Consider the following 56841-nt stretch of genomic DNA (forward strand, 5'->3'; position numbering starts at 1 on the left):
CGGGCGGGGGGGGGGGGGGGGCGGGCCCCCCCCCGGGGGCCGGGGGGGGGGGGGGGGGGGGGGGGGGTGGGGGGTTTTTTTTGGGGGGGGGGGGGGGGCCCCCCCCCCCCCCCGGGGGGGGGGGCCGGGGGGGGGGCCCCCGGGGGGGCCCCCCCCCCCGCGGCATATCCGGCCTACGGGTCGAAACGGCTCCGGGGTACGGGCGGCGCGGGGCAGGAGGCAGAGAGTCCGGTGGATCAGCTCGTGATCGGCGCCGTCCGGATCATCGTCCAGGAGACCGGCGGAAGCTCGGCGGACAGACCGTTGGCGTCCACGAAGTGCCGGGTGCTGGAGCGCGGCTCGACGCGGCCGGGTGCCGTCCTGGAATTCGTGGCGAGCAGGTCCTGGCCGCCGAGGACGACGTGTTCGACCACGTCGTGCTCGGCGCCGGCCATCCGCAGCCTCAAGGTGGCCGCCTGGGTGTCGTCCCGGTTGACGGCGAAGATCGTCATCTCGCCGGTCTCGGGGTCGCGGGTGGCGGTGACGTCGACGGCGGCGACGTCTCCGAGCGTCGTGGAGTGCAGGACGGGTGAGTCCGGCTCGACGCGCAGGACCTCGCCGCGGGCGTGCCGGGCGGTGAGGGCGAAGGGGTAGAAGATGGTCTGCCGCCAGGCCCCGGTGTCGGGTTCGGTGCGGATGGGCGCGATGACGTTGACGAGCTGCGCGAGGCAGGCGATGGTCACCCGGTCGCTGTGCCGGAGCAGGCTCATCAGGAGGTTGCCGAGGACGACGGCGTCCTCGACGGTGTACTCGTCCTCGATCAGCCGGGGCGCCCGGGCCCATTCGAGGTTGTCCTGGCCCTCGAACCGGCTCTCGTACCAGAGATTCCACTCGTCGAAGGAGAGCTGGAGCTTGCGGCGGGAGCGCTTCTTGGCGGCGATGTGGTCGCAGGTGGCGACGACCCCCTCGATGAAGGTGTCCATGACCTGCGCGGAGGCGAGGAAGCCCACGCGGTCGTCGCCGTGCTGCTCGAAGTACGCGTGCAGCGAGATGTAGTCGACCACGTCGTACGCCTCGTCCAGGACGTCGGCCTCCCAGGAGCCGAAGGTCGGCATCCGTTCGTTGGAGCTGCCGCAGGCGACGAGCTCGACCGACGGGTCGATCCGGCGCATGGCCTTCCCGGTCTCGGCGGCCAGGCGGCCGTACTCGGTGCCGGTCTTCTGGCCGACCTGCCAGGGGCCGTCCATCTCGTTGCCCAGGCACCAGGTCTTGACGCGGTGCGGTTCGCGGACCCCGTGGGCGATGCGCAGGTCGGAGTAGCGGGTGCCGCCGGGGAAGTTGGCGTATTCGAGCAGATTGCAGGCGTCCTCGACGCCGCGGGTGCCGAGGTTGACGGCCATGATCGGTTCGACGTCGGTCTGTCTGGCCCAGGCCATGAACTCGTTGAGCCCGAAGGTGTTGGGTTCGAGCGAGCGCCAGGCCAGGTCGAGGGCGACCTGGCGCTCGTCGCGGGGGCCGACGCCGTCCTCCCAGCGGTAGCCGGACACGAAGTTGCCGCCGGGGTAGCGGACGGCGCTCACGCCGAGTTCACGGGTGAGCTTGATGACGTCGAGCCGCAGGCCGTCGGCGTCCGACTCGGGGTGGCCGGGTTCGTATATGCCTCCGTAGACGCAGCGGCCCATGTGTTCGACGAAGGAGCCGAACAGGCGCGGCGGAACCGGGGCGATGACGAAGGCGGGGTCGATGGTCGCGGTGCAGGTGAGCACTCCGGTCTCCGGTTTCTCTGTGATGTCTCAGCGAAATGGGCATGGCGGAAAAGAGCAGGCGGAGGGAGCAGTACGGCGTGGCGGGGGGGATGGCGGGGGGATGGCGGGGCGGCCGCGGGCGCGGAAAGGCGGCGGGAATCGGCCGCGCGGCGCTATTTGATTCCCGTGGTCGCGACGCCCCGCACGAAGAAGCGCTGGAGGACGAGGAAGGCGATGGCCAGGGGACTCAGGGAGATCGCGGCGCCCGCCATGAGCGCGGCGTGGTCCACACCTGACTGACTGGAGAACAGCGTCAGGGCCGCGGGCAGCGTCTGCATGTCGACGTTGTTCGTCACGACCAGCGGCCACAGGAAGTCGTTCCACAGCGCGGCGAACTGGATGATGAACAGCGAGGCGAGGGCCGGTTTGGCGTTGGGCAGGATGATCTGCCAGTAGACCGTGAAGTCGTTGGCCCCGTCGATCCTGGCCGCGTCGTCCAGTTCGCGCGGCAACTGCATGAAGAACTGGCGGAGCAGGAAGATGCCCAGCGCGCTGGTCGCGCGGGGAATGATCAGGCCCTGGTACGAATTGAGCCAGCCGAGGTGGAACAGCGTCAGGAAGACCGGCACGAGGGTGACCTGGAAAGGCACCATCAGCGTGGCCAGGATCAGCAGGAACACCACGTTCTTACCGCGGAAGCGCAGCCTGGCCAGCGCGAACGCGGTCATCGAGTCGAACAGCAGCAGGAGCACGGTCGTGCCGCCCGCGAAGACGAACGTGTTGAGCACGAGCTTGCCGAACGGGAGTTGGCCGAGCACCGCGCGGACGCCGTGCAGGGTCCAGTCCCGCGGGATCAGCCGGGCGGGGTCGGCGTACAGGTCGGCGTTGGTCCTGAAGGCGACGCCGAGCATCCAGACGAACGGGATGATCATCGCGACCGCGCCGACGGTGACGGCCGCCCAGGACAGGACCGTGCCGCACTTGGCGCCGTACCGGACGGCGACCTTGGCCGCGGGCCACAGGCGTACCGGCCCGGTCGGCCGGGGGCCGTTCCCGTACGGGCTCGCGCCGCCCTTGGCGGGGCGCGGCCGGAGTGTGTCAGTCGGCATCGCGGAACCTCGACAGACGCAGTTGGAGTGCGGAGATCGCCAGGATGATCACGAAGAGAATCCAGGCGACGGCGCTGGCGTAGCCCATCTGGAATTCCACGAAACCCTTCTGGTACAGGTACATCACGACGGATTCCGTGTGGAAGATCGGGCCGCCGCTGGTCATGGAAAAGACCAGGTCGAACAGTTGCAGCCCGGTGACCGTGGCGATCAGCGTGGTGAACAGCAGTGCCGGGCGCAGCGCGGGCAGGGTCACATGGCGGAATCGCTGCCACGCGCCCGCGCCGTCGAGCGCCGCCGCCTCGTACAGGTCGGGCGGGATCTGCTGCATACCGGCGAGCAGCACGATCATGGTGAATCCGACGTTCTTCCAGATGCCCACGACAATGACGGTGGGCAGCGCCAGCGAGGTGGATTGCAGCCATTCGGGAGGCGTGACGCCGATTCCGGAGAGCCAGGCGTCGACCAGGCCGACCTGCGGGTCGAGCAGGAATTTCCAGACGATGCCGCTCACCACGAGCGAGGCGATGAAAGGGAAGAAATACGCGGTGCGCAGCAGCGCCGAATACCAGGTCGTCCTGCGCAGCCGGGAGGCGATGGCCAGCGCGATCAGCACTTGTCCGACGGAGACGGCGGCGGTGTAGATCACCGTGACGCGCAGCGCGTTCCAGAACCGCGAATCGTGGTAGAGCGCCGTGTAGTTGTCGAGACCCACGAATTTATGGCGGGCCTCGCCGACGGTCCAGTCGTGCAGGCTCATCCAGCCGGACTGGACGATCGGCTCCGCGATGAACACCCCGATGAGCAGGACGCTCGGCAGGATGAACAGATAGGCGCTGTTGATACGGGGCCTGCGCCGCCGTACGGGTGCGGGCTTCCCGGCGGAGGGGAAGGGTGTGCTCGACATGAGGGCTACTTCTTGCAGCCGGTGAGCGAATTGATCGCCTTGGCGGCCGAGTCGGCGGCGGACTGGACGTCGGCGCCGCGTTCGATCTTCTGGATCAGCGGGACGTAGACGTCGCTGTCGATGCGGGTCGAGTTCTGCTGGCCCGCGAGGTAGAGCTTGGCGTGCGGCAGCGCGGCGGCGAACTGCGCGACGGTGGGATCGCCGTTGACGGCGCCGCCGAGGTCGGTGCGGGCGGGCGGGAAGCCGGAGACCTTCGAGAACTGCGTCTGGGCGGCCTTGCCGGTGTACCAGGCGAGGAATTCCTTGGCCTCGGCCTGGTGCTTGGAGGTGCGGGCGATCATCAGCGGGACCGTCGAGGCCAGTGTCACCGGGCCCGCGGAGCCGACCGGGACCTGGGCGATGCCGAGGTCGACGCCCGCGGACGTGAAGCCCGCGGCGGCCCACGGGCCGTTGATCTCCATCGCGGCCTTCTTGGCGGAGAACAGCGTGTCGGCGTCCGCGCCCGCCTGGCCGACCGGGCTGATGTGGTCCTGGCTGACCAGACGGCTCCAGCGGGTCAGCGCCTGGACGCTGGCGGGGCTGTTGACGACGGCGCAGTTGTCGGGGCCGACGATGTCGCCGCCGCTCATCCACTGGAGGATCGGCCACATCTGGATCGTGTTGTTGTCGGCGAGCGAGAGGCCGTACTGGCTGGGCTTGCCGCCCGATCCCTTGGTGAGCTTCTTGGCGTCGGCGATGAACTCGTCCTCGGTGGCGGGCGGCCGGCTGATGCCCGCGGCGGCGAACATCGCCTTGTTGTAATAGAGCACGAGCGTGGCCATGTTGGCGGGTACCGCGTAGAGCTTGCCGTCGACGGTGAAGGCGGACTTCACGGCGGCGGGGAAGGCGGCGGAGTCGATCTGTCCGGTGCCGGCGCCGACCGCGGGGTCGAGCGGCAGCACCGAGTTGGTCTTGATGTAGGTGAAGATCGCGCCCGGGTCGGAGCTGGGGGTCGCCAGGTCGGGGCCCTGGCCGGTGGCCCAGGAGGCGGGCAGCTTCTGACCGATGGTGGCCCAGGGTTCGGCCGTCATCGTGACCTGGATCTTGGGGTGGCCGGCGTTGAACTCCTTGATCAGCGCCTGGTACGAGGGGGCGTCGGGGCCGGTGAAGCCGGTGAGCATGGTCAGCTTGACCACGCCGTCGGAGGTACCGCCGCCCGCGCCGTTGTCGCCGCAGCCGGCGAGGAGGAGTGAGACCGTGGTGGCGGCGGCGAGTGCCGCGGCCGTTCTCCCGAATCTGACGTACATACCGATCGTTCCATTCCGTTCGGTGCCCCGTCGCTGCGGGGTCGGAGGGTCGATGTGGCTGTCTCCTTCTGCGCACCGCCCGTCCGGGGGCGCGCACCGCCCGTCTCCGGGCGTCATTCACCCGTCCGCGGGCGTGCGTCAGCCGCGTGCGGGTGTGAACCGCCCGTCACCGGGCGCGTGCCGCCGGTCCTGGGCGTGAACCGCCCGTCCGGGCGGGGGTGTTGGGTACGGCCCGCCCGTCCGGGCGGGGGTGTTGGGTACGGCGTTGGCCTTCGGCCGTCGCCGGTGGCTGGGCGGGGCGGTCGCTCAGCCGGGGTGGCTTCCGCAGGACTCCCGGATCACGAGGTCGAACGGCAGCACGGTGTGGACCGGGTCGGGTGCGGTCCCGTCCACCAGGTCGAAGAGGATGGCCGCGGCCTTCTGGCCGAGCGATTCGGCGGGGACGTGGACGGTGGTGATCCCCGGCGTGGTGAGCCGGGAGACGCCGAAGTCGTCGTATCCGGCGAGCGCGATGTCCTGCGGTATGCGCAGCCCGCGGGAGCGGATCTCCAGCATCGCGCCGTAGGCCATCTCGTCATTGGCGGCGAAGATCGCCTGGACGTCGGACATGCTGTCCAGCACCTGCCGTGCGGCGAGCCTGCCGGACTCCTCGCTGAAGTCGCCGACGGCCAGGGTGTGGGTGCAGGGCCGTCCCGAATCGGCGAGCGCGGTGCGGAAGCCCTCGTAACGGTCCACCGCGGTCTGGTGGTTGAGCGGTCCGCTGATGTGGGCGATACGGGTCAGCCCGTGGTCCTCCACCAGGTGGCGGGTGATGGCCGCGGCGCCCGCGATCTCGTCCACCCCGACGCTCACCGCGTGCGGCAGGTGGACGAACCGCCCGATGAGGACCACCGGCAGCGCGGAGTCCACCATGCGGTTGACGTTGGGGTCGCTGATGGAGGCCGAGGCGACGATCGCCCCTGACGCGGCCTGCGAGCGCAGCACCCGCTCGTACGCCGCGACGCCGTGGGTCTCGTCGGGGTTGGTCGACACCATGAGCGCGGCGTCGCGGGTGTTGGCCTCCGCGGTCACCCCCACCAGCAGGTGCATGAAGTAGGGGTGGCCGAAGACGTGCTGACCGGTGTTGGGCACGACGACCGCGATGGAGGTCGAACGGCCCGCCCGCAGCGCCCGCCCCGCGGAGTTCGGGACGTAGCCGAGCTTGGCCGAGGCGGCCCGTACCGCCTCCTTGGTCGTCTCGCTGATCCGCGGATGGTTCGACAGCGCCATCGAGGCGGCGCTCTGCGAGATCCCGACCGCCGTCGCGACGTCCTTGAGCGTGACGGTGGCGCGCTTGTCCGCCGACGCCATATGGCACCCCTCTCAGCAAGAAGCCACCGCCTGAAGCAGGCAACCACCGTCGGGAAGATACCGGCCGGATGTGGTGCGCCAAGGGTTGCTCTAACGATTCAGCGCCTCGGACGCTAAGTGACGCCGAACCGCTCGTCAAGCCTTCGGGACAAGATTGTCCGGGCGTATGACCGCAGGTTCCGAGGGTTGACGGGCACTACGAGACGCCTCTAGCTTCGAAGTCGCTGAATCGTATGAGCAGTTCGCATCTCTCACCGTGTTCCGTGCCATCCCCCCACGGAGAAAGGTCGACGATGACCGCTTCGACGACGACCGCTCGCGACCACCGACCATCCGCACGCCACCTGTTGAGGCGCTTACGCGGCGTCCTGCTCGCCCTGGGCGCGACCTTGACCCTGACCCTCGGCCTGCTGGTCGGCGTCACCGGTCCCGCGCACGCCGCCGCGAACCAGCCGTGCGACATCTACGGCAACGCGGGCACCCCCTGCGTGGGCGCCTTCAGTACGGTCAGGGCGCTGTACGGCTCGTACAACGGCGGCCTGTACCAGGTCACCCGCGTGCGGGACGACGCCTCCCTCGACATCGGGCCGACCGGGACCGGCGGCTACGCGAACGCCGGTGCGCAGAACGCCTTCTGCAACGGCGCGGTGTGCGTCATCACCAAGATCTACGACCAGTCGCCGCGCCACAACGACCTGACCATCGAGGGTTCGGGCACCGCCGGGGCCGCCGATGTCGGCGCCCTGGCGAACGCGCTGCACGTCACGGTGGCGGGGCACTCCGTCTACGGCGTCTATGTGCCGCCGGGCGTCGGGTACCGCCATGCCGTCGGCTCGGGTGTCGCCGTCAACGGGCAGGCCGAGGGGATGTACATGGTGACCAGCGGCACCCATGTCAACCGCGACTGCTGCTTCGACTTCGGCAATGTCGAGGCGATCCCGAACGACACGGGCGCCGGTCACATGGACGCGCTCAACATGTCGTTGGCCCGCGCGTGCAGCCCCTGTTCCGGCGACGGTCCGTGGGTGCAGGCCGACCTGGAGAACGGCATCTTCCAGGCGGACACCAACGCCCACAGCGTCAACGGCGGCAATGCGAGCCCCTTCGTCACGGCCGTGCTGAAGAACAACGGCCAGACGTCCTTCGCTCTCAAGGGCGGGAATTCGCAGTCCGGCGGGCTCACGACCTGGTGGAACGGCGCGCTGCCACCGGGCTACGCGCCGATGAGGCAGGAGGGCTCCATCGTGCTCGGCACCGGCGGCGACAACAGCAACCGCGCGGTCGGGTCGTTCTTCGAGGGCGTCATGACCTCCGGCTATCCCACCGACGCGGCGGACAACGCCGTACAGGCGAACGTCGTGGCGGCCGGCTACGCGGGCGACACGGCCGGGGTCGCTCCGGCGACGGTCGCCGCGCCCGGCGGGAAGTGCGTGGACGTGACCGGGGACGACGTCGCGAGCAAGGGCGCCGCCGTCCAGCTCTGGGACTGCCAGAGCGGCGCCGCAGATCAGCACTGGGTGCACGAGCCCGACAGTTCGCTGCGGACGCTGGGCCGCTGCATGGACATCAACGGCAACGGCACCGCGAACAACACGCAGGTCGAACTCTGGGACTGCAACGGGGTCGGCGGGCAGAAGTGGGTGCAGCGGGCCGACGGCTCGCTGTTCAACCCGCAGTCCGGCCGCTGCCTGGACGCCACCGACGGCGCGACCGCCAACGGCACCCGCCTCCAGATCCACGACTGCAACGGCACGGCCGCCCAGGTCTTCACCGTCAACGGCGGATCGATGATCGCCGGGCCCGGCGCGAAGTGCCTGGACATCACGGGCGATGACATCGGCGGCAATCTGTCCGCGGCGCAGTTGTGGGACTGCCAGTCCTACGCCCGCGACCAGCACTGGGTGCACACGTCCACGAACCGGCTCACCACGCTCGGCCGCTGCCTGGACATCGCGGGCAACGGCACCGCGCAGGACTCGTTGGTGGAGCTGTACGACTGCGACACCGCGGTGGGCGGCCAGGTGTGGGTTCAGCGGTCCGACGGATCGCTGCTCAATCCGCAGTCCGGGCGCTGCCTGGACTCCCCGGACGGCGCCACGGCCAACGGCGCCCGCCTGCGGATCCACGACTGCAACGGCACGGCCGCGCAGAAGTTCGCCCTGAACTGACCGCGGCGCCGCCGAGGCCCGGTGGTGCGGGAGCGTGAGCCCCGTACCACCGGGCCCTGGCTGCCAAGGCTCACGCGCGACCGATTCAGGCCGCCCGGCGGCTGCCGGTCCTGCCGGCCGGCGTCTCGACCGTGACGCCGAGCGGCCGGGCCAGACCCGCCACGCCCTCGTCCAGCCGCTGGAGGTGGCGCAGCACGCGGAAGGTGACGGAGCCCGAGCGCGGTACGGCGGAGCCGGTGCCCTCCAGCATGGAGGCGATGCTGGGCTCGGTCCGGATCGCGCCCTGCGCCGTCCCGTCCGCTGCCGTCGTACCGTCCTTGGCCCTGCCCTTCCCGCCCTTGTCGTCCTTGATCTCCTCCACATGGGCGATGAGCACGTCGAGGTTGTGCTCCAGGCGTACGCCGACGGCCGTCAGCCGGGGGTCGGCGGCGATGCTCTTGCTGTACGGGACCAGTTCGGCGGTCGCCGCGAGCGAGCGCGCGTGGTAGGCGCAGGTCTCCAGCAGGGCGACCAGATAGCGGGCGGTGCGCCTGCGGCCCCGCAGCGGGGTGATCGGGTGGGTCAGCGGGTGCGTGGAGCGGCGCAGGTCGTCCAGCGCGGTGTCCAGTTCGCGGGCCAGGTCCAGCAGGTCGACGGCCGGGCCGCCGCTGAGCTGGGCGACGGCGGCGGTGGCCACGTCGCGGAGCTTGGCCAGGACGGTGACCAGTTGCTCGTCGGTGCGCAGATCGGTGTGGACCGGGAAGATCAGCACGGCCGCGATGACCCCGCAGGCGGCGCCGAGCGCGGTCTCCTCGATGCGCAGTACGAGCACCGAGACGCTGTACGTGTGCAGCAGGCTGTAGAGCAGGCCGAGCATCGCGGTGACGAAGAACGACATCAGCGCGTACGACACCGGGGCGGTGAAGAACATCGCGAAGATCAGCACCAGGACGAGGGTGAACGCCGTCCAGGTGTGGTTGCCGACGGCCCCGGCGAGCAGCACACCGGCCACCACGCCGCACACCGTGCCGATCAGCCGCCGGTAGCCCTTGACCAGGATCTCGCCGGTCGAGGAGGTGTTGAGGAAGACCACCCAGCAGGTCAGGACCGCCCAGTACCAGCGCTGCGTGGACAGGAACTCGCCGCCGAGGATGGCCAGCGCGGACCCCGCGGAGACCTGGACGGCGGCGCGGGTCGTGCGGCGCTTGAGGCCGGTACGGTCCTGCTCGCTCTCGCCCTCCCCCGCCAGCGCCAGGTCCTCGGCCTCGAACTCCTCGCGGGAGCGGATCGTCTCGGGTGTGTCGTCGGACTCGTCGCCCGGCCCGTCGAGCGCCAGCCGCAGGCCGAGGACGGCGCGCGCGGCCTCGCCGATGCCGCGGAAGGCGTCCTGGACGGCGAGCGAGGCGCGCGGCAGATTCTCGTCGTCGCGGTAGGCCAGCAGGCGGTTGCGCACCTGGGTGACGGCGGTGCCGGGGTCGTCGGTGCCGAGCCGGGTCACCAGCAGGTGCAGCGCCCGCAGCTCGGCGCGCAGCTTGCGCAGCGCGTCGTCCTCGTCGTCGGTGCGGCGCGCGGGTGCGGGCAGCGGCGCGTTCGGCAGGTGGAGCGTCAGGGTGTCGGCGCGTTCGGCGCTGCGGGCGGTGAGCAACAGCAGGCCGAGGCGTTCGACGGCGATCTCGGCGTCCGCGACCCGGCGTTGCAGCAGGGCGGCGGTGGCCTCGTCGTCGGTGCCCACCTCCAGCGCGCTCTGGATCATCAGGGCGGCCTCGTGCAGCCGGGCGACGTCCTTGCGCAGGTCGCCGATGACGCCCTCCAGCCGGTCGGAGTCGGCTTCGAGGAGGTCGATCTGGGTGGCGACGAGCTGGGCGGTTCTGGCCCGGAACGCCTGGCGCAGCCGCCCCAGGGTGCGTTCCGGGGTCTCGGGGACGAGCGCGAAGCGCATGACGGCGCTGCACCCGAAGGCGACGGCCAGCGAGAGGTAGAGCGACGGCAGGCCGGCGCCGGTGGCGTGGACGAACAGGGAGAGGAAGTAGATCTGGAAGCCGATCATGCCGAGCGCGGTGCCGCGTTCGCCGAAGCGGCGGGCGTAGGCGGCGCCGAAGATCAGCAGGATGAAGGCGAGGTCGCCGATGACGATGTGCGGGTTGAGCAGTGCGCCGAGCGACACCGAGGCGAAGGCGGTGGGCAGCCCGAGGGCGAGCGTGACGGCCTGGTCGCATACCCGCTTCTCGCGGATGGCGAAGGTGGAGACCATGGCGGCCATGGCGCCCGCGACCATATGGGTCACGGAGATGTGCAGCAGGGACAGGATCAGCAGGGCGAGACCGATCGAGCCGACCGTCCGCAGTCCCGCCATCAGCCGCAGCAGGCCGGGGTCGGAGGCCGAGTAGCGGTCCCAGACCCTGTGGCGGATCCTCCGTGCCGTTCTCATCGTGCCGCCGCGTTCCCTCGTCAAGATCGGATCCCGCCCCAGCATCCCACGAGCGTGCCCGGCCGGTGCGACCACCCACCCCCGGACGGGTCAGTGTTGCTCCGGATGACGGGTCGGTCGAGGGCCGGTTTCCGGCCGCGGCGCGGCGCATGTTCGCCCTCCGCGGTCATCCGCGCGATCGGCGTGCATGCGGCGCGCCGCGATGGGGTACGTACGGCTGCGGGTGCCCGTAGGCGGGCGTCCACAGGCCGCGGATCCACCAGGTTCCGCGACCGGTGCAGACCACAGACGCAGAGGACTCACACGCATGGCCAACGGCACGGTGAAGTGGTTCAACTCCGAGAAGGGCTTCGGGTTCATCGCCCAGGAAGGCGGAGGCCCCGATGTCTTCGCCCACTACTCCAACATCCAGGGCAACGGATACCGGGAGCTGACCGAAGGCGAGCCCGTCACCTTCGACGTCACCCAGGGCCAGAAGGGTCCGCAGGCGGAGAACATCGTCCGCGCGGGCTGAGCCGCACACGGTCCTCCGGGTCCGGGTCCGCCGTCATGGCGGGCCCGGACCCGTCCGTTTGCGGGCGACCGCCACGTTTGTGACGCATCCAATGCGATGCCTCGGGTCCGGCCCCCGCGCGGCGGTCCGTACGAAGGTCAGTTCCGCTCGTGGGAGGCGAGCAGAGCGCGCAGTTGGGCGATGAGATGACTGGGGTCGTTGTCGTCCGTCGGGGCGGCGGGACCGCGCAACGTGTCGGTGACGTCCTGGAGTTGGCTGGCGACGTCCGTGTCGTACGCCTGCTCGTGCTCCACGATGCCGCCGGGCTGGCGCAGCCCGACGGTCTTGTCGACGACCTTGCCGATGACGGCGGTCATGGTGAAGGAGAACAGTCCCAGGACGAGGACGGCGACGAGCTGGTCGCCGAGCAGCCCCCACGAGCCGCCGTAGAACAGGCCCTTCTTGCCGGTGACCGCGCCGGTCGCGGCCAGGCCGGCCATCAGCATGCCGAACAGGCCGCCCCAGCCGTGGATGCCGACGACATCCAGGGTGTCGTCCACGCCGAGCCGGTACTTCCAGCTCACCGCGAAGGCGCAGGTCAGCCCGGCGAGGAAGCCGATGACGGTGGCCCATACCGGGCTGACCCCGGCGGCCAGCGGCGTCATGGACACCAGGCCGGTGACCGCGCCCATGGAGATGTCGAGCAGGGTGACGCGCCGGTTGTGCCAGTAGCTGGTCGCGGCCCAGCCGATCATGGCCGCGCCCGCGGCGAACTGGGTGTTCACGAACGCCATGGTGGTGCTGGCGGGCCCGTTCAGATAGGAACCGGCGTTGAAGCCGAACCAGCCGAACCACATCAGGGCCAGGCCGATCACGACCAGCGGCAGATTGTGCGGACGGATCGGCTGGCGCTCGAAGTCCTCGCGCTTGCCCGCGACGATGGCCAGCGCGAGACCCGCGGCGCCCGAGCTGAGTTCGACCACGGTGCCGCCGGAGAAGTCGACGGCGCCGACCTCCTTGGCGACCCAGCCGTCGCTGTCGAACACCCAGTGCGCCATGGGCACGTACACCAGCAGCGTCCAGGCGCAGACGAAGGCTGTCCAGCCGCGCATCGTGGCGCGCCCGGCCACCGATCCGCTGATCAGGGCCACGGTGACGATGGCGAAGCTCATGTGGAAGACGGAGTGGATCACGGTGGGCACGTCACCGGTCGCGCTGTTGAGGGAGATGTCGCGCAGGAAGGCGTGGTCGAGGGTGCCGATCATGCCCAGCCCCTCGGCGTCGGGGCCGAAGGCGAGCGAATAGCCGACCGCCCACCAGATCAGCGTGACGACGGCGACGCAGGCGAAGCACATCTTGAGCATGGCGATGATCTGACTGGTCCTGACCATGCCGCCGTAGAAGAACGCGAGTCCCGGGGCCATCAGCAGGACCATGGCCGTGGCCATCATCAGCCAGGCGGTGTTGCCGGAGTCGAAGTGCTGGTTCATGACAGGTCCTCACACGGACGGCCGGGCGTGGCCGCTGATTCGGGTACGAGTACGGCTGCGGAGGGGTACGCGGGCGCGGTCATCGGTCGCGCTCGCGTCGTTCCAGGACGTCGAGGATCTTGTTGACGCGGGCCATGTCGTCGTCCGGGGCCGCCGGGGCGCCCACCCGCGCCGGGTGGCGCGGCTCGTCCAGCCGGGCCCTGACCTCGTCCAGCGTCGCGTTGTCGTACGCGATCTCCTCGTCCCGGCCCGGCACGTCCTCGTACTCCGCCTCGGTACGGAAGCCGACCGTGCGGTTGACGGCCTGGGCGATGAGCCAGGTGACGACGAAGGAGAACGAGCCGCAGGCCAGCACGGCGACGATCTGGCGCCAGAGCAGATCGAGACCGCCGCCGTAGAACAGGCCCTCGCGCCCGCTCATCGCGGAGGTGGCGAACAGGCCGATGGACACCGTGCCGACGATGCCGCCCCAGCCGTGCACGCCGACCACGTCCAGGGTGTCGTCCACGCCGATCTTGAACTTGAGGTTGATGGCGAAGGCGCACACCACACCCGCGGCGAAGCCGATGCACACCGCGCCCAGCGGCGACACCTCACCGCAGGACGGCGTGATGGCGACCATGCCCGCGACGGCCGCGGAGGTGACGCCGAGCATGTCCACGCTGCCCAGCCGCCACTTCTCGATCAGCGGCCAGCCGATCATGGCCGCGCAGGCGGCGAGTTGGGTGTTGAGGAAGGCGGTGGGCGCGGCGCCCGCCACGTGCAGCGCGGATCCCGCGTTGAAGCCGAACCAGCCGAACCACAGCAGGGCCAGGCCGATCACGACCAGCGGCAGATTGTGCGGGCGCACCGGCTGGCGCTCGAAGTCCTTGCGCTTGCGCAGCACGATGGCCGCGGCCAGGCCCGCCGCGCCGGAGTTGAGTTCGACGACGAGACCGCCCGCGAAGTCCAGCGCCTTCAGATGCGCGGACACCCAGCCGTCGGGGGCGAACACCCAGTGCGCCAGCGGTACGTAGACCAGCAGGGTCCAGGCGGCCACGAAGACCAGCCAGCCGCGCATGGTGGCGCGGCCCGCGATGGAACCGCTGATCAGCGCGACGGTGATGATGGCGAACGACATCTGGAAGCAGGAGAACAGCAGCGTGGGGACGCTGCCGTGCAGGTCGGTCATGGTGACGCCGCGCAGGAAGGCGTGGTCGAGGTTGCCGAGCAGGCCCGCGCCGAGGTCGGGGCCGAAGGCGAGGGTGTAGCCGACCGCCAGCCACAGCACGGTCACCAGGGCCAGGCAGACGAAGCTCATCTTGAGCATCACCAGCACGTGCTGGGTGCGGACCATGCCGCCGTAGAAGAAGGCGAGGCCGGGTGTCATCAGCAGCACCATCGCGGTGCTCGCCAGGAGCCAGGCGGTGTCGCCCGTGTTGGCGGTGGCGGCCATGAGCAAGGGGAACTCCTGTGAACGTACGGCGGTCGGTCGAGGTCGGCGCCGTTGTCGTCGTCGGCGGGGCGTGCGGGGGTCAGGGCTTGCGCATCGCGGGCGCGGGTACGCCGATCAGCAGCCTGCGTACGGCGTCCCACGCGAGACGCAGCGCGCTCGCGGCGGTCCGCGGGTCGTCGGTGAGCAGCCGCAGCCAGGCCCCGCTGTCGCCGGGCAGCACGCTCACGCCGAAGAGCGCCGGGCTGTCGGCGAGGGCCTCGTGCAGGGTGTCGGCGACGGCCGCGGCCGGTGCGCGCGCGGTGACGACGTAGAAGGTGGACACGATGTCGTGGCCGCCGAGGACGGCCAGGCCGGTCACCGGGGCAGCGCGGGGTTCGAGCCGCATGGCGTCCACGGCGAGGAGCGCGCCGTCGGGACGCCGGATCTCGACGTCGGAGGCGAAGACCTCGTAGGCGTGGCGCTCGTCGCGCGCCAGGCGGCCCGCGTAGAGCGTCTCGGCGGCCAGGACGGTCGCGGTGGCGTCGGCGGTGACGGTGGTGCGCTGGTAGTAACGGGCCCCGGCGTAGGGGATCGTCGGGTCCGGCAGGTACTCGACGTAGGAGTCGGCTCCGGCGTCGACGGCGACCTGCTGGGTCGCGTAGTCGAACTCCATGCGGTGGACCCTGGTGGCCGTCTGCGTGGTGAGGTGGGTGGCCGCGCCCGGTCCGCAGGTGACGTCGATACGGAGCCGGTCGCCTTGCAGGATGCCGCCGCCGGTCGACATCACCTGTGTGATGGGCAGGTCGGGCCTGGCCGGGTCGTAGTAGAGCGGCCGCATGATCTGGAGCGGGGTCTTCTGGAAGTGGCCGGTCAGTTCCGTCCGTTCGGCGCGGCGCTCGAAGGTCAGCTCCAGCAACCCGACCTTGCCCGCGTGACCGACCGGCAGGGTGTCGGGCACGGCCGCGTGCCTGCGGACCTCCCGGGGGACGCGCGCGGGCTCGTAGTGCGCCGGGTCCAGCCGGGCGGGGCGCGACGGCGCGGCGGCCCGGTCGTCGGAGCCCTTGGTACGCACCGGGTGCTCGGGGCCGTCCGGTTCGGCCACCCGTACGGCCGGCGACGGCGCTTGCCGCGGCGCCCGGGCACGAGCGGCGCCGGTGAGGCTCATACGGCGGCGACCTTGCGGTACGTCTCCAGGAAGGTGGCGATCTCCTCAAGACCCTGCCCGCTCAGGCAGTTGGTGAGGATGACCGGCGCGCCGTCGCGTACCCGGTGCGCGTCGGCCTCCATCACCGACAGGTCGCACCGCACGTACTGGGCGATGTCGATCTTGTTGATGACCAGCAGGTCCGACTCGGTGATGCCGGGACCGCGCTTGCGGGGCATCTTCTCGCCCTCGGCGGTGTCCAGCACGAACAGGAAGAGGTCGACCAGGACCGGGCTGAAGGTGAGGGTGAGGTTGTCGCCGCCGGACTCGAAGAGCAGCGTGTCCACGTCGGGGAAACGGTCCAGCAGCTCCGCGCCCGCCGCCAGGTTCATCGTCGGGTCGTCGCGCACCGCCGTGTGGGGGCACGCTCCGGTCTCCACGCCCACCACCCGCTCGGGGTCGAGCACGCCTTCCAGGGTCCGCCGGACGTGCTGGGCGTCCTCCTGGGTGTAGATGTCGTTGGTGACGACGGCGGGCCGGTGCCCGCGGCTGGTGAGGATCGGCACCAGGGCCTCGATCAACGCCGTCTTGCCCGATCCCACCGGGCCCGCGATGCCGACGCGCAGGACGTGGCGTTCGTTGTGCATGGGGTGCTGCCTTCCGTCGCTGAATGTGTGTGTCGTGGTGGGGTCCGGCCGTGCGGCCGGAGTAATGACATGACGGATCGTCAGGTCATGAACAGCCGGGCCTGCGCGCGTTCGTGGCGGCCCGACATGACGTCGGCCATCGGTACGCAGCCCCCGAGGTCGGCCAACTCCGCGGTGAGGGCCCGCCCGACGACCTCCTCGATCACCGGCGCCGTCGCCCGCAGGACGACCTGGGCCCGTACGTGGTCGGTCAGGCGCAGCCGGAGCGCCGCGCCGACGAAGCTGACGGCGAGCGCGAACAGGTCGCCGGTCACCGCCTGTTCCGCGTCCACCCCGGCGGCGGCGTACACGGCGCCCGCGACCGCCGCCTGCGCCCCCGGCGCACCGCCGCCCGCCACGAGCGCCGCGTAGCGCTCCAGGACGGGTCCGCCGATCACGGTGCCCGCGATGTCGAGGAGTTGGCGCCCGACGCGGGTGGAGGCCACCCGCGTCTCGCGGTTGAGCTTGGCCGCGTGCAACCGCTGGTCGACCCGCGCGACCAGGTCCCAGTCCCCCGCGCACACCGCCCGGTGCGTGAGCACCAGGGCGGTGGCGTCGCAGGGACCGATCCCGTGGCGCAGCAGATCGGCGAGCAGCCCCGGCACGTCGGCCGCCGTCACGGCCTTGGCCTGGGCGAAGCCCTCCAGGCTGTGCGAGAGGGTGTAGAAGCCGCTGGGGAAGGCCGAGTCGGTCAGCTGGAGGCTGACCAGCAGCGCCCCCAGCCGCCCCGGCCGCCCCATGACGGAGTCGGCCGGAGCGTACGGGGCGGCCGGAGCGTGCGCGTCGTTCGAGGCGTACGCGCCGTTCGAAGACGTCATGCCAGGAAGAACAGTTGGGTGAGCGGCAGTTCGCGGGCGGGGTCGATGGTGGTGGGGACTCCGTCCAGCGTCACCTTGTACGTCTCGGGGTCGACGGTGATCTTCGGCAGGGAGTTGTTGCGGACCATGTGCTGCTTGCCCACCGAGCGGCAGTGCCGTACCGGCAGAATCCTGCTCTCCAGGCCGAGCCGCTCCGGGACACCGCCCGCGATGCCCGCCTGGGACATGAACGAGACCCGGGTGGCCTGCTTGGCGCGGCCCTTCGCGCCGAACATCGGCCGGTAGTAGACCGGTTGCGGGGTGGGCAGCGAGGAGTTGGGGTCGCCCATCTGCGCCCAGTTGACGAGGCCGCCCTTGATGACCATCTTCGGCTTGGCCGCGAAGGCGTTGATCGGCCACAGCACGATGTCCGCGAGCTTGCCCGCCTCCAGCGACCCGATGTGCTCGGCCATCCCCGCCGCGATGGCCGGGTTGATCGTCATCTTCGCGAGGTAGCGCAGCACGCGCAGGTTGTCGTTGCGCTCGCTGTCGCCGTCGAGCTTGCCGCGCTGGTCCTTGCAGTGATGGGCGGTCTGGAAGGCGCGGGTGAAGGACTCGCCGACCCGGCCCATGGCCTGGGAGTCGGAGGAGAAGATGGAGATGACGCCCTCGTCGTGCAGCACCGTCTCGGCCGCGATCGTCTCCGCCCTGACCCGCGAGTCGGCGACGGACACGTCCTCGGGGATGTCGTGGCTGAGGTGATGGCAGACCATCACCATGTCCAGCAGCTCGTCCACCGAGTTCACCGTGTACGGCAGGGTCGGGTTGGTGGACGACGGCAGGACGTTGGGCTCACCGGCGATCCGCATGATGTCCGGGGCGTGCCCGCCGCCGGCGCCCTCGGTGTGGAAGGTGTGGATCGTACGGCCGTCGATCGCGGACAGGGTGTCCTCGAAGAACCCGGACTCGTTGAACGAGTCGGTGTGGATGGCCACTTGCACGTCGTACTCGTCGGCGACCCGTAGCGCGGTGTCGATCACGGCCGGGGTGGTGCCCCAGTCCTCGTGCACCTTCAGACCGCACACCCCGGCCTCGACCTGCTCCACCAGCGCGTCGGGCTGCGAGCCGTTGCCCTTGCCCAACAGCCCGATGTTGACCGGCAGATCCTCGGCCGCCTGGTACATCCGGCCGATGTTCCACGGGCCCGGCGTGCAGGTCGTGCCGTTGGTGCCGTCGGTGGGTCCGGTGCCGCCGCCCACCAGCGTGGTGATCCCGTTGCTCAGCGCCGCCTCGGCCTGCTGCGGGGAGACGAAGTGGATGTGCGTGTCGATGCCGCCGGCCGTCGCGATCAGGTGCTCGCCGGAGATGACCTCGGTGCCGGGACCGATGGTCAGCAGGGGGTGGACGCCGTTCTGGGTGTGCGGGTTGCCGGACTTGCCGACCGCCGCGATGAAGCCGTCCTTGACGCCGATGTCGCCCTTGACCACGCCCAGCACCGGGTCCAGCACGACCACGTTGGTGATGACCAGGTCCAACGCGCCCTGGGCGGCGGTGGCCTGCGGGTCCTGGGCCATGCCGTCACGGATGCTCTTGCCGCCGCCGTAGACGGCCTCGTCGCCGTAGAGGCCCTCGTTGAAGTCCTTCTCGACCTCGACGACGAGGTTGGTGTCGGCGAGGTGGAAGCGGTCGCCGACGGTCGGGCCGTACAGGTCCGTGTACTGCTTGCGCGGGAGCGTCGCCATCACCGGTCACCCTTCGTCTTGTTCTTCGCGCTCTTCGCGCCCTTGTCGTTCTTCGCGGTGCCGTCGGCGGCGGCGCTCTTGCCCGCGCCGCCGGCGGTGTCCCCCGTCGCGCCCTTGAACCCCAGGGCGACGGCGCGGGCTTCGGCGGCGATCCGGGTGGTGGCCGAGTTCAGGCCGCCGTTGACGAGGCCGCTGAAGCCGACCAGCCGCCGGTGGCCGCCGAATTCGGTCAGCGTCACCTCCCGCGAGTCGCCGGGCTCGAAGCGCACCGAGGTGCCCGCGGGGATGTCCAGGTGCATTCCGTACGCGGCCTCGCGGTCGAACTCCAGGGCCCGGTTGGCCTCGAAGAAGTGGTAGTGCGAGCCGACCTGGACCCCGCGGTCACCGGTGTTCGACACGGTGACCGTGGCCGTGGCGCGGCCGGCGTTGATCTCGACGGGATCATCGCCGTACAAGTAATTCGGCATGGCTGGTCTCTCTTTCTCGCGGGAACGGCGGCAACCGGTCGGTTCAGTGCGGGAGATGGGCGTGCGGGTGGCTGTGGGTGTGCGCACCTGGTGCGGATGGTGCGGAGATGTCGGCGTGCGTGTGGGCGAAGCCGTGGCCGTGTTCGGCGTCCAGGCCCGCGGCGACGCCGTCGTCGCCGTGCGCCAGCCGGTGCAGGGCCTCGGTGCGGCGGGCCGCGACGACCCCCTCGACGGCCGCCCGGCTCAGCAGCGGGCCGCCGTCGACCGCGCCCGCGACCGGCGGGGACGACGTGGCGGGCGGCCCGAACCCGGCCGACAGCAGCAGCACGTCCTCGGCGCCGAGCCGTCGGCAGCGCTCCACGCCCTGCGGCACATCGGGGTCGCCGTCGGTGAAGGCGACCTCGACCCAACGGTGGCCGCCGTACTGGCGCACCAGCCGGGCCACCCGGAACAGCTCGGCGTCGGCGAACGGGTCGGCGGCGGGCGCGGTGACCAGGACGGCGGTAGCGTCCCCCGCGCCCCGGCCCGCGGCGGCGCGCAGCCAGCCGACCAGGTGGTCCTGGGTGCCGAAGGGCGCGCTCAGCACCGTACGTCCGCTGCCGCCGCCCTCCTGCGCCCAGCGCAGCGACCGCGCCGCCTCGGCGACCAGCGCGCGGTCGCGGCCCAGCGTCATCGGGATCACGCAGACCGGTGCGTCACGCTCGGCGAGCAGGCGGGCGACCGCTTGGGTGAGGGGCGCGCCTGCCGGGACCACGGTGTACGTGTCCCCGGCGCCGCTCCCGGCCCACGGCGCGAGGTCGCGGGCGGCGGCGCTCTCGTGCCCGCCGACGAGCACCACGCTCGCGGCGGCGGCCGGGGTGCGCACAGTGACGGGGCTCGGCGCCGTCATGCCCCGACCGGGTCGTGACAGGACACCAGCTTGGTGCCGTCGACGAATCCGGCCTCCACCTGGAGCAGCGGCAGCATGTCGCGTACGCCCGGCATCACGTCACCGGCGGCGACGACCTGCTTGCCCAGCTCCATGCACTCCGCGACGGAGCGCCCGTCGCGCGCGGCCTCCAGGATGGCCTCGCTGATCAGCGCGCATGCCTCGCTGTAGTTCAGCTTCACACCGCGGTCACGGCGCTTGCGGGCCAGATCGGCCACCACGTAGATGAGGAGCTTGTCGACTTCGCGAGGGGCGAGGTTCATCCGTTCACTCTCTTCTTGGGCTCTTCGGCTCTTCGGTTGGGCTCTTCGGCTTCAGGGGTACGGACAGGGGGCGGGAGGCCGCCCGAGGGTGATCACATACGGGCGGTCGCATACGGGCGGTCGCATACGGGCGGTCACTTGCGGGCGGTCACGTGCGGCGCAGGCGCGGGATCGAGGGGACGGCGGCGACGAAGACCACGGCGGTCAGCACGAACGGCCAGGTGAGGGCATGTCCGCCGAAAGGCGCGACGATGTTGTCGAGGGCGGCGGTCACCACCGTCGCCACCCCCGCGCCGCCGATGGCGTAGACCAGGCTCCAGGGGCCGGGCGCGACGAACACCCCGCACAGCGCCATCGCCACCAGGACCGCGTTGTACCCCAGCAGCCCCTGGCCGACCTCGGCCGCCGGTGCGCCGAGCAGGACCGCGACGGCCAGCGCGGTCGCGCTCCCCACACACGCCATCACCGCCGCCAGCCGGTTGGCCAGCGCGATGCCGATGAGGAACATCAGGCCGACGTACCACTGGGACATGAAGAAGATCTGGCCGAAGCTGGAGAGGAAGGCGTGCCAGGTCTGATCCCACGTCAGCGCGGTCCGGCCGCTGGCGGTCGCGGGCAGGGCGGCGAGGCTGTGCCCCTGGTGCCACGCCTTCTCGAATCCCGGCGCCCCGACGGTCATGACGGTGGTGACCAGGCAGAACGGAATGGTGAACGTCGGTACGTCCCAGGTCCCCAGCATGATCGCCAGCGCCGTCGTCACCACGACCACCAGGCTGGAGGCGAAGACGGCGAGCAGGAACGTCGACCAGTGGCCGGGGCCGAGGAAGACCGAGAAGCCGGTGCCGACCAGGCAGCCGTTGAACCCCCGCAGCCCCGCGCCGACCAGCGCGTGCTCGATGCCCAGCGCGTGGGCCGTCGCGGTGGCGACCGCCGCGCCCAGCAGCCCGTACACCCCGTGCTGCCAGCCCGAGACGAACAGCGCCGCGAGGAACACCGCCCCGCACAGCGCGCTCGGCATGAAGTCCACCTGCGCGATGCCGCGCAGCACCTCCATCCCGAACGACACCGGAGGGCGGTTCTCCAGACGCCCCAGCGTGCCGCCGCCGCTGCCATCGCTCGGTCCGGCCTTGTCGGACATGCAGATTTCCACGCCTTCGGTCAGAACGGCCAGGTGCGACCCGTGCGCCGTGCATCCGGACAACCGATCAGCACAGATTCGTCCACAAAGGGACGAATCGGTGTAATCAGACCAACATCACGGAAGCTAGCAGCGCCGGAGCCGCGCCCGGCGCCGACATGATGGCGTCTTCACCCATTCGGCGACTTATGTGATGACGTGTCCGCTGACCGGCGGCGCGTAATTTCCGCCCACAGGACGCCAGTTGCCGTTCCGCTCGCGCCGTCTCCGGGCGTGCGGACACCTCCCGCGATCCGCGGGCAGGCCGACGGCGCGCCCCGGCTCGTCGCGGATGAGCGGCGCGGGGCGCTCCGCACGGGCGTCCGGCCCCGGTCGCGGGGCTCACCCCCGGCAACGCCGCGGATCATGGGCGGTCCGGGCGGCGCCTGGCGCGTGCGAGCGCAAGGCGCCGGGATGACCTCATAGCGGAGCTACTCGGGTATTCCGGCAACGCGGCGGGCGTGCGCGCCAGGGGTCGAAGGGGCCGTTCGTGATCCGCCGGACAGGCCCTAGGCGGCCCCGCCGCCCATCAGCCGTCCGAAGGCGGCCGGATCGGCGTCGTATCCGCGGACGTTCCGGTGGAACCGCCACTCCCCCGCGTCCCCGCGGGTGAATTCGGCGACGGTCGCGGCGGTGGCGTCGGCCACGTCGGCGAAGTCGTACTCCAGGAGGGCGTTGTATCCCTCCAGTAACCGGATGTCGGGGTTCGCCGCCTGGCCGAAGGTGAGCCGGCCGTCGCGCTGCTGGATGGCGACGCCCACCACGACGCGGCCGTACGAGGCCGACAGCCGGTCGAGTTCGATGGTCATGCTCTCGTCGGCGCCGAAGCCCTTGCCGGTCTTGCTGTCGCGGTTCAAGGTGATGGTGCCGTCGGGCGAGCGGCTGTCGAAGTACACGAGGTACGCGGGCTCGCCGTGCCGGTCGTCCGTGGCGAACGTCGCGGCGATCAGGTCGAGATCGGTGTCGGGCGAGCCCAACGGACTCGGATCCCACCGCAGTTGGACCTCGATCTTCCCGCTGCCCTTGTTGAGGCTGCTGCTCACCGGGTCTCCCCCTCCTTGGAACCGCGCCGACGTGCGAGAACGTACCGATCGTGCCGGAAGCGAACGTGCCGGATGCACGGGCCGCGCCGCCCGGTCGTCCGCGCCCCGGCCGTGGCCGCGTCGCCGACCGCCGGGGTCCATGCCTCGATTAACCACACCGCCGGGCACGCTGTCCACACCGCCTCCGGCGGCGTCCTGCCCACTTTCACCGCCGGGGCGCGCCGCAGCTCCCGGCCCCGCGTACTGGCATAGACCAATGACGGTCACCGGAGCCCCTTCCGCCCCAGGGTTCTACGCGCGTAACCTCCTTCATTGTCATGGCCACACCACCAAGGAACCACCCCCCTCGCCCTTGGAGGCGCACATGGACAACGCCGGACACGACTCCCGGCGCGGGTCGGTGCCACGCCGCGCGCTCGCGGCGATCGGCACGCTGACCGCTCTCCTCGCCCTGTTCGTCGCGGCTCCCGGCGCTGCCACCGCGGCCTCCCCTTCCGGCGGCGGCAGCCCCATCGCACACCCCGAACTGGACTGGATGGGCTCGACCGTCGCGGCCCACGAGGGCCGGTCGAGCGGCGGCGGCGCGGTGACCCCGAACGCCGCCCAGACCCTCGGCTTCGACGTGAGCCACTACCAGGGCGCCGTCAACTGGGCGGGCGCGTACGCCAACGGCGCCCGGTTCGCCTATATGAAGGCCACCGAGGGCACGACCTTCCGTGACCCCAACTTCTCGGCGAACTACACGGGTTCGTACAACGCGGGCTTCATCCGCGGCGCCTACCACTTCGCGAACCCCAACGCCTCGACGGGCGCGGCCCAGGCCGACTACTTCGTCGCGCACGGCGGCGGCTGGTCCAAGGACGGCAAGACGCTGCCACCCATGCTGGACATCGAGTACGGGCCGTCGTCCACCTGCTGGGGGCTGAGCCAGGCCGCGATGCGTACCTGGATCACGTCGTTCATCAATGAGGTGCACGCCAAGACCACCCGCTGGGCGACGATCTACACCACGACCAACTGGTGGACGACCTGCACGGGCAACACCTCCGCCTACTCGGCCAACGACCCGCTGTTCATCGCGCGGTACGCCTCCAGCGTCGGCACCCTGCCGGCCGGCTGGCCGTTCTACACCTTCTGGCAGCACGCCGACTCCGGCGTCTTCCCCGGTGACCAGGACTACTTCAACGGGGCGCTGAGCGGACTGCGCAATCTCGCCAACAACACCTGAGCGCACGACGCACGAGCGCACGACGTACGAGCGGGCGGCACCCGAGCGGGCACGACGGCGGCCCCGCGCCCACGGCAGGGAGGAACCGTGGGCGCGGGGCCGCCGCACGCGCGGACGCGGGCCGTCAGCGGACGGCCGCGACGTCAGTGGGAGCTGTGGTGGCCCTCGAACGCGTAGCCGCCACCGGCCTCGAAGCCACCGATCTCACCCTTGACGGTGGTGATCCCGTACGGGCCGCCGAGGTTGGTCTTCTCGAAGCCGGCGAAGCCGCCCGCGGTGTGGAAGCCGCCCATCCCGGCGTGACCGCCGTCGTGCGAGACGGCGGCAGCGGCCGGAACAGCCGACATGAGCCCGGCGGCGGAAACGGCGGCGACGGTGATGGCGATACGACGAAGCATGTCACTCTCCTGTGTGTTGGTGGGTGAGCCTTCACCGTGACCCGGTACCGCCCGGCCCGCACCTCGTCGCGCGCACACGGCTGACGGGCAGCCCCGAACGGGCTACGTGACCTCCGGCGCGGTCAGCGTGAACAGTCCGCCGTCCGGGTCACGGACGACCGCCGACTCCCCCGCGGGGCCCGCGTGGTGCGCCACGACACCGCCGCCGTTGGCGCGGACCGCCCGCAGCGCGGCGGGCAGGTCGCGCAGGGTGAAGAAGACCTCCCAGTGCGGGCGCTCGACGGGGTCGGGCGCGGCCTGGACGGCGCCGCGGCCGAGCCGGGCCACGACCCGCCCCGCGCTGCGCAGCACCACCTCGTCGCCCTCGTACGCCACCTCGCAGGCGCCGGGCCGGTCGCTGGCCCACAGCAGCACCTCGCCGTAGAAGATGGCCGCCTCGAACGGGTCGGGGGTGCGCAGCCGCAGCCACACCGGCTGCTCGTCGCGCCAGCGCGGCCAGGATTCGGAGAGCAGGCCCTCCCAGATGCCGAAGACGGCGCCGTTGCGGTCGGCGGCCAGGGCCGCGCGGCCGGATTCGAAGGCGATCGGGCCGACGGCGACGGTGCCGCTGCGCTCCCTGATCCTGGCCGCGGTCTCGTCGGCGTCCTCGACCGCGAAGTACGGCGTCCAGGCGACGGGCACCTGCCAGGCGGAGGCCAGCTCGGCGATGCCCGCCACCGGCCTGCCGTCGTCCAGCGCGACGCTGAACCGGCCGCCCAGCTTCGTCCCACGGTAGGTCCAGCCCAGGACCGCCGCGTAGAAGCGGTGGGTCGCGGCCAGGTCGCGCGAGGTCAGGCTGACCCAGCACGGCGCGCCGAAGACGGCGTCGCTGGATGTCGCGCCCGTCCCGGGGCGCGGGCTCTGGCGCATGGACACGGCAATCACCACCTGACGGGTTCGACGCGGGGCCGGACGCGTTCCCGCGGGCCGCCGGGTCGGCGGGGCGGATCGTCCTGGTCCGTCCCTCAGTGTGCCGTCGATGGGCCCGGACCTCCTGTCGAGCCGGTCGGACCGTCACGCTCCGTGGTGCCCGGCGCCTGACAGTGAGCGCGTACGGCGCGGCGGCCGGGGGTCTCCGAGGCGCCGCCGGGCGCGTCCTCCGAGGGCGAACACGGTGGAACTGCGGGTGGCAGGCCGCGTACCTAGGATGGGAGTGGCGGGCCCCGGCGCCATGCCGTGGCCCGGCACCGGTGATCCGCACGAATGGGGGCATGGATGCTGGGGACAGAGCCCAGCGGCGCGACACGGACCGTGATCGTGACCGTCGACGACGATCCCTCGGTGTCGCGTGCGGTCGCACGCGACCTGCGGCGGCGTTACGGCGAGGAGCACCGGATCGTCCGGGCGGAGTCCGGGGAGTCGGCGCTGGAGGCGCTGCGCGAGATGCGGCTGCGCGGTGACGCGGTCGCGGTGATCCTGGCGGATTACCGGATGCCCGCGATGAACGGCATCGAATTCCTCGAACGGGCGATGGATGTGTATCCGGGCGCCCGCCGGGTGCTGCTGACGGCGTACGCCGACACGGGCGCGGCCATCGACGCCATCAATGTGGTGGACCTCGACCACTATCTGCTCAAGCCCTGGGACCCGCCGGAGGAGAAGCTGTACCCGGTGGTGGACGCGCTGCTCGACGCCTGGCGCGCCTCGGACCACCGGCCGGTGCGGGAGACGAAGGTCATCGGCCACCGCTGGTCGGCGCGGTCGTCCGGGGTCCGCGAATTCCTGGCGCGCAATCAGGTGCCGTATCACTGGTACGCCTCGGACGAGCCGGAGGGCCAGAAGCTGCTGGCCGCCGCGGACGAGGACGGGGTACGGCTGCCGGTGGTGATCACCCCGGACGGCAAGCCGCTGGTGGAGCCGACCGACCAGGATCTGGCCAGCAGTGTCGGTCTGGCGACGACGCCCTCGGCGCGCTTCTACGACCTGGTGGTCATCGGCGGCGGCCCCGCCGGTCTCGGCTCCGCGGTCTACGGCGCGTCCGAGGGGCTGCGGACCGTGCTGGTGGAGCGCACCGCGACCGGCGGGCAGGCAGGGCAGAGCTCCCGGATCGAGAACTACCTGGGCTTCCCCGACGGGGTCTCCGGCGGGCAGCTCACCGACCGCGCGCACCGGCAGGCCACCCGCTTCGGCGCCGAGATCCTGACCGCGTGCGAGGTCACGGGGCTCGAGGTCAGCGGCTCGGCGCGGACCGTGACCTTCGCCGACGGCTCCGCGGTCTCGGCGCACACGGTGATCCTGGCGACCGGCGTGTCCTACCGGCAGCTCGACGCGCCCGGCGTGTCGGAGCTGACGGGCCGCGGTGTGTTCTACGGTTCCGCGCTGACCGAGGCGGCCCGCTGCCAGGAGCAGGACGTGTACATCGTCGGCGGGGCGAATTCCGCCGGGCAGGCCGCGGTGTATCTGGCCAGGGGCGCCAAGTCCGTGACGATCCTGGTCCGGGGCGACTCGCTGACCTCGTCCATGTCGCACTATCTGGTGCAGCAGATCGGGGCCACCCCGGCGATCAAGGTGCGTACGCGCACGGAGGTCGTGTCCGCCGAGGGCGAGGACCATCTGGAGCGGATCACGCTGCGCGACACCACGACCGGCCTGACCGAGACGGTCGACGCGGGCTGGCTCTTCGTGTTCATCGGCGCCGCCCCGCTGACGGACTGGCTGGACGGGGTGGTGCTGCGCGACGAACGCGGGTTCGTCGTGGCCGGTCCCGATCTGGCGCCGCCGGGCGAACGCCCGGTGGACTGGCCGCTGGAGCGGCCCCCGTACCACCTGGAGACCAGCGTGCCGGGGGTGTTCGTGGCCGGTGACGCGCGCGCCGAGTCCGCCAAGCGGGTGGCGTCCGCGGTCGGCGAGGGCGCCATGGCCGTCATGCTCGTCCACCGATACCTGGAGCGGCTATGAGCGTCCAGTACCTGCCGTGCGACGTGGCCGAGCTGCGCTCGCTCTTCTTGTTCGAGAAGCTGACCGACGACCAGTTGGACTGGCTGTGCCGCAAGGGCCGGGTGCAGATGGAGGAGCCGGGCGCCGTCTATCTGGAGGGCGAGCCCGCGACCTGCTTCTACGTGCTGCTCGAAGGCACGGTGGTGATGTCGCGCCGGGTGGGCGCCGACGACGTGGAGGTCTCGCGCACCTCGGACCGCGGGGTGTACGCGGGCGCCTTCCAGTCGTATCTGGGCGACCGGGTGCCGCAGGTCTACAACAGCTCGCTGCGGGTGACCGAGCCGTCGCGCTTCTACGTGCTGTCGGCGGACCACTTCGCCGAGCTGATGCGCGAGTGGTTCCCAATGGCCGTGCACATGCTGGAGGGGCTGTTCTTCGGCAACCGCAGCACCAAGCAGGCCATCGGCCAGCGTGAGCGGCTGCTGGCCCTGGGGTCGCTGTCGGCCGGTCTCACCCACGAGTTGAACAATCCGGCCGCGGCGGCGCTGCGGGCCACGGCCACGCTGCGCGAGCGGGTGGCCGGGATGCGGCACAAACTCGGCATGATCGCCGGGGGGCCGCTCGACCGGGCCACGCTCGCGACGCTGATCGAGCTCCAGGAGCGGGCGGTCGAGCAGTCCGCGAAGGCCGTGCAGCTCACCCCGATGGAGACCTCGGACCGCGAGGACGCCATCTCCGACTGGCTCGACGACCACGGCGTGACGGCCGGGTGGGACCTCGCGCCGAATTTCGTGCAGGCCGGGCTCGACACGGACTGGCTGGAGCGGGTGGCCGCGACTGTCACGCCCGACACCCTCGACAGCGCGATGCGGTGGCTGAACTACACGGTCGAGACCGAGCTGCTGATGAACGAGATCCAGGACTCCACGGCCCGGATCTCGACCCTGGTCAACGCGGCGCGGCAGTATTCGCAGCTCGACCGGGCGCCGTACCAGGTGGTGGACGTGCACGAGTTGCTGGAGAGCACGCTGCACATGCTGACCGGCAAATTCGGTCCGGGCATCAAGGTGGTCAAGGACTTCGACCGTACGCTGCCGAAGATCCCCGGCTATCCGGGTGAGCTGAACCAGGTGTGGACCAATCTCATCGACAACGCGGTGGCCGCGATGGAGGGGACGGGCACGCTGACGGTGCGTACGGCGCTGGACCGCGAGCAGCTTCTGGTCGAGTTCCGTGACACCGGAGCCGGTATCGCGCCGGAGATCCGGGAAAGGATCTTCGAGCCGTTCTTCACCACCAAGCCGGTGGGCGAGGGCACGGGGCTGGGACTCGACATCTCCTGGCGCATCGTGGTGAACAAGCACCACGGCGACCTCCAGGCGGAGTCGGTGCCCGGCGACACCCGTTTCCTGGTCCGCCTGCCGCTCACGGCGGAGCAGCCGGAGGCCGCACCTGATGCCGCGTCCGACGCCCGGCCGGAGGCGGCACCGCAGGCCAGCTCCGACAGTCCGTCCGACAATCAGCGGGAGCCGTCATGACGACCACCCCAGGTATCGACCCCACCGCCCGGCCCAGCGGGGCCGGTTGCGCCGACTGCGACGCGGCGGGCGGCTGGTGGTTCCATCTGCGCCGCTGCGCCCAGTGCGGGCACATCGGCTGCTGCGACTCGTCGCCCGCGCAGCACGCGAGCGCGCACTCGGCGGCCACCGGCCATCCGATCATGCGGACCTTCGAGCCGGGCGAGGACTGGTTCTGGGACTTCACGACCGACGCGTACGTCGAGACCGACGTGGCGCTGGCCCCGCCGCAGAGCCGTCCGGCCGACCAGCCGGTGCCGGGCCCGGCCGGCCGGGTCCCGGCGGACTGGCGCGCCCACCTCAACTGAGCGGCGGACGCGCCGAGTCGGCGTACCGCGCGGACCGGCGTACGTCGGGCGGGAGCACGCCGTCACGGCGTGCTCCCGGCCCGCGTACGCCGGATCCGTCAGCGGTGGGCGCTGCTGTTGCGGCGGCGGGTGAAGTAGACCGCGCCCGCGCCGAGGACCAGCAGGGCGGCGCCGCCGCCCGCGAAGGCCACGGTCTGCGAGCCGTTGCCGCCGGTCTCGGCCAGGTCACCGCTGGAGGTGTCGGCGACCGGCTCCACGACCGGCGAGCCGACCGGGCCCGCGGAGTTCGTGGGCGACGCCGTCGGTGACGTGGTGTCGTCGACGACCGGGGCGCTGGAGCTCGGCGTCGTCGACGGAGTGTCGGACGGAGTGTCGGACGGGGTGTCCGACGGCGAGTCCGACGGGGTGTCGGTGACGGAGTCCGTCGGGGACGGGCTGGTCGTCTCGCTGTCCGAGGGCTCGGGCGAGGTGGTGGTCGAGTCGCTGGGCTCGGGGCTGTCCGTCGTCTCGCTGGGGGACGGGGACGGGGAGTCGGTCACCGAGTCGCTGGGCGACGGGGACGGGGTGGAGCACGGCGCGCTGCCGTTCCACGCCGTGATCAGGTTCTCGGGGGTCGCGGAGTACGGGAAGCGCGGCAGCTTGCCGTGGCCCTTGCCCTCGCCGCCGTCGTACTTGATGCCGTTGCCGTACAGGTCGATCTGGCCGAAGCAGGACGGCGCGTAGGCGCTGACGTCCAGGGTGGCCCGGGTGTTCTTGTGGTCGAGCTGGGTGGTGTCCCAGCCGAGGAACGCCTGCGTGCCCGAGGTGTCCCAGGTGGGGCCCTCGGCGCTGTAGGAGGCGAGCGAGACGACGTACGTGCAGCCCTTGTTGACCTTGTCCGTCAGCCGGACCGTGATCTTCGTCGGGGCCGGGTCGTTGATCCGGCCGTTGTCGGACCAGGTCTTCCCGCCGTCCTCGGAGTGCTCGATGTGCGACCGGCCGCAGTTGTTCTTGTCGTTGCCGGACGCCTGCGCCGTACCGACGCCCGCCAGCGTGACGGCGGCGGTGAGCGAGCCGAGGCCGACCACGCCTATGGCTCGTCTGGTGATGGAACGCTGCACTGAATCTGCTCCCTGCACTGTGAACGGGCAGCGGAGGCAGGCGGAGCGGGTCGGACCCTACGCCGTGCGCGAGACTCGTGCCCGGTGGCCTGCGATGGAGTCTCGCCGCCGACGATGATCGGCCTGTTGGCCGGTGACCGAGTATGCCCGTGCGGGGGACGGTCTGTACAGCGCGAAAACGCCGTTTTCGCGGCTTTGCGGTCGGATTATCGCCCTGCGAATGTGTCGCCGCACTGATACCGAAATGGGGCGGCGTTCACGGGAGTTCCCAGGAGTTGACTGGAGTTCACCCGCGGCGGGGCGCTTCACCAGGAGTGCGTGCAGGTGCCGCCGGGCGCGTGGAAGCAGGCGGTGACGGTCTTTCCGTCGGGGCGCGGGTGCGCCTCCCACTCGTCGGCGAGCGCGTCCACGATGGCCATGCCCCGGCCGTGGGTGCGCTCCTCGTCGGGCGCCTTCTCGGCGGGCAGCATGTCGGAGGAGTCGCTGACGCTCAGGTGCAGGCAGCAGCCGTCCCAGACCATGACGACCTGGGCCTCGCTGTGCGCGTGCACGTGGGCGTTGGTGACGAGTTCGGAGACGGTCAGGACGACGGAGTCCGCCGTGTCGGGCGCCTGCGTGCTCCAGCCGAGCACGTCCAGGTGCTCGCGCGCCCACTCGCGCCCGGCCCTGACGCCGTACGAGACAGGGAACGACCTGGCCCAGCCGACTGCTTTCACGGACATCTCGCACGCTCCCGCACCGAGTCGTTGTGTGCTCGCCGACCGAGCCCCGGCTCCGGTGACGGTCGGGGCCCCCGGCCGCCATGCCGGTGGGGCGATGGGCGGCCGGGCGCGGTCCCCTGCGAGTCCCCTGCGGGGGATGAACGTCCCCTACCCCCGCCCGCGAACGCCATGCCGGGCAGGTGGCGGGAGGCTTCCCGCCCCCGTACCGCTACCCCTTCAGCGCGTAGTCCATCAGCTTCCGCGCGTCCGCCGTGCGGGCCGCCTGCGTCGGGGCGGCGAGCACCGTGCCGATGACGGTCCTCTTGCCGCGGGTGGCCGCGAAGACCAGGCAGAACAGGGACACGGGCCCGGATCCGGTCTTGACCCCGGCGGCGCCGCGATAACTCCCGAGCAGCGTGTCGGTATTGGTCCACGTCATGGTGCGGTGGCCGCCGTTCTTCATCGCGACGCTCTGCCGGACCGACTTCGTCTTCACCACGGCACGGAACGTGGGGTATCGCATCGCGCTGCTCGCGATCCTCGTCAGATCGCGCGGAGTCGAGTAGTTCGATCCGTTGCCGACGCCGTCGAACGAGTCGAAGTGGGTGTTCCTCAGACCGATGCCCTTCGCCGTGGAGTTCATCCTCGCGATGAACGACTTCACGCGGGCGGCCCGCGTCCGGCCGCTGCCGAAGGTGTCGGCCAGCGCGTACGCCGCGTCGCAGCCGGACGGCAGCATCATCGCGTACAGCAACTGCCGGACGGTGGGCCGGTCGCCGACGACCAGACCGCCCGACGACGCGCGCTTGGCCACCACGTAGTCGTGGTACGCCTTCTGGACGGTGACCTGCGCGTTCAGGTCGAGGCGTCTGTCGGCCAGCACCACCCGGGCCGTCATGACCTTGCTGGTCGATCCGGTGGAACGGCGGGTGTCCGCGGCCTTCGTGAACAGTGTCCGGCCGGTGCCGTCGTCCATCACGAAGCCGCCCTTGGCGACGATCGCGGGGGCGGCGGTCCGGGACGCCGTCGCCACGGGCGCCGGGGTCGCTTCGACGCGGGCCGGGACCGCGAGCCCGGTGGACGCCAGAACGGCCCCTGCCGTGAGGGCCGCCACGGACATGCGACGAATGAAATTACTGCCGGTTTTCACGACGAATACTCCAACGGTCAACCCTGCGCGGGCGTTCAAGAACGCGACTCGACCAGGGGATGCGCGGACGGTCCCGATGGATGTACGCGCGACGACGAATTCACCCGCCTGCCGTACGTCCCGGCGGATCGACATAGCACGATCTTCTGATCCGACCATGTGATCCGACGTCCCGATCCGGCGTACTGATCCGACATTCTGATCCGACATTCTCGTCGGCGAATCTCGGCCGACCCCGCCGCAATCGCACGGCTCCGGCCCGTTCGGTCCGGTCACGGGGCCGTCGGTCCCGCACGCCGAGCGCCGAAAGCGGGGATGCTGGAGGCAGGGGGACGGAACACGCCAAGGAGGTCCACTCATGACCCGCGCGATCGTCAAGGGCGCCGTCGTCGCGGGGACGGACGGCTCGGCCGAGAGCCTCGCGGCGGCGGACTGGGCCGCGGACGACGCCGTGCGCCGCGGCCTCCCGCTGCGTCTCGTACAGGCGGTCCCGCCCGGACACGTCCGTACGGGACCGGTCACGTCGGCGGGTCCCCGTGAGCGCGTGCCGCGTCCCGCGTGGTCCGCCCACCCGACCGCGGACGAGATCGGCCGCCGGCATCCGGACCTGTCCGTCACCGTCGACCAGATCGCCGAGCAGGTGCTTCCGGTGCTCTTCTCCGCCGCCGACAGCGCCGAGCTGATGGTGCTGGGCACACGAGGCGCGGGGGCGGTGCAGGAGCTTGTGCTCGGCTCGACCGCGCTCACCGTCGCGGGCCGGGCACCGGTCCCCGTGGTCCTGGTGAGCGCCGCTTCCGGCACGGGTGCTCCATCGGGAGCCGACGGCGCCGGTGACGTCGTCCTCGGCCTCGACCTGGCCGCGCCGGACGGCCGACCGGTCGAATTCGCCTTCGACGAAGCCGCCCGGCGCGGCGCGCGGCTGCGCGTCGTCCACGGCTGGAGCGAGCCGCTCCACGACGACTCCGGTCCCGGTGATCCCGATCAGGCGCTCGCGGCTGCCCTGGGCCCCTGGGCCGAGAAGCACCCCCGTACCCCGGTGGTCACCGAGGCCGTGATCGCGGGGGCCGCCGCGCAGCTCGCGGCGGCGGCATCGCACGCCGCGCTCCTCGTCCTGGGCCGCCGCCCCCGTACCACCCCGGTCAGCGCGCATCTCGGTTCGACCGCGCACGCCGTTCTCCGCCGGGTGACGCTGCCGGTGGCGATCGTGCCGCACGACCCGGCGGCCACCTGAGGCGATTGGTCCGTCGCCGCCGCGCCCCGCGAGCGGCGCGGCCCCGGGCCGCCCGGTTCGGTCGGCCGCCGACCGGATCGCGTCGTCGAGCCGGTGCCCGAACGGCCTCGGGGGGAAGGCCGGTTGGCCCGTGGTGGACGTGACCGGGGCTGCCGGACAGTGCGGGTATGAAGAAGCGAATCGTCATCCTGGGAAACGGCAGTACCGGAATCCTGGCGGCCAACAGACTGCGTCGCCGGTACGACGAGAGCGAATTCCAGATCGTCGTGGTCGGGAAATACGACACGCGTGACCACGAGGTCGAACTTCTCATGGCCATCGGTGTCCTCGGCTCGCGCACCCTCCTGCCGCCGGAGGACGGCCGGCTCCGCGCCGGGATCGACTTCCGTCACACGGAGATCGGCAGTGTCGACGTGGCCCGGCGCGAGGTCTGCTGCACCGACGGCTCCTCGATCGGATACGACGTCCTCGTGGTGGCCACCGGAGCGCGGCCCGTACCGACGCCGGACGGTGTGCTGTACGGCGGCGCCAGGTACGTCGTACGCTCCGCCGGACTCGGCGACGCGTGCGGTCTCGTCCGGGTGGACCCCCGTACCCTCCAGTCCCGCGCCGCTCCCGAGGTGTTCGCCATCGGCGCCGCGACGGGAACACCCGCCGACACCGGCGCGGGCCCGCACGTCGCGGTCGAACACCTGGTGGCGGGCGTGCGGGAATTCCTCACCCGCACGGCGGACCAGGCGCCCGTGAGCGTGCCCGCGCGGGAGCCGCGAGACGCAGCACAGCCCTCGTAGCCGCTCGTACGCCGATTCTCGCCTCGGCACTCGGCCGCCGTCAGGGCACCCCAGCCGATACGGTGTGGGCAGGGGCTGATGCTCGGGGTTCGCGGTGCGCGTGGAGGACCGGTGGGAGAGGACGGCGACAGCTCGGGCGGGCGCTTGCCCCGTTTGCAGCTCGATGAGCTGCTGGACGAGTTGCAGGTCCGCATCGGGGCGGTGCGCGGCACGCAGAATCGGGTGCACAGCCTGCTGGAGGCCGTGCTGTCGGTGGGCCGGGAGCTGGACCTCGCGCATGTGCTGCGGCGGATCGTGGAGACCGCGGTCGTCCTGGTGGACGCCGAGTACGGCGCGCTGGGCGTGATCGGCGACGACGCGCGGCTCTCGGAGTTCCTGACCGTCGGGGTGTCCGAGGAGGAGGCCCGCGCGATCGGGCCGCTGCCCTCGGGGCACGGTCTGCTCGGCGAGCTGATCCGCCACCCGGAGCCGCTGCGGCTCGCGGAGCTGTCCGATCACCCGGCGTCGTACGGCTTCCCGGCGAACCATCCGCCGATGCGCTCCTTCCTCGGGGTGCCGATCCGGGTCCGCGACGAGGTCTTCGGAAACATCTACCTCACCGAGAAGCGCGGTGGCCGGGAGTTCGACGGCGACGACGAGACGCTGCTGTCGACCCTGGCGGTCGCGGCGGGTGTCGCGATCGAGAACGCGCGGCTGTACAAGACCGCCCGCGAGGGGCAGCGGTGGATGGCGGCCAACGCGGAGATCGTGAGCAAGCTGCTGTCGGGCGCCGGTGAGATGGATGTGCTCGGGCTGATCGTCGAGCACGGCCGGCACATCCTGGCCGCGGACCTGGGCGTGGTGGCGCTGCCGGTCGAGGGGACCACCGACCTCCAGGTGATGATCGCCGTGGGGGTGGACGCCGAGACCCACCGCGGTCTGGTGCTGCCGTGCGAGGGCTCGTTCATGGGCGCCGCGATGGCCGCGGCGCGGCCGATCACCACGGTGGAGATCGCCAAGGACCCGCGGGTGACGTCGGGGCCGCCGCGCTGGAACGGCCTGGGGCCGACGATCGCCGTGCCGATGATGGCGGACGGTGCGGTGCGCGGTGTGCTGCTGCTCGCCCGCGAGCTGGGTTCTGTCCCCTTCACCGAGGCGGAGTCCTCGCCGCTGCTGAGCTTCGCCGGGCAGGCCGCGCTGGCGCTGGAGCTGGCCGAGCGGCGGCGCGGCGCCGAGCAGCTCGCGCTGCTGGAGGACCGCGACCGGATCGCCCGTGACCTGCACGACCTGGCCATCCAGCGGCTGTTCGCCACGGGGATGACCTTGCAGAGCGCGGTGCGCTTCGTCCAGCATCCGGAGGCGAGCGAGCGGCTGCTGCGCGCGGTGGACGACCTGGACGAGACCATCAAGATCATTCGCTCGACGATCTTCGGGCTGCGCTCGCACGACCGGGAGCGGACCGCGCGCGGCCTTCGGATACGTGCCTCGATGGCGGTCGAGGACGCGGTCCCGACGCTCGGCTTCACCCCCGCCCTGCGGATGGAGGGGCTGATCGACACCGATGTGCCCACGCCGGTCGCGGAGGAGACCGTCGCCGTCCTGGTCGAAGCCCTCTCCAACGTCGGGCGGCACGCCCGGGCGACCTCCGCCGAGGTCTCCCTGGTCGTCGCCTCCGGGACCCTGACCGTCACGGTCGACGACGACGGCGTGGGCGCCCCTTCCGGTGGGCACCGCAGCGGGCTGCGCAATCTGGAGGAGCGGGCCGCGCGGCTCGGGGGCCAACTGACCCTCTCCGCCGGCCCCCGCGGCGGCACCCGCCTGGTCTGGCGGGTGCCGGCCGCCCCGCCCTCGGCGGGGCCCAAGGCGTAGCCGGGCGCCGCGCGCGTCAACAACCCTCCGGGTCACTACACCTAGAGCCTGTCCGGCGGATCATGGGCGGTCCAGGCGGCGCCTGGCGCGTGCGAGCGCAAGGCGCCGGGATGGCCTCATAGCGGAGCTATTCGGGTATTCCGGCAACGCGGCGGGCGTGCGTGCCAGGGGTCGAAGGGGCCGTTCGTGATCCGCCGGACAGGCCCTCGGGCGTGTGCGTTCCGGCATCGGTGACGTCGGCGACGGGGCGCCGGGGTGTGGCCGGGCCCTCCGGTCCGTAGCCGAGGCGGATCAGCATCTGTACGTGTTCCATGCCGCCGCGCGGGTCGCGCAGCAGCCACCGCAGGTCGTCCCATTCCAGCGCCTGATGGAGCAGTGACGCGCGGACAGTGTGAGCGGTCGCGACGAGCAGGACGTGTTCCAGCGCCTGACCGGCGCGCAGCCAGTCGGCGGGGCGGTCGTGGCAGGTGGACAGGACCGCGATCACCGGGTGCCGCTCGAAGGCCGCGGAAGGCTGGTAGTTCTCCGGGCGCAGCGCGGAGAAGTCCCGCAGCGGCAGTCGGCCCGCGCTGTCCTGGGGGCCGAGCGCCCGGCCCGGCAGGCCGTCCGCGCTCCCCTCACGGATCCAGCTCCGGCTCTCGGCCCGGCGGTCGGAATCGCTCATGCCGCGCCGCTCGGCCTCCGTGGTGAACTCCAGCAGGCGGGCCGTCTCCTCCGCGGCGGGCCGTACCAGCCGGGCGCCCTCGGCGTCCGCGGCCTCGGCCAGGTCGGTCAGCACCTGGGCGGGAAGCGCCTGCTCGGAGAACGGCAGACGGCTGCTGTGCCGCCGCCAGATCGCGTCGTACAGGTCCTGCCGGTCGCGGCGGGCACCGGTCGGCAGCGGTCCGGCCAGGCGTACGGAGGCCAGCAGGTCGGGCTCGGCGGGGTCGGGCAGCAGCCGCGGCACCGGGTCCCAGCCGAAGTGGGCGACCGCGACCCGGAGGTTGAACAGGGCGGCGCCGACCGACAGGTGGACGGCGCGTCCCATCGGGTCGACGTGCCGCAGCCCGCGGTCGACGGCCGCCCGTACCTCCAGCGTGCTGGTGTCGGGGTCGAGTCGGAACCGCCACGGCTGAGTGTTGTGGATCGAAGGCGCCGCGCCCGCCGCGGAGATCAGCTTCTCCAGGGTCTCCGCGTCCAGTGGTGCGGTCCGCATCGTGTTCTCCTCCCGGCCGTCCTGCTTCCAGGCTGACGGAGCACGACGGGCGGCGGGAGGGGCCGTTTGGTGCCCGGCCGGAGGGCCGGTCGGCCCCGTGTTCAGCGGCGGCCGTGCTCCGGCCCGGAGTGCTGGGCGGTGTCGTGCGTGGCCATGACGGCCGCCTGGATGCGGCGCTCCACGCCGAGCTTGGCCAGCAGCCGCGAGACGTTGTTCTTGACCGTCTTCTCCGACAGGTACAGGCGCTTGCCGATCTGGCCGTTGGTGAGTCCCTCACCGACGAGTTGGAGGATCTCGCGCTCGCGCGGTGACAGCGAGGCGAGCGCCTCGACCTCGGGTTCCGCCGTCGCTGTCGGGCCGCCGCCGCGCAGATTGCTCATCAGCCGGGAGGTGGTGGCGGGGTCGAGCATCGACTGCCCCGAGGCGACGGTCCGCACGGCGGCGACCAGGTCGGAGCCCTTGATCTGCTTGAGCACATAGCCCGCCGCGCCCGCCATGATCGCGTCGAGCAGCGCGTCGTCGTCGTCGAAGGACGTCAGCATCAAGCAGGCGAGACCGGGCATCCGCGACCGCAGCTCGCGGCAGACGGTGATGCCGTCGCCGTCGGGCAGCCGGACGTCCAGGACGGCGACGTCCGGCCGCAGGGCCGGTCCGCGGGCCTCGGCCTGCGCGGCGGTCGCGGCCTCGCCGACCACCTCGATGTCGGGTTCCGAGTCGAGCAGGTCGTGGACGCCGCGCCGGACGACCTCGTGGTCGTCCAGCAGGAAGACCCTGATCGGCGCCTGCGGTGAGAACTGCCGTACTTCGGTCATGTGCGCCGATCCTTCGCCCTGTCGTGTGCCGCGCCCGGTCCTCCGATCATGAACGGTCGTACGGACCCGTTGCTAGGGCCGAACGGTCCCTTGGCCGGTATCGGACGTCGGGGCAGGGTCTGGAGCGCAGTTGTCGCCCATCGCGGGCCCACGGCCGGGAGGCCGCTCAGCCTCCTTCGCTTCCGCGTTCTCCGCGGCTCACGGGCTGCTCACCGCTCGAGCAGTCTGGCCCGGGTGCTCTGCAACCGGTGGGCGACGACCTCGCCGACCTTCATCGCCAGGGCTCGTCCGAACACCGGGTCCGCTTCGGCCAGCGCCCGTACCACGGTGGCGTCGAACTCCTGTGCCCGCACGGGGCTTTGGGCCTGGGCGCCCATCTGCCAGACGTACGGCGGGAACAGCCAGGACCAGCCGAGCAGGTCTCCGGGGCCCAGCATCTCCACCTCGGGGGCCGGGCGTCCGGGCCGCCGGAGGTCGAGGGTGACGGCGCCGGTGCGCACGACCCAGAACCGGTCGGCCCGCTCGCCCTCCTCGTAGATCCGGGTGCCCGCGGGGAACGACACCTCTCGGGCAAGGCTCTCCAGCCGCTGCCGTCCGGGGGACGGGAGCGAGCTGAACAGGCCAGTGGTAGCGGTTCTCATCACCGTGCCCCTTCCGGTCGCTTCGCTTCGGCGAGGGAGTCGCCGAAGCGTGAGGTGAGTCTGTTGACGACGCCGACGACCCCGTCGATCCGTCCGGTCATCCAGCCGGCCACCGGCACCTGGTCCGCCCGCTCCAGCCGGCCCTCCAGGGTGACCACGCCGCCGGAGACCGTGACCCCCACCGCGTCCGACGGCGCCCAGAAGGTCTTGACGAAGACCTCGTCGATCACCTCGGCGCGGATCTCGTCGTCCGGGCGGAGGAAGACCCGCAGCAGGTCGCGCCGGGTCACGATGCCGACCAGGCGGCTCTCCTCATCGAGGACGGGCAGCCGCTCCACCCCGTGCTCCAGCATGGTGCGCGCGGCGCCGACGACCGACTCGTACGCCTGGACGGTGACGGCCGGGGCCGACATCAGCTCACCCGCGGTGCGGGCGCGGGCCTTGGCCGCCTTCCGGTACGCGGCACGGTTCAAGGACATGCGCCGCGCGGGGACGTTCCACGCCTGCTCCGCCTGGCGGAACAACAGGTCGGTCGCGGAGATCACCCCGATCACCTTCTCGTCGTCGTCCACCACCGGCACACCGCTCACCCGGTGTTTCCCGAGCAGCCCGGCGATGTCCTTGAACGGTGTCGCGGGGCGGACGCTGACGACGTCACTCGTCATCACGATCCCGACCTCACGCTGCTTCATGACCCACTCCTCCGCGGACGCGCTCGCCTGCCGCCCCTCTCCTTTCACGGTGCGGCGCGCGCACTCCGTGTTCCAGGGCCACAAGGGGTGGCCGCCCCGGCCGACCGGCCCTCGCGAGGTCCCGGCGCCGGGGCCGGTGGGCCGGCTCGCGCCGCCGCCGGGTTCCGCTCCACGTCGGCCAGGTACCGGCACGGAGCCCGCGGCGAAGCCTCCCGTTCATATGTATAACCAGGAGAATGGAGAGATAAAGGGTAAAACAGTGAGATCTCGGGGCGTCCGGTCGATGTGCGGGCCGGTTCGGCCTCGGCGGCGAGAAGGGAACGGCCATGGCGTGCGGAAGCCTGCGGGTGTATCTCGGGGCGGCCCCAGGGGTGGGCAAGACGTACGCGATGCTCGGCGAGGGCCACCTGCGTGCCGACCAGGGCACCGACGTGGTCATCGCCTTCGTGGAGGACTACGGCAGGCCGCTGACCCACCGGATGGCGGAGGGCCTGGAGCAGGTGCCGCGCCGGACCGTCGGATACCGCGACTGCGCCTTCACGGAGATGGACCTCGACGCCGTCCTCGCCCGCCGCCCGCAACTCGCGCTGGTCGACGAGATGGCCCACACCAACATCCCCGGCGCACGGAACAAGAAGCGCTGGCAGGACGTCCACGAATTGCTCGACGCGGGCATCAACGTGATCTCCACCGTCAACATCCAGCATCTCGAATCGCTCAACGACGTGGTGGAGCACATCACCGGGGCCAAACAGCGCGAGACCGTTCCGGACGACGTGGTCCGCGGCGCGGACCAGATCGAGCTCGTGGACATGTCCGCCGAGGCGCTGAGGCAGCGGATGGCCGACGGCGACATCTATCCGCCGGAGCGGGCCGAGCAGGCACTGGTCAACTACTTCCGCGCCGGAAACCTCACCGCCCTGCGCGAGATCGCCCTGCTGTGGGCAGCCGACCGGGTGGAGGAGGCTCTTCAGCGCTACCGCGAGGGCCACGGCATCCAGCAGCCCTGGTCCGCGCGCGAGCGGGTGCTGGTCGCCCTCTCCGGCGGCGCGGAGGGCGACACCCTCATCCGGCGCGCCAAGCGCACCGCGTCCCGCGGCGCGGGAGGCGAATTCCTCGCCGTCCACGTCGAGCCCGACGACGCGTCGACGTCCCCTTCCGCTCGCCTGCCGACCGAACAGCGCGCGCTGGTGGAAGAGCTCGGCGGCACGTACCACACGCTCACCAGCGGCGACCCGGCGCGCGCCGTCCTCGACTTCGCCCGGCGGGTGAGCGCCAGCCAGATCCTGATCGGCGCGACCCGGCGCACCCGCCTCCAGAGGCTGTTCAGCCGGGGTGTCGGCGAGATCATCGTCGAGGGCTCGGGCGACGACATCGACGTATGCGTCGTCACCCATTCCCGTGCCGCCCACGGCCGGCTGCTCCGCGGCCACCAGGCCAGGCAGGACGGCTGAGTCACGCGCGGCGCTCCGCCCGAAGGGGCGTCGGCACCACGCGGCCGGGGCGGTTGCTCCGGGAGCGATGCGGAAGGCGTGTCCGCCCGGATCGCGCCACACACCTGGGGCGGTTACCCCGGCCGACCGGCACCTCGTGGCAGACTCGCGCGAGGAACGCCGTGTCCCGACCCGGGGGCGCTGGCCCGAACGGCCCCCGATCGCTGCCCGGTCGGCTCTGTCGGACCGCGGGCGAGACCTCCGAGTCTGGGACGACGACTTCGACTCCGCGGAGGAAGACATGTCTCAGGCACCCCCGGCCCAGCCGGGCAGCGCTCTTGACGACACCGAACTGGCCGCCCTGGTCGCCCACTGGAAGGCGGCCAACTACCTGTCCGTCGGCCAGATCTACCTGCTCGCCAATCCCCTGCTCGAGGAGCCGCTACGCCCCGAGCACATCAAGCCGCGGCTGCTCGGCCACTGGGGGACCTCCCCCGGCCTCAACCTCGTGCACACCCACCTCAACCGGGTGATCAGGACCCGCGGGCTGGACGCGCTCTGCGTGTGGGGCCCCGGACACGGCGGCCCCGCGGTGGTGGCCAACTCCTGGCTCGACGGCAGTTACTCCGCGACCTATCCCGACATCGGGCGGGACGCGGACGGCATGGCCCGGCTGTTCCGGCAGTTCTCCTTCCCCGGCGGCATCCCCAGCCACGTCGCGCCCGAGACGCCGGGCTCGATCCACGAGGGCGGCGAGCTGGGATATTCGCTGTCCCACGCGTACGGCGCGGCCTTCGACAACCCGGACCTGCTGGTGGCGTGTGTCGTGGGCGACGGCGAGGCGGAGACCGGTCCGCTGGCCACCTCCTGGCACTCCAACAAATTCCTCGACCCGGTGCACGACGGCGCCGTCCTGCCGATCCTGCACCTCAACGGCTACAAGATCGCCAACCCGGCGGTGCTGGCCCGGCTCCCCGAGCACGAGCTGGACGAACTGCTGCGCGGCTACGGCCACGACCCGATCCACGTGACGGGCGACGACCCGCACGACGTGCACCGGGCGATGGCCGCGGCCATGGACACCGCGCTGGACCGTATCGCCGCCATCCAGGACGCGGCGCGTGCGGGCGACGACGGCGAGCGGGCCCGGTGGCCGATGATCGTGCTCCGTACGCCGAAGGGCTGGACGGGACCCGCCGAGGTCGACGGGCTGCCGGTGGAGGGCACCTGGCGGGCGCACCAGGTGCCGCTGGCCGGGGTCCGTGACAACCCGGAGCACCTGCGCCAGTTGGAGCAGTGGCTGCGCTCGTACCGCCCCGAGGAGCTCTTCGACCGGGACGGCCGCCCGAGCGCCCAGGTGCTGAGCTGCACACCGGACGGCGAGCGGCGGCTGGGTCTGAACCCGCACGCCAACGGCGGTCTGCTCCGGCGCGACCTGCCGGTGCCGCCGCTGGAGGACTTCGCGGTGGCGGTCGACAAGCCGGGGGTGAATCTGCACGAGCCCACGCGGGTGCTCGGCGGGCTGCTCAAGCAGATCATGGCCGACACCGCGGAGCACCGGGACTTCCGGCTGGTCGGCCCGGACGAGACCGCCTCCAACCGGCTCGAAGCCGTCTACGACGTGAGCGGGAAGGCGTGGGAGGCCGAGGTACTCGACACCGACGAGCACCTGGAGCGCGGCGGCCGGGTGATGGAGATCCTGTCCGAGCACACCTGCCAAGGGTGGCTGGAGGGCTATCTCCTGACGGGCCGTCACGGCCTGTTCTCGTGCTACGAGGCGTTCGTGCACATCGTCGACTCGATGGCCAACCAGCACATCAAGTGGCTGCGCACCTCACGGCCGCTGCCGTGGCGGCGGCCCATCGCGTCGCTCAACTACCTGCTGACGTCGCATGTCTGGCGGCAGGACCACAACGGCTTCTCGCACCAGGACCCCGGCTTCGTGGACCACGTCCTCAACAAGTCCCCCGAGGTCGTGCGGGTCTACCTGCCGCCGGACGCCAACACCCTGCTGTCCGTGGCCGATCACGTGCTGCGTTCCAAGGACTACGTGAACGTCGTGGTCGCCGGGAAGCAGCCCTGCTTCGACTGGCTCGATCTGGAGGCCGCCCGCGCGCACTGCGCACGCGGCGCCGGCATCTGGGAATGGGCGAGCTCCGAGGACGGCGCGGAACCCGATGTGGTCCTGGCCTGCGCCGGTGACGTCCCCACGCAGGAGACCATCGCCGCCGTGTCCCTGCTGCGCGAGCACCTTCCCGACCTGTCGGTACGGGTCGTCAACGTGGTCGATCTGGCGCGGCTGCTGCCCAAGGACGAACACCCGCACGGCATGCCCGACGCCGAGTACGACGCGCTGTTCACCCCCGACAAGCCGGTGATCTTCGCGTACCACGGCTACCCGTGGCTCATCCACCGGCTCACCTACCGCCGCACCGGCCACGCCCATATGCATGTGCGCGGCTACAAGGAGAACGGCACCACCACCACGCCGTTCGACATGGTGGTCCGCAACGACCTCGACCGCTACCGGCTGGTCATGGACGTCATCGACCGCGTCCCCGACCTCGCGGTGGCGGCGGCGCCCGTCCGTCAGAAGATGGAGGACACCCGGCTGCGCCACCACGCCTGGATCCGCGAACACGGCGTCGACCTCCCCGAGGTCGCCGACTGGTCCTGGACCGGCTGAGGGCCGGGAACGATTAGAGGTGGGAACGGCGGGCCTTCCGGATTCCGGGAGGCCCGCCGTCGCTGCGCGGGGCTCGCGGTCAAGGGGCGGCCGGTGCCGCGAGGCCGTGGTCCTTCGGGGTGCTCGGGCCGGTGAGGGAGGTCGCGAGGGTGGCGGCGGCGATGGTCACCAGGGCGCCGAGCATGAGGGCCGCGGCCTCACCGGGTTCGAGCAGGCGCAGTTGGGTGCCCAGGGTCGCGGCGGCCACCGGGACGCCGAGCTGGGCGGAGGCGAGGACGCCCACGGCGAAGGGCTGGCCGGTGACCCGCAGCGCGGCGTGCACCGCGACCGCGCCCAGCCCGAGCGCCGCGCCGAGCACCGCGAAGGAGGGGTGACCGGCCAGGGCGCGCAGATCGAGGGACGCCCCCAGCCACAGGAAGAACAGCGGGCCGAGGAAGCCCTCGGTCAGGGCGAAGAGCTGTTTCGCCAGGCGGCGGGGTTCGCCGATCGCGGAGACGACCAGGCCGAAGGAGAAGCCCGCCAGCATGATCGAGACGTGGGTCCGCACGGCGAGCGCGGCCAGTGCGAACAGGATGACCAGGCTGATCCGCAGTTCCAGGGCGAAGCGCCGTTCCTCGGAGAGCCGGTGCATTCTGCGCCGCAGGCCGTCGCGCTCGAACCGGCGCAGGACCAGGAACAGCGCCGCCGCGCAGGCGATGACCGCGCACGCGCCGAGCGCCGCGCGGGCGGCGTGGCGCGGGTCGATCACCAGGGGCAGGGCGACGATGCAGGCCGTGTCGGCGACCGCGACCTGGGGCAGCATGCGCAGGATCTGCGGGCCGCCGAGCGACAGCGAGTCGACGATCGGCAGGATCAGCGCGGCGGACGACGACGCCATCAGCACCGTATAGAGAGCGGTGTGCCCGGTGTCGAAGCCCCGCGCCAGGAGGAATGCGGGGACCGCCGCCAGGACGCCGACGGCCAGGGCGCGCCCGGCCCCGCTGCCCAGTCCCGCGCGCAACTGCGGGTCACGCACCGGTACCCGTGCGCCGGCGACGAACATGATCAGGGCGAAGCCGATGTCCGCGAGGAAGGCGAACGTCGGATCGTCGGCGTGCAGGTAGCCGATCACGGTGGGTCCGAGCAGGACACCGGCGGCCAGCTCGCCCAGGACGACGGGCAGGTGCCACTGTTTCGGCAGGGCCAGCAGCGGGCCCAGCAGGGCGGCCAGGGACAGGACGGCCAGCGTCGCGAAGCTCACAGGCGGGGTCTCCTGGCAGACGGAAGGACCGGCGGGTCACTCACCGTACTGGCGGGACCGTGGCCGGGCCAGCACCGTCGGTCACACGCTGTGGTGGCCCCAGCGCGAGTCGGCGTCCGTCCACTCGGCGTCCCAGCGGGCACACCGGCGGTGGTCGAGGAGTTTGGTGGTGATCCCGCAGCCGATCAGGACGCCGACGCAGATGGCGAAGGCCGCTCCCGCGCCGATCACATCGGCCTGGAATTCCCCGGAGGAGGGGGACAGCGGCTGCGCGACCTCGACACCCTGGCTGTTGGTCCACACCGGAACGACGGCGCCGCGGGAGGTGCCGGGACTGGCGGTGACGATGCCGGTGAGCACGGTGCCGTCGGGCGCCTTCCACTGCGCCGGTACGTCCACCCGGGACAGCCGGTAGCCGTCCGGGGCCTTCTGGGTCAGGACCGCGCTGGTGCTGTGCCGGTCGAGACGCTGCTGCGCGTACTCGCGCTGGAGACCGTGCGCGGTCGAGACTCCGACCAGCACCGCGACCACCAGCGCGGCCAGGGCCGCCGCGAGGAAGGCCCACGCCTCCACGGCGTACGAACGTCGGCGCAGCGGATTCTTCCGCAGACGCCACAGCCAGATTCCGCGTTCCATGGTCGGTCCCTCCTCGTCGAGCGACACGACGGGGGCCGACTGACCCCGTGTCTCCACGCTCCCGCCTCCCGCGCCGTCTGCGGAGGGCCGAACGGCCCTGTCGGGTGGGTGGACCGGACCGCGTGGGACGCCGCCGGGCTCCGCGGCCGGACCGCATGAGCGCTTCGGCCACCCGTCACCGAAACGGGGCGGGCATGAGCACACGGTGAGTGGTCGCGGGACGGCCGGACGGGTGAGGTCTGTCGGGGCGCGCCGGAAGGCATCAGCGGCGGACGGTGGCCGCCGGGCCCGCCGTGGGACGCCTGCCGCCTCGAAGCCTCGACGCCTCGGCACGTGACGCCTCGGGGCTCTCGGCCCAACCGGGCCGCCGGGCAGAGCCGTTCGGCCCTGCGGGTCGGGCCGTGAGCCCCCAGCGTGCGGCCAACACCGCGCGGCACAGTGGTGTCTGACCGAACGTCAACCCCCATTGAACTGGGAGCCGTCATGGCAGTCCACGACCACACCCGGCAGCACGCAGGGTTCCGCCTCCCCGCTCGGAACAAGGCGTCCGCCGACCGCGGCGGCGACGCGACGGCCGTCGGCACCGACTCCGCGCTCGTCGCCAAGTCGCTCGCCACCGTACGGATCGCGACCGGTTTCGTCTTCCTGTGGGCCTTCCTCGACAAGACCTTCGGCTGGCACTACGCGACCGGCTCCGGCAAGGGCTGGATCGACGGCGGGTCGCCCACCAAGGGGTTCCTGTCGGGTGTCTCCGCCGGTCCGCTGGAGTCGTTCTTCCACGACATCGCGGGCAAGGGCTGGACCGACTGGCTGTTCATGCTCGGCCTGCTCGGCATCGGCGTCGCCCTCATGAGCGGCGTCGCCCTGCGTCTGACCGCCGCCGCGGGCACCGTCTTGATGGCCATGATGTGGGCCGCCGAATGGCCGCCCGCGCAGCACCTGTCCACCGGCGCGCCGAGCATGTCGTCCAACCCGTTCGTGGACTACCACCTCATCTACGCCCTCGCGATGATCCTCTTCGCCTTCGCCGCGGCGGGCACCACCTGGGGGCTCGGCCGGGCCTGGGCCCGCGTCCCCCTCGTCGCCCGCCACCGCTGGCTCGTGTGAGCCCCGCACCACCCGCGCCTGACGGGGCACCGCCACCACGGCGGTGCCCCGTCGCACGCGTGCGCGCCCTCGATGTCCGTCGTGGGCGCCGACAGCGTTCGTGAGCGGTCGGTCAGTGGCCGGTCAGCGGTCGTCGTCAGCGCGAGGCCCGGCGGAGCCGCTGTACGCGCCGCAGGCGGCGGAGCCTGGCCAGGAGCGTGCGGTGCCGTGCGGTCGGCACGTTCTTCGCGGGGGACGGCCGTGAGTCCGCGGGGGGTGGCTGGGGATTCGCGGGCGGGGTGGAGGGTCGGCGGTCCGCGGTGGACGGCCGGGAGGTCGCGGGCGGGCCGGGCGGCGTAGGCGGGCCTGGCGGCGTCGGCGCGTCGGGCCGCGGGCCGGCGTCCTGGGCCGGGTAGAGGCCCTCCTCCGGGTAGCGGGCGGTGGCGATGGCGTCGACGATCTGGTCGTCGGTGAAGGCGGCGCCGCCGAGGACATGCGGGAGGAAGCCGATGAGGACGCCGTCGCGCGTCACCACCGCGTCCAGCCCGGCGGCTCCGCCGAGGTTCCACTGGGCCTCGCTGCCGTCCCCCAGCGCCACGCCGATGCCGAATTCGTAGACGCCCGCGTCGGCTCGGTGGGCCATGACGCCTCGTGCGCGCAGGGCGGTCACCATGCGCTCGATGCGTTCAGGATCCATGGCAGAAGTCCTTCTTTCCGTCGCCTCTCCCCCGTGCCGCCGCGTGGGTGCGGCCTTCGGTCAGGTGGTGTGGCCCGCTCCGTGGGCGGCAGGGGGCCGGGCCGGCGGGTGCGGGTGGCGCCGGGTCAGCCCGGTGATGTCCTCGGCGGTGACCACGCCGACGACGCGGTTGTCGTGCAGGACGAGAACGGGGCTGCCCGAGGTGGTGGCGAGACGGTCGAAGACGTCGGTGACCCGGTCGTCGGGGTCGACCAGCAGGCAGCGGTCCAATGGCAATGCGACGTCCCGTACCCGGGTGTCCCGCCTGCGCACCGCCGGGACGGACAGGAGCGCGGACGCGGTGACGACGCCGCTGGGCCGGCCGTCGAGGTCGGTCAGCGGAATCACCGTACGGACACCGACGCCGGAGGCCGAGGTGGCCAGGAATTCGTCCACGGTGTGCCAGTCCTGGCCCGCGACGGCCGGGTGCATCGCCTGGGTGACACGGACGCCGCGCAGGGTCTCGTACAGCACCGAGCGGCGGACCTCCGCGTAGGCGGTGAAGGAGATGAAGGCGCCGAGCAGGACCAGCCACAGCCCCGCGGCCTGGCCCATGAGGACTTCGAGCCAGCCGCCGGCGAGCAGCGCGACGCCGAACACCTGGCCGCAGCGCCCGGAGATCCTGGCCGCGCGCTCGCGGTCGCCGCGGATCCGCCAGATCACCGCTTGCAGGACCCGGCCGCCGTCGAGCGGGGCGGCGGGCAGCAGGTTGAAGACGCCGAGGAGTCCGTTGGCCCACGCGACCCAGGCGAGTACGGCCGCGGCCACGGCCCAGTGCAGCGTGTCGTCGACCGCCACGGCGGCGGCCAGGAACAGCCCGCCGAGCACCAGGTTGGTCAACGGCCCGATCGCCGCCACCCAGCCCTCGTCGCGGGGCGTGGTCGCCGACCCCATCCGCGTGACGCCGCCGAGCGCGAAGACCGTCACGTCCTTGACCTCGATCTTCGCGCGGCGCGCCGCCAGGGCGTGGGCCGCCTCGTGCGCGACCAGGCTCACGGCGAGCGCCAGGGCGCCGATCAGCGCCCCGGTGCGGTAGGCGGCCGCGGAGTGGCCCGGCGCCCAGGCGGACAGCACGCCGCCGCCCAGGGCGACGCTGACGAAGACGATCAGCAGGGGCGCGCTCCAGTGCATCCGCAGCGGCACACCGGCGATCCGGCCCAACCGCACCGATCCGTTCATCGCACCTCCAGCCCCCGCCCACCGCGCACCGCGTAAATCGTGACAAAAGCCGCCCTCCCCTCCATCGTCCTCCCCCGCGCCCCGGACCGTGCGGCCCGGCCGACTCCGGGGCGGGATCTTGACGTCTCCCATGCGCCGCCGCCCCCGTCCCCCGAGGCGCCCGACGAACGGAGGCCGGGGCGCCCAGGGCGGGATTTCTTCTGCGCAACGCCTTGACGCCGCCACAGTGAGCGCTAACAATAACGGCCAAGCGATAGAGGGTCGGACCCCCGCGTGACGCGCTCTCGCGCTCTGCGTCCAGGCCGAGCTGCCACGGACGGGCCCAGGAGTCGGGAGCGCGTCGGCGGGGCGAACGGCCCTCCGGTATCCCGCCGCCGCCAGGGACGGCGCGGGCCAGGACCGTTCACGCACGGTCGGCGCGCCTCGGCGGGCGACACCGGCCGCGTGCCGCCTTCGCGTTGCCGCAGCACTGGACCATGTCGCGTTGTTAGCGATCACAATTCAAGCTCACCGCAACCGTCACGGAGACGCCGTGCGGCCAGGTGCGATGCGCCGCCGCCCGCTGCCGGGCGGCGGTCCCCCCACTCACATCGAGGAGGACATTCATGTCCCTGACCGCAACGAATCCCTTAGCGGGCCGCTTCAGGAAATGGGCGCTCTGCCTCGCCGCCGCGGCGACCCTCGTCGCGGGTCTCCTGATCGGCGGCACGGGCACCTCCCACGCGGCGGGTTCGCTCCCCTGCGACGCGTACAGCGCGGGCGGCACCCCCTGCGTGGCCGCCCACAGCACCACACGGGCGCTGTACTCCACGTACAGCGGCTCGCTCTACCAGGTCAGGCGCGCCTCCGACAACGCCACACAGAACATCGGCGTGCTGAGCACGGGCGGATACGCCAACGCCGCCGCACAGGACTCGTTCTGCTCCGGGACGACCTGCGTGATCACGGTCATCTACGACCAGTCGGGACGCGGCAACAACCTCACCCAGGCGCCCGGCGGCGGGGCCGCGGGCGGACCGGACAATCTGGCGAACGCGACCGCGGCGCCGACCACGGTGGGCGGCCACAAGGCGTACGGCGTCTACGTGGCGCCCGGGACCGGCTACCGCAACGACCACACCAGCGGGATCGCGACCGGCGACCAGCCGGAGGGGATGTACGCGATCCTCGACGGCACGCACTACAACGGCGGCTGCTGCTTCGACTACGGCAACGCCGAGACCAGTAACAACGACACCGGCAACGGCCACATGGAGGCCATCTACTTCGGGAACATCAAGGTCTGGGGCTACGGCGCGGGCAACGGCCCCTGGGTCATGGCCGACCTGGAGAACGGCCTGTTCTCCGGCGTGAACCAGCACTACAACGCCAACGACCCGACGGTGAATTTCCGCTACCTGACCGCCATGGTCAAGGGCGGCCCGAACCAGTGGGCGATCCGCGGCGGCAACGCGCAGTCGGGCGGCCTGTCGACGTACTACAGCGGCGTACGCCCCAACGTCTCGGGCTACAACCCGATGCACAAGGAGGGCGCGATCATCCTCGGCATCGGCGGCGACAACAGCAAGGGCTCCGCCGGTACGTTCTACGAGGGCGTGATGACGTCCGGCTACCCCTCCGACGCCACCGAGAACGCGGTGCAGACCAACATCGCCTCCGTCGGGTACACGACGCAGTCGTCGGGCTCCGGTTCGCTGACCCCCGGCTCGCGGATCTCGCTGCGGGCCACGACCGCGTGCTGCACCACCGACTACATCCGGCACGACGACAGCGACGCCAATGTGGTCATCTCCCCGGTGTCCGCGTCCAGTTCGGCGACCGACAAGGCCGACGCGACCTGGATCGTACGGGCGGGTCTGGCCAACAGCGCCTGCGTCTCCTTCGAGTCCGCCAACACCTCGGGGCAGTACCTGCGCCACTCCAACTTCCAGCTCAAGCTCAATGCCAATGACGGCGGTTCCCTCTACGCCCAGGACGCCACCTTCTGCCCGCAGCCGGGCAACAACGGCCAGGGCAACACCTTCCAGTCCGTCAACTACACCGACAAGGACATCCGCCACTACAACAACACCGTCTACATCGGCGGCAACGGCGGCTCCAACGCCTGGGACAGCGCCACGTCCTGGAGCGACGACACGAGCTGGGTCGTCTCCCAGCCCTGGGGCTGAACCGTCCGACGCCTACGGGCCGCGCCGCCACCCGGCGACGCGGCCCTCCCCGTCCGCCACCGCCTCTCCTTCCGTCCCCGTCTGCGCTTCCGTCCCCGTCCGCTGGGGGCCGGCCGCCCGGCGGGCGCGGGTCTGCTGGATCTCGCAGCCGACGAGGGGGCCGCCGAAGAAGACGAAGCCGACGCCGATCAGCCAGCACTGCACCATCAAGACGGTGCCGACCGAGCCGTAGGTGACGGCGTTGGTGACGATGAGCGGCGAGAAGACCAGCCAGGAGAAGCCCCGCAGGCCGACGAGGCCCGCCATGGTGAGGACGGCGCCGGGCAGGGCCGCGCGCCAGGTGATGAGGCCGCCGAGGAGGAAGCGCTGGCCCCACCAGAAGAAGAGGACGCCGAAGACGAGGGTGAGGGTGATGCGCACGACGGCCTGCCGCCAGCCGTGGCTGAGGAAGGCGCCGCTCTGGGCCTCGGCGAAGAGATACGCCGTCAGGCCCGCGAGCCACACCGCGCGCCGCCACACGCTGTGCCAGGGGCTGGCGGGCAGCTCCCAGACCTTGCGGTAGCCGGTCTCGACGCTGGCCGCGAAGGACAGTCCGAAGATCGCGAGCGAGGCCAGGCTGAGCGCGCTGGTGGTGCTCAACACCCGCCGTGGTGTGGCGAACAGGCGCTGCACGGACTCGGCGGGGTGCGGGGACAGGCCCATGCCGTCGACCACCCACTGGGCGAAGCCGGTGCGTTGGAAGGGCGCCGCCGCGGCGACCACGATCAGCAGCGGCATCAACGTGACCAGGCCGAGCGCGGCGAAGCCCATCGAGCGTTGCAGCAGCTCCAGTTCGGCGCCCTTGCGCCACACGCGTCCGGCCGCCGAGCCTTCCCAGACCCGGCGCAGATCCACCATCGTCCCCCTCCTCAGCCGGAGTTCAGCCCTGTGCGGTCGTTGTCACCGTTCCCCGTACGCCGTCCTCGTCGCTCCTGTGTTCGGCGTATGCCCCCGCGCACGGCCGGCTATCCGGGATGGGCCAGGTCTCCGCGACGCGGCACGGGGGTACGGGGACAAGGGAATACGCATCGTCACCGCCGCCCGTGGGAGACTGCACGGTCGATCACGAGGGGTGGGGCATGCACACGGAACGCGGATTTCCGGACCGCGAGCGGCTGGAAGGGGTGGCACGGGCCGCCCTCGGACCCGGCCGCCGCATCGCACGGGTCGACCGACTGCGCGGCGGCAGCAAGAAGGGCGTCTACCGGCTGACGCTCGACGACGACTCGACGGTCATCGTCTACATCTGGGACGACACCGAGAACTACTGGCCGAGCGACGGCACGGACGCTGACCACACCGACCCGTTCTCGCACGCCTCCGGCATCGACCTCTTCGAGGCCGCGCACGGGCGCCTTCACGCCCTCGGCGTCCGCTCACCGCGGATCCGTCTGACCGATACCAGCAAGGCGCACTACCCCGCCGACATCGCGGTGGTCGAGGACGTGCGGGGCCCGACTCTTGAGGAGATGCTGCGCGCCGACCCCCGGAGCGCGGCCCCGGTCATGGACCGCCTCGCCGAAGCGCTCGGCCTGATGGCGGACCACACCGCTCCGGGCTTCGGCAAGGTCGCGCTGGTCGACAACGGTGGTGTGTCGAAAGGCGGTTCGTGCGAGGGGGCCGTCCTGGACCGGGCCCTCGACGACCTGTACGAGGCCGCCCGGCGCGACACCCGTATCGCCGTCGTCCGCGACCGGCTGGAGGACGTCGTGCGGACGGCGTACGCCACGGTGCCCGCGCGCGAGCGGTTCGCCGTCGTGCACGGCGAACTCGGTCCCGACCACGTACTCGTGGACGCCCGAGGCAGGCCGGTCCTGATCGACGTCGAGGGGCTGATGTACTTCGACGTCGAGTGGGAGCACGCCTTCCTGCGCATCCGCTTCGGCGACCACTACGCCCGGCTGCTGCCCGGCCGCCCGGCGCCCGGCCGAGGTCCGGACCGGGGCGGGGCGGAATTGGACGGGCGGCGGCTGCGGTTTTACGCGCTCGCCATGCGGCTGTCGCTCGTCGCCGGGCCGCTGCGCCTGCTCGACGGCGACTTCCCCGACCGCGACTTCATGCTGGGCGTCGTCGAGCACAACCTCCGGGAGGCGTTGGCGTTCCTGGAACCCGACCGGACCCGGTCGCCCTGACTCAGACCGCGATGGCGCGCGGGGCGGACTTCAGGGAGACGGCGGCTTCCGCGGTGTGGACGAGGAAGGTCAGGGTCTCCTGGAAGTAGAGCCGCACGCTGGTGTCGTCGTGGGACAGGTAGCCGATGGACAGGTCCTGGCCGAGGCGCAGTTCGAAGTCGCCGCCGCGGCCGGCGATCAGGAAGGCGCCGTCGATGGCGGGCGCCCAGATGATGTCGCCGTCCAGGAGCCGGGCCAGGTGCTGGTGGATCGGGTAGCCGTGGTCCGAGGTCTCGTTGACCGCGGTGTACGCGTCGGCGCTGAGCGCCAGGTGGTAGGTGCCGTCGACGCCCGCGAGGCGCAGCGCGGTGATCGCCTGGCTGACGGCGTTCGGGTAGTCGCGTACGTCGTCGGGCAGGGTGATCGCCTGGTTGGAGGAGGCGGCGCGGATGCCGTCGATACCGGCGGCCGGGTAGCCCTCGAAGATCACCCGGTCCTCGGCGAAGGCGAGCTGCCGGGCGGCGTCCTTGACGGGCTGCCAGTCCGCGTCCTTCGCGCCGCGCTCGACGTCGTCCACCTGGCGGCGGTCGACGCTGAAGGGCAGCCGCAGTTCGACCACCGGCTGCGAGCGCCGTACGTGCGCGGCGACGCCGTCGGCGGGCGACTCGATGGCGTCGAGGTGTCCGGTGGCGACGGCGGACAGCTCGGATCCGGCCGGTTCCGGTACGTCCACGATCCGGCGCCCCGCCACGTTGCGCTTGAACGTGCGTCGCGCCTCGTCCTCCAGATCGGCCCAGGCGGCGGCGGAGATGGGGGCCAGTTCACGATGCAGGTTGTTCACGGCGTGGTGCTCCTCTTCAGGTCGCCGATACCCAGCGAGTCGTCGGGTACGGCGGGGGCGGATTCGACGGTGGCGGAGTCGACGGGGACCGTGACGGGGGCGGGTGCGGCCGGGGTCGCGGTGCCCGACGCGGACGCGCGGGCGGGCGGGTCGGGGAGGTCGTCCAGGAAACCGGCGGCCGGGGCGTGGAACAGGGTCCCGGTGACGGCCGTGGAGAAGTCCAGGATGCGGTCGTGGGTGGCGGGCGGCAGGCCGAGGAACATGTTCCGCAGCATCTGCTCGGTGACGTCGGGGGTGCGCGCGTAACCGATGAAGTAGGTGCCGAATTCGCCCCTGCCCGGACTGCCGAAGGGCATGTTGTCGCGCAGGATCTTGCGCTCGGTGCCGTCGGCCTCGGTGATGGTGTTGAGCGCGACGTGCGAGGCGTCCTCGTCCAGCTCCACATTGCTCAGCTTGCGGCGGCCGATGATCCTTTCCTGCTCCTCGACGGGCAGCGCGTTCCAGGCGTCGAGATCGTGCAGATACTTCTGCACGATGACGTAGCTGCCGCCCGCGAAGTCGGCGTCCTCGTCACCGATGAGCACGGCCCGGTGGGCGGCCGGGCCGACCGGATTCTCGCTGCCGTCGACGAAGCCGAGCAGGTCGCGGGCGTCGCGGTAGACGAAGCCCTGGGTCTCGTCGCGGAGGGTGACCGAGCCGCGCAGCCGGTTCATGATCTCGGTGGCGAGCGAGAAGCACAGGTCCATCCGGGTGGCCCTGATGTGGAAGAGCAGGTCGCCGGGGGTGGAGACGGCCCGGTGCCGGGCGCCGCGCAGTTCCTCGAAGGGGTGCAGCCCGGCGGGGCGCGGTCCGGCGAAGAGCCGGTCCCACGCCGTGGAGCCGATGCCCGCGACACAGCTCAGCCTGCCCTCGGGGCTGCCGAAGCCGATCGACCGCTGCAAGCCCGCGAGGTCGGCCAGCAGGTCGCGCGCCACGGCCTCGCCGCCGGGGTCGACGGTCACCACCAGGAAGGTCGCCGCGGTGGTCAGCGGGCTCAGCACCGCCTGCGGTTCCGCCGCCGGGGACGGTGCCGCGGGCACGCCGCTCTCCTGTGTCGTCAATGCGTTCCTCACCAGGCTCGGATCGGACAGGGACCCCGTGGATCGGAAGGGGTCCGCGTACAAGCGGGACATCTCAACTATCGCAAAGCACCGGGACTCGTGCCCGCGCCCCGACCGGACATGCCGGTCGGGGCGCGGGGATGTGCGATGCGGTGATGTCCGCCGGGGTCGATCCGTACAGGTCAGCCCGGTGGCCGCGGCGTCAGCCCAGGGTCGACAGCGCCTGGTTCAGCGTCTGCGACGGCCGCATGACGGCCGCGGCCTTGGCCGCGTCGGGCCGGTAGTAGCCGCCGAGGTCGACCGGCGAGCCCTGGACCGCGATCAGCTCGCCGACGATGGCCTGCTCCTGCTCGGCCAGCGTCGTGGCGAGCGCGCCGAACGCCTCCGCGAGCTTGATGTCGTCGGTCTGCGCGGCCAGCTCCTGGGCCCAGTAGAGGGCCAGGTAGAAGTGGCTGCCGCGGTTGTCGATGCCGCCGAGGCGGCGGCTGGGCGACTTGTCCTCGTTGAGGAAGGTGCCGGTCGCCCGGTCGAGGGTGTCCGCGAGGATCTGGGCGCGCGGGTTGTCCGTGCTCTGCGCGAGGTGCTCGAAGCTCACCGCGAGGGCGAGGAACTCACCGAGGCTGTCCCAGCGCAGGTAGTTCTCCTTGACGAGCTGCTGCACGTGCTTGGGCGCGGAGCCGCCGGCGCCGGTCTCGAACAGTCCGCCGCCGTTGATCAGCGGGACGACCGAGAGCATCTTGGCGCTCGTGCCGAGTTCGAGGATCGGGAAGAGGTCGGTGAGGTAGTCGCGCAGCACGTTGCCGGTCACGGAAATGGTGTCCTCGCCGCGGCGGATCCGCTCCAGCGAGAAGGCGATGGCGTCGACCGGCGGCAGGATCCGGATGTCGAGGCCGTCGGTGTCGTGCTCGGGCAGGTACCGCTCGACCTTGGCGATCAGGTTGGCGTCGTGCGCGCGGTCCTCGTCCAGCCAGAACACCGCGGGGGTGCCGGTGGCGCGGGCGCGGGTGACGGCGAGCTTGACCCAGTCCTGGATCGGCACGTCCTTGGTCTGGCACATGCGGAAGATGTCGCCCGCGCTGACGGCCTGCTCCAGCACGGCCCGGCCGGCTCCGTCGACCACGCGCACCGTACCGGTGACGGGGATCTCGAAGGTCTTGTCGTGGCTGCCGTACTCCTCGGCGGCCTGGGCCATCAGGCCGACGTTGGGCACCGAGCCCATGGTGGCCGGGTCGAAGGCGCCGTGCGCGCGGCAGTCGTCGATGGTGACCTGGTAGATGCCCGCGTAGCTGCGGTCCGGGATGACCGCGAGGGTGTCGGCCTCCTGGCCGTCAGGCCCCCACATGTGACCCGAGGTGCGGATCATGGCGGGCATGGACGCGTCCACGATGACGTCGCTGGGCACGTGCAGGTTGGTGATGCCGCGGTCGGAGTCGACCATGGCCAGCTCGGGGCCCTCGGCGAGCTCGGCGTCGAAGGACGCCTTGATCGCGGCGCCCTCGGGCAGCGACTCCAGACCCTTGAGAATGCCGCCGAGGCCGTCGTTCGGGGTGAGACCGGCCGCAGCGAGCGTGGCGCCGTGCTCGGCGAAGGTCTTGGGGAAGAAGGCGCGCACGACGTGGCCGAAGATGATCGGGTCGGAGACCTTCATCATGGTGGCCTTGAGGTGCACCGAGAACAGCACGCCCTCGGCCTTGGCGCGGGCGATCTGGGCGGTGAGGAATTCACGCAGCGCCGCGACCCGCAGGACGGCGGCGTCCACGACCTCACCGGCCAGTACGGGTACGGACTCGCGCAGCACGGTGGTGCTGCCGTCGTCCCCGGCCAGCTCGATGCGGAGCGATCCGGCCTCGGAGACGACCGCGGACTTCTCGGTCGAACGGAAGTCGTCGCCGTCCATGTGCGCGACGTTCGTCTTGGACTCCGGCGTCCAGGCGCCCATGCGGTGCGGGTGCGCCTTGGCGTAGTTCTTCACCGAGGCGGGGGCGCGGCGGTCGGAGTTGCCCTCGCGCAGCACCGGGTTGACGGCGCTGCCCTTGACCTTGTCGTAGCGGGCGCGGACGTCCTTGTCCTGGTCGGACTTCGGGTCGTCCGGGTAGTCGGGCAGCGCGTAGCCCTGCTCGCGCAGCTCGGCGATGGCGGCCTTGAGCTGCGGGATCGACGCCGAGACGTTCGGCAGCTTGATGATGTTCGCGGCGGGCGTCTTGGCCAGTTCACCCAGCTCGGCGAGCGCGTCGTCGATCCGCTGGTCCTCGCGCAGGTACTCGGGGAAGACGGCGATGATCCGCCCCGACAGCGAGATGTCGCGGGTCTCGACGGTGACCCCGGCGGTGGAGGCGTACGCCTCGATCACCGGCAGCAGCGAGTACGTCGCCAGGGCCGGAGCCTCGTCGGTATGCGTGTAGA

At 71.7% G+C, this 56841-nt stretch carries 48 protein-coding genes (1 of these 48 only partly in view); 14 read left to right on the top strand and 34 right to left on the bottom strand.

The genetic code is table 11. The annotated features are described in order from the left end of the window. Nucleotides 1-236 precede the first annotated feature (236 nt). The 5 genes from ACIOC1_RS33205 to ACIOC1_RS33225 form a co-directional block, all read right to left on the bottom strand. A complete protein-coding gene (locus ACIOC1_RS33205; protein WP_401857991.1) occupies nucleotides 237-1745 on the bottom strand; it encodes an alpha-N-arabinofuranosidase in 1509 nt (502 codons plus the stop codon). A 152-nt stretch (nucleotides 1746-1897) separates the two neighbouring features. Beyond that, complete coding sequence (locus tag ACIOC1_RS33210; protein WP_401857994.1) at nucleotides 1898-2833, bottom strand: carbohydrate ABC transporter permease; 936 nt, start codon at nucleotides 2831-2833, stop codon at nucleotides 1898-1900. Further along, nucleotides 2823-3740: a carbohydrate ABC transporter permease gene (locus ACIOC1_RS33215; RefSeq protein WP_401857997.1), complete on the bottom strand. Its 918-nt coding sequence runs from the start codon at nucleotides 3738-3740 to the stop codon at nucleotides 2823-2825. The genes ACIOC1_RS33210 and ACIOC1_RS33215 overlap by 11 nt, the downstream gene beginning before the upstream one ends. A gap of 5 nt (nucleotides 3741-3745) precedes the next feature. After that, complete coding sequence (locus ACIOC1_RS33220) at nucleotides 3746-5026, bottom strand: ABC transporter substrate-binding protein (protein ID WP_401858000.1); 1281 nt, start codon at nucleotides 5024-5026, stop codon at nucleotides 3746-3748. 306 nt (nucleotides 5027-5332) lie between these two features. Then, on the bottom strand, nucleotides 5333-6376 hold the full coding sequence (locus tag ACIOC1_RS33225; RefSeq protein WP_355349695.1) for a LacI family DNA-binding transcriptional regulator: 1044 nt from the start codon (nucleotides 6374-6376) through the stop codon (nucleotides 5333-5335). 293 nt (nucleotides 6377-6669) lie between these two features. On the opposite strand from ACIOC1_RS33225, the gene ACIOC1_RS33230 reads away from it, so the two are divergent. After that, nucleotides 6670-8544, top strand: coding sequence for an arabinofuranosidase catalytic domain-containing protein (locus ACIOC1_RS33230; RefSeq protein ID WP_401858003.1), 1875 nt, complete (start codon nucleotides 6670-6672; stop codon nucleotides 8542-8544). An 85-nt stretch (nucleotides 8545-8629) separates the two neighbouring features. Here ACIOC1_RS33230 and ACIOC1_RS33235 read toward each other — a convergent pair whose 3' ends face one another. Next, nucleotides 8630-10951, bottom strand: coding sequence for an FUSC family protein (locus ACIOC1_RS33235; protein ID WP_401858005.1), 2322 nt, complete (start codon nucleotides 10949-10951; stop codon nucleotides 8630-8632). Nucleotides 10952-11258: 307 nt separating this feature from the next. On the opposite strand from ACIOC1_RS33235, the gene ACIOC1_RS33240 reads away from it, so the two are divergent. Continuing rightward, the gene (locus tag ACIOC1_RS33240; protein WP_188280047.1) at nucleotides 11259-11465 is read left to right on the top strand and encodes a cold-shock protein; all 207 of its coding nucleotides are present in this window, start codon (nucleotides 11259-11261) and stop codon (nucleotides 11463-11465) included. 137 nt (nucleotides 11466-11602) lie between these two features. Here ACIOC1_RS33240 and ACIOC1_RS33245 read toward each other — a convergent pair whose 3' ends face one another. The 11 genes from ACIOC1_RS33245 to ACIOC1_RS33295 form a co-directional block, all read right to left on the bottom strand. Next, a complete protein-coding gene (locus ACIOC1_RS33245) occupies nucleotides 11603-12934 on the bottom strand; it encodes an ammonium transporter (RefSeq protein WP_401858008.1) in 1332 nt (443 codons plus the stop codon). 79 nt (nucleotides 12935-13013) lie between these two features. Then, nucleotides 13014-14369 carry an ammonium transporter gene (locus tag ACIOC1_RS33250; protein ID WP_391164221.1) on the bottom strand — a complete coding sequence of 452 codons (1356 nt, stop codon included), beginning with the start codon at nucleotides 14367-14369 and terminating at the stop codon, nucleotides 13014-13016. Between the two features lie 79 nt (nucleotides 14370-14448). Continuing rightward, a complete protein-coding gene (locus tag ACIOC1_RS33255; RefSeq protein ID WP_401858011.1) occupies nucleotides 14449-15513 on the bottom strand; it encodes an urease accessory protein UreD in 1065 nt (354 codons plus the stop codon). Continuing rightward, entirely contained in the window at nucleotides 15510-16139 is a 630-nt protein-coding gene (ureG, locus tag ACIOC1_RS33260; RefSeq protein ID WP_355349715.1) for an urease accessory protein UreG, read from the bottom strand. Before ureG ends, ACIOC1_RS33255 begins: the two co-directional genes overlap by 4 nt. Nucleotides 16140-16219: 80 nt before the next feature. Further along, nucleotides 16220-16918 (bottom strand): urease accessory protein UreF, encoded by a 699-nt coding sequence (locus ACIOC1_RS33265; RefSeq protein WP_401314522.1) that lies wholly within the window; start codon nucleotides 16916-16918, stop codon nucleotides 16220-16222. 74 nt (nucleotides 16919-16992) lie between these two features. Then, nucleotides 16993-18717 (bottom strand): urease subunit alpha, encoded by a 1725-nt coding sequence (gene ureC, locus ACIOC1_RS33270; RefSeq protein ID WP_355349718.1) that lies wholly within the window; start codon nucleotides 18715-18717, stop codon nucleotides 16993-16995. Beyond that, nucleotides 18717-19184, bottom strand: coding sequence for an urease subunit beta (locus tag ACIOC1_RS33275; protein WP_391052175.1), 468 nt, complete (start codon nucleotides 19182-19184; stop codon nucleotides 18717-18719). The genes ureC and ACIOC1_RS33275 overlap by 1 nt, the downstream gene beginning before the upstream one ends. A 43-nt stretch (nucleotides 19185-19227) precedes the next feature. Continuing rightward, nucleotides 19228-20073, bottom strand: a complete 846-nt coding sequence (locus ACIOC1_RS33280) for a sirohydrochlorin chelatase (RefSeq protein WP_401858016.1) — start codon at nucleotides 20071-20073, stop codon at nucleotides 19228-19230. Beyond that, on the bottom strand, nucleotides 20070-20375 hold the full coding sequence (locus ACIOC1_RS33285) for an urease subunit gamma (protein WP_355349727.1): 306 nt from the start codon (nucleotides 20373-20375) through the stop codon (nucleotides 20070-20072). The genes ACIOC1_RS33280 and ACIOC1_RS33285 overlap by 4 nt, the downstream gene beginning before the upstream one ends. A gap of 148 nt (nucleotides 20376-20523) precedes the next feature. Continuing rightward, entirely contained in the window at nucleotides 20524-21513 is a 990-nt protein-coding gene (locus ACIOC1_RS33290; RefSeq protein ID WP_401858019.1) for an urea transporter, read from the bottom strand. 548 nt (nucleotides 21514-22061) lie between these two features. Continuing rightward, a complete protein-coding gene (locus tag ACIOC1_RS33295) occupies nucleotides 22062-22595 on the bottom strand; it encodes a TerD family protein (RefSeq protein ID WP_355349733.1) in 534 nt (177 codons plus the stop codon). Nucleotides 22596-22959: 364 nt separating this feature from the next. On the opposite strand from ACIOC1_RS33295, the gene ACIOC1_RS33300 reads away from it, so the two are divergent. Beyond that, on the top strand, nucleotides 22960-23823 hold the full coding sequence (locus ACIOC1_RS33300) for a GH25 family lysozyme (RefSeq protein ID WP_355349736.1): 864 nt from the start codon (nucleotides 22960-22962) through the stop codon (nucleotides 23821-23823). A 143-nt stretch (nucleotides 23824-23966) separates the two neighbouring features. Here the strand turns inward: ACIOC1_RS33300 and ACIOC1_RS33305 are convergent, their stop codons facing one another. Both ACIOC1_RS33305 and ACIOC1_RS33310 read right to left on the bottom strand, forming a co-directional pair. After that, nucleotides 23967-24221 (bottom strand): hypothetical protein, encoded by a 255-nt coding sequence (locus tag ACIOC1_RS33305; protein WP_355349739.1) that lies wholly within the window; start codon nucleotides 24219-24221, stop codon nucleotides 23967-23969. Nucleotides 24222-24323: 102 nt separating this feature from the next. Continuing rightward, complete coding sequence (locus tag ACIOC1_RS33310; protein ID WP_355349769.1) at nucleotides 24324-25130, bottom strand: VOC family protein; 807 nt, start codon at nucleotides 25128-25130, stop codon at nucleotides 24324-24326. A gap of 345 nt (nucleotides 25131-25475) precedes the next feature. Between ACIOC1_RS33310 and ACIOC1_RS33315 the strand changes: the two genes are divergently transcribed. The 3 genes from ACIOC1_RS33315 to ACIOC1_RS33325 are packed head-to-tail and all read left to right on the top strand — an operon-like array spanning nucleotide 25476 to nucleotide 29022. Then, the gene (locus ACIOC1_RS33315) at nucleotides 25476-27158 is read left to right on the top strand and encodes an FAD-dependent oxidoreductase (RefSeq protein ID WP_355349742.1); all 1683 of its coding nucleotides are present in this window, start codon (nucleotides 25476-25478) and stop codon (nucleotides 27156-27158) included. Continuing rightward, entirely contained in the window at nucleotides 27155-28675 is a 1521-nt protein-coding gene (locus ACIOC1_RS33320) for an ATP-binding protein (protein ID WP_355349745.1), read from the top strand. The genes ACIOC1_RS33315 and ACIOC1_RS33320 overlap by 4 nt, the downstream gene beginning before the upstream one ends. Then, a complete protein-coding gene (locus tag ACIOC1_RS33325; protein ID WP_355349748.1) occupies nucleotides 28672-29022 on the top strand; it encodes a UBP-type zinc finger domain-containing protein in 351 nt (116 codons plus the stop codon). Before ACIOC1_RS33320 ends, ACIOC1_RS33325 begins: the two co-directional genes overlap by 4 nt. A 98-nt stretch (nucleotides 29023-29120) precedes the next feature. Here the strand turns inward: ACIOC1_RS33325 and ACIOC1_RS33330 are convergent, their stop codons facing one another. The 3 genes from ACIOC1_RS33330 to ACIOC1_RS33340 all read right to left on the bottom strand — a co-directional run bounded on the left by ACIOC1_RS33330 (nucleotide 29121) and on the right by ACIOC1_RS33340 (nucleotide 31943). After that, entirely contained in the window at nucleotides 29121-30122 is a 1002-nt protein-coding gene (locus ACIOC1_RS33330) for an LAETG motif-containing sortase-dependent surface protein (protein WP_401858024.1), read from the bottom strand. A 305-nt stretch (nucleotides 30123-30427) separates the two neighbouring features. Then, nucleotides 30428-30844 (bottom strand): ATP-binding protein, encoded by a 417-nt coding sequence (locus ACIOC1_RS33335; protein WP_355349754.1) that lies wholly within the window; start codon nucleotides 30842-30844, stop codon nucleotides 30428-30430. A gap of 208 nt (nucleotides 30845-31052) precedes the next feature. Continuing rightward, complete coding sequence (locus ACIOC1_RS33340) at nucleotides 31053-31943, bottom strand: serine hydrolase (RefSeq protein WP_391164229.1); 891 nt, start codon at nucleotides 31941-31943, stop codon at nucleotides 31053-31055. A 388-nt stretch (nucleotides 31944-32331) separates the two neighbouring features. Between ACIOC1_RS33340 and ACIOC1_RS33345 the strand changes: the two genes are divergently transcribed. The 3 genes from ACIOC1_RS33345 to ACIOC1_RS33355 all read left to right on the top strand — a co-directional run bounded on the left by ACIOC1_RS33345 (nucleotide 32332) and on the right by ACIOC1_RS33355 (nucleotide 35843). Then, the gene (locus ACIOC1_RS33345) at nucleotides 32332-33204 is read left to right on the top strand and encodes a universal stress protein (RefSeq protein ID WP_401858029.1); all 873 of its coding nucleotides are present in this window, start codon (nucleotides 32332-32334) and stop codon (nucleotides 33202-33204) included. Between the two features lie 167 nt (nucleotides 33205-33371). Then, complete coding sequence (locus ACIOC1_RS33350) at nucleotides 33372-33995, top strand: FAD-dependent oxidoreductase (RefSeq protein ID WP_401858032.1); 624 nt, start codon at nucleotides 33372-33374, stop codon at nucleotides 33993-33995. Nucleotides 33996-34073: 78 nt separating this feature from the next. Then, nucleotides 34074-35843, top strand: a complete 1770-nt coding sequence (locus ACIOC1_RS33355; protein WP_401858035.1) for a GAF domain-containing protein — start codon at nucleotides 34074-34076, stop codon at nucleotides 35841-35843. A 127-nt stretch (nucleotides 35844-35970) separates the two neighbouring features. On the opposite strand, the gene ACIOC1_RS33360 is transcribed toward ACIOC1_RS33355, so the two are convergent. From ACIOC1_RS33360 to ACIOC1_RS33375, 4 genes are all read right to left on the bottom strand, one after another. Further along, on the bottom strand, nucleotides 35971-37038 hold the full coding sequence (locus ACIOC1_RS33360) for an Acg family FMN-binding oxidoreductase (RefSeq protein WP_401858038.1): 1068 nt from the start codon (nucleotides 37036-37038) through the stop codon (nucleotides 35971-35973). 101 nt (nucleotides 37039-37139) lie between these two features. After that, nucleotides 37140-37850: a response regulator transcription factor gene (locus ACIOC1_RS33365; RefSeq protein ID WP_355347438.1), complete on the bottom strand. Its 711-nt coding sequence runs from the start codon at nucleotides 37848-37850 to the stop codon at nucleotides 37140-37142. Nucleotides 37851-38059: 209 nt separating this feature from the next. Then, nucleotides 38060-38491, bottom strand: coding sequence for a cyclic nucleotide-binding domain-containing protein (locus ACIOC1_RS33370; protein ID WP_355347441.1), 432 nt, complete (start codon nucleotides 38489-38491; stop codon nucleotides 38060-38062). After that, nucleotides 38491-39183, bottom strand: coding sequence for a CBS domain-containing protein (locus tag ACIOC1_RS33375; protein ID WP_401858042.1), 693 nt, complete (start codon nucleotides 39181-39183; stop codon nucleotides 38491-38493). The genes ACIOC1_RS33370 and ACIOC1_RS33375 overlap by 1 nt, the downstream gene beginning before the upstream one ends. 326 nt (nucleotides 39184-39509) lie before the next feature. Between ACIOC1_RS33375 and ACIOC1_RS33380 the strand changes: the two genes are divergently transcribed. Beyond that, a complete protein-coding gene (locus tag ACIOC1_RS33380) occupies nucleotides 39510-40637 on the top strand; it encodes a universal stress protein (RefSeq protein WP_401858044.1) in 1128 nt (375 codons plus the stop codon). Between the two features lie 280 nt (nucleotides 40638-40917). Continuing rightward, nucleotides 40918-43302, top strand: coding sequence for a phosphoketolase (locus ACIOC1_RS33385; protein WP_401858047.1), 2385 nt, complete (start codon nucleotides 40918-40920; stop codon nucleotides 43300-43302). Nucleotides 43303-43381: 79 nt separating this feature from the next. Here the strand turns inward: ACIOC1_RS33385 and ACIOC1_RS33390 are convergent, their stop codons facing one another. Continuing rightward, on the bottom strand, nucleotides 43382-44542 hold the full coding sequence (locus ACIOC1_RS33390; protein ID WP_401314493.1) for a cation:proton antiporter: 1161 nt from the start codon (nucleotides 44540-44542) through the stop codon (nucleotides 43382-43384). An 81-nt stretch (nucleotides 44543-44623) separates the two neighbouring features. Beyond that, entirely contained in the window at nucleotides 44624-45178 is a 555-nt protein-coding gene (locus tag ACIOC1_RS33395; RefSeq protein WP_355347456.1) for a hypothetical protein, read from the bottom strand. Between the two features lie 483 nt (nucleotides 45179-45661). Between ACIOC1_RS33395 and ACIOC1_RS33400 the strand changes: the two genes are divergently transcribed. Then, the gene (locus ACIOC1_RS33400) at nucleotides 45662-46285 is read left to right on the top strand and encodes a hypothetical protein (protein ID WP_355347459.1); all 624 of its coding nucleotides are present in this window, start codon (nucleotides 45662-45664) and stop codon (nucleotides 46283-46285) included. Nucleotides 46286-46421: 136 nt separating this feature from the next. Here the strand turns inward: ACIOC1_RS33400 and ACIOC1_RS33405 are convergent, their stop codons facing one another. After that, nucleotides 46422-46961, bottom strand: a complete 540-nt coding sequence (locus ACIOC1_RS33405; RefSeq protein WP_401858051.1) for a hypothetical protein — start codon at nucleotides 46959-46961, stop codon at nucleotides 46422-46424. Nucleotides 46962-47021: 60 nt separating this feature from the next. Further along, nucleotides 47022-48179 (bottom strand): site-2 protease family protein, encoded by a 1158-nt coding sequence (locus ACIOC1_RS33410; protein WP_401858054.1) that lies wholly within the window; start codon nucleotides 48177-48179, stop codon nucleotides 47022-47024. Nucleotides 48180-48784: 605 nt separating this feature from the next. Here ACIOC1_RS33410 and ACIOC1_RS33415 point away from each other — a divergent pair. After that, the gene (locus tag ACIOC1_RS33415) at nucleotides 48785-50347 is read left to right on the top strand and encodes an alpha-L-arabinofuranosidase B (RefSeq protein WP_401314501.1); all 1563 of its coding nucleotides are present in this window, start codon (nucleotides 48785-48787) and stop codon (nucleotides 50345-50347) included. Between the two features lie 12 nt (nucleotides 50348-50359). On the opposite strand, the gene ACIOC1_RS33420 is transcribed toward ACIOC1_RS33415, so the two are convergent. Beyond that, a complete protein-coding gene (locus tag ACIOC1_RS33420) occupies nucleotides 50360-51244 on the bottom strand; it encodes a ribonuclease BN (RefSeq protein ID WP_401858057.1) in 885 nt (294 codons plus the stop codon). Between the two features lie 221 nt (nucleotides 51245-51465). Here ACIOC1_RS33420 and ACIOC1_RS33425 point away from each other — a divergent pair, with 221 nt between their 5' ends. Beyond that, a complete protein-coding gene (locus ACIOC1_RS33425; protein WP_401858060.1) occupies nucleotides 51466-52518 on the top strand; it encodes a phosphotransferase family protein in 1053 nt (350 codons plus the stop codon). Between the two features lies 1 nt (nucleotide 52519). On the opposite strand, the gene ACIOC1_RS33430 is transcribed toward ACIOC1_RS33425, so the two are convergent. The 3 genes from ACIOC1_RS33430 to ACIOC1_RS33440 form a co-directional block, all read right to left on the bottom strand. Further along, nucleotides 52520-53338 (bottom strand): family 1 encapsulin nanocompartment shell protein, encoded by an 819-nt coding sequence (locus ACIOC1_RS33430; RefSeq protein ID WP_355347477.1) that lies wholly within the window; start codon nucleotides 53336-53338, stop codon nucleotides 52520-52522. Continuing rightward, the gene (locus ACIOC1_RS33435; RefSeq protein ID WP_355347480.1) at nucleotides 53335-54417 is read right to left on the bottom strand and encodes a Dyp-type peroxidase; all 1083 of its coding nucleotides are present in this window, start codon (nucleotides 54415-54417) and stop codon (nucleotides 53335-53337) included. The genes ACIOC1_RS33430 and ACIOC1_RS33435 overlap by 4 nt, the downstream gene beginning before the upstream one ends. Before the next feature lie 223 nt (nucleotides 54418-54640). Continuing rightward, a protein-coding gene (locus tag ACIOC1_RS33440) for an NADP-dependent isocitrate dehydrogenase (RefSeq protein WP_355347483.1) crosses the window boundary here: on the bottom strand, nucleotides 54641-56841 show its 3' portion. Its footprint extends 19 nt past the window's final position; the window shows 2201 of its 2220 coding nt (coding positions 20-2220); its start codon lies off the right edge, out of view — the gene reads right to left on this strand; its stop codon occupies nucleotides 54641-54643.

Source organism: Streptomyces sp. NPDC088197, assembly GCF_044741185.1.
GTDB lineage: Bacteria > Actinomycetota > Actinomycetes > Streptomycetales > Streptomycetaceae > Actinacidiphila.

Coding starts and splice junctions, on each gene's coding strand:
- ACIOC1_RS33210 (WP_401857994.1), bottom strand. CDS start 2,833: ATGCCGACTGACACACTCCGGCCGCGCCCCGCCAAGGGCGGCGCGAGC.
- ACIOC1_RS33215 (WP_401857997.1), bottom strand. CDS start 3,740: ATGTCGAGCACACCCTTCCCCTCCGCCGGGAAGCCCGCACCCGTACGG.
- ACIOC1_RS33220 (WP_401858000.1), bottom strand. CDS start 5,026: ATGTACGTCAGATTCGGGAGAACGGCCGCGGCACTCGCCGCCGCCACC.
- ACIOC1_RS33225 (WP_355349695.1), bottom strand. CDS start 6,376: ATGGCGTCGGCGGACAAGCGCGCCACCGTCACGCTCAAGGACGTCGCG.
- ACIOC1_RS33230 (WP_401858003.1), top strand. CDS start 6,670: ATGACCGCTTCGACGACGACCGCTCGCGACCACCGACCATCCGCACGC.
- ACIOC1_RS33235 (WP_401858005.1), bottom strand. CDS start 10,951: ATGAGAACGGCACGGAGGATCCGCCACAGGGTCTGGGACCGCTACTCG.
- ACIOC1_RS33240 (WP_188280047.1), top strand. CDS start 11,259: ATGGCCAACGGCACGGTGAAGTGGTTCAACTCCGAGAAGGGCTTCGGG.
- ACIOC1_RS33245 (WP_401858008.1), bottom strand. CDS start 12,934: ATGAACCAGCACTTCGACTCCGGCAACACCGCCTGGCTGATGATGGCC.
- ACIOC1_RS33250 (WP_391164221.1), bottom strand. CDS start 14,369: ATGGCCGCCACCGCCAACACGGGCGACACCGCCTGGCTCCTGGCGAGC.
- ACIOC1_RS33255 (WP_401858011.1), bottom strand. CDS start 15,513: ATGAGCCTCACCGGCGCCGCTCGTGCCCGGGCGCCGCGGCAAGCGCCG.
- ureG (WP_355349715.1), bottom strand. CDS start 16,139: ATGCACAACGAACGCCACGTCCTGCGCGTCGGCATCGCGGGCCCGGTG.
- ACIOC1_RS33265 (WP_401314522.1), bottom strand. CDS start 16,918: ATGGGGCGGCCGGGGCGGCTGGGGGCGCTGCTGGTCAGCCTCCAGCTG.
- ureC (WP_355349718.1), bottom strand. CDS start 18,717: ATGGCGACGCTCCCGCGCAAGCAGTACACGGACCTGTACGGCCCGACC.
- ACIOC1_RS33275 (WP_391052175.1), bottom strand. CDS start 19,184: ATGCCGAATTACTTGTACGGCGATGATCCCGTCGAGATCAACGCCGGC.
- ACIOC1_RS33280 (WP_401858016.1), bottom strand. CDS start 20,073: ATGACGGCGCCGAGCCCCGTCACTGTGCGCACCCCGGCCGCCGCCGCG.
- ACIOC1_RS33285 (WP_355349727.1), bottom strand. CDS start 20,375: ATGAACCTCGCCCCTCGCGAAGTCGACAAGCTCCTCATCTACGTGGTG.
- ACIOC1_RS33290 (WP_401858019.1), bottom strand. CDS start 21,513: ATGTCCGACAAGGCCGGACCGAGCGATGGCAGCGGCGGCGGCACGCTG.
- ACIOC1_RS33300 (WP_355349736.1), top strand. CDS start 22,960: ATGGACAACGCCGGACACGACTCCCGGCGCGGGTCGGTGCCACGCCGC.
- ACIOC1_RS33305 (WP_355349739.1), bottom strand. CDS start 24,221: ATGCTTCGTCGTATCGCCATCACCGTCGCCGCCGTTTCCGCCGCCGGG.
- ACIOC1_RS33310 (WP_355349769.1), bottom strand. CDS start 25,130: ATGCGCCAGAGCCCGCGCCCCGGGACGGGCGCGACATCCAGCGACGCC.
- ACIOC1_RS33315 (WP_355349742.1), top strand. CDS start 25,476: ATGCTGGGGACAGAGCCCAGCGGCGCGACACGGACCGTGATCGTGACC.
- ACIOC1_RS33320 (WP_355349745.1), top strand. CDS start 27,155: ATGAGCGTCCAGTACCTGCCGTGCGACGTGGCCGAGCTGCGCTCGCTC.
- ACIOC1_RS33325 (WP_355349748.1), top strand. CDS start 28,672: ATGACGACCACCCCAGGTATCGACCCCACCGCCCGGCCCAGCGGGGCC.
- ACIOC1_RS33335 (WP_355349754.1), bottom strand. CDS start 30,844: ATGTCCGTGAAAGCAGTCGGCTGGGCCAGGTCGTTCCCTGTCTCGTAC.
- ACIOC1_RS33340 (WP_391164229.1), bottom strand. CDS start 31,943: ATGTCCGTGGCGGCCCTCACGGCAGGGGCCGTTCTGGCGTCCACCGGG.
- ACIOC1_RS33345 (WP_401858029.1), top strand. CDS start 32,332: ATGACCCGCGCGATCGTCAAGGGCGCCGTCGTCGCGGGGACGGACGGC.
- ACIOC1_RS33350 (WP_401858032.1), top strand. CDS start 33,372: ATGAAGAAGCGAATCGTCATCCTGGGAAACGGCAGTACCGGAATCCTG.
- ACIOC1_RS33355 (WP_401858035.1), top strand. CDS start 34,074: ATGCTCGGGGTTCGCGGTGCGCGTGGAGGACCGGTGGGAGAGGACGGC.
- ACIOC1_RS33360 (WP_401858038.1), bottom strand. CDS start 37,038: ATGCGGACCGCACCACTGGACGCGGAGACCCTGGAGAAGCTGATCTCC.
- ACIOC1_RS33365 (WP_355347438.1), bottom strand. CDS start 37,850: ATGACCGAAGTACGGCAGTTCTCACCGCAGGCGCCGATCAGGGTCTTC.
- ACIOC1_RS33370 (WP_355347441.1), bottom strand. CDS start 38,491: ATGAGAACCGCTACCACTGGCCTGTTCAGCTCGCTCCCGTCCCCCGGA.
- ACIOC1_RS33375 (WP_401858042.1), bottom strand. CDS start 39,183: ATGAAGCAGCGTGAGGTCGGGATCGTGATGACGAGTGACGTCGTCAGC.
- ACIOC1_RS33380 (WP_401858044.1), top strand. CDS start 39,510: ATGGCGTGCGGAAGCCTGCGGGTGTATCTCGGGGCGGCCCCAGGGGTG.
- ACIOC1_RS33385 (WP_401858047.1), top strand. CDS start 40,918: ATGTCTCAGGCACCCCCGGCCCAGCCGGGCAGCGCTCTTGACGACACC.
- ACIOC1_RS33395 (WP_355347456.1), bottom strand. CDS start 45,178: ATGGAACGCGGAATCTGGCTGTGGCGTCTGCGGAAGAATCCGCTGCGC.
- ACIOC1_RS33400 (WP_355347459.1), top strand. CDS start 45,662: ATGGCAGTCCACGACCACACCCGGCAGCACGCAGGGTTCCGCCTCCCC.
- ACIOC1_RS33405 (WP_401858051.1), bottom strand. CDS start 46,961: ATGGATCCTGAACGCATCGAGCGCATGGTGACCGCCCTGCGCGCACGA.
- ACIOC1_RS33410 (WP_401858054.1), bottom strand. CDS start 48,179: ATGAACGGATCGGTGCGGTTGGGCCGGATCGCCGGTGTGCCGCTGCGG.
- ACIOC1_RS33415 (WP_401314501.1), top strand. CDS start 48,785: ATGTCCCTGACCGCAACGAATCCCTTAGCGGGCCGCTTCAGGAAATGG.
- ACIOC1_RS33420 (WP_401858057.1), bottom strand. CDS start 51,244: ATGGTGGATCTGCGCCGGGTCTGGGAAGGCTCGGCGGCCGGACGCGTG.
- ACIOC1_RS33425 (WP_401858060.1), top strand. CDS start 51,466: ATGCACACGGAACGCGGATTTCCGGACCGCGAGCGGCTGGAAGGGGTG.